At 39.4% G+C, this 57,671-nt stretch carries 44 protein-coding genes and 1 pseudogene (1 of these 45 running past the window's edge); 8 read left to right on the top strand and 37 right to left on the bottom strand.

Annotated features, from left to right (window positions below):
• Window positions 1-575 carry the 5' portion of a pentapeptide repeat-containing protein gene (locus CFPU101_RS04015; protein WP_206814037.1) on the bottom strand. The gene continues 718 nt to the left of window position 1, outside the view, so 575 of the gene's 1,293 nt are visible here — the first part of the coding sequence; its start codon is at window positions 573-575; its stop codon lies beyond the left edge, outside the window.
• A 623-nt stretch (window positions 576-1,198) separates the two neighbouring features.
• On the opposite strand from CFPU101_RS04015, the pseudogene CFPU101_RS04020 reads away from it, so the two are divergent.
• Window positions 1,199-1,336, top strand: a pseudogene (locus tag CFPU101_RS04020) (IS1 family transposase); the annotation flags it as partial.
• A 343-nt stretch (window positions 1,337-1,679) separates the two neighbouring features.
• Window positions 1,680-5,939: a DUF4347 domain-containing protein gene (locus CFPU101_RS04025; RefSeq protein WP_206814038.1), complete on the top strand. Its 4,260-nt coding sequence runs from the start codon at window positions 1,680-1,682 to the stop codon at window positions 5,937-5,939.
• 53 nt (window positions 5,940-5,992) lie between these two features.
• On the opposite strand, the gene CFPU101_RS04030 is transcribed toward CFPU101_RS04025, so the two are convergent.
• The 33 genes from CFPU101_RS04030 to CFPU101_RS04205 form a co-directional block, all read right to left on the bottom strand.
• Window positions 5,993-6,319, bottom strand: coding sequence for a glycosyltransferase (locus tag CFPU101_RS04030; RefSeq protein ID WP_242577752.1), 327 nt, complete (start codon window positions 6,317-6,319; stop codon window positions 5,993-5,995).
• Window positions 6,320-6,372: 53 nt separating this feature from the next.
• Entirely contained in the window at window positions 6,373-7,134 is a 762-nt protein-coding gene (locus tag CFPU101_RS04035) for a glycosyltransferase (protein WP_206814039.1), read from the bottom strand.
• A 310-nt stretch (window positions 7,135-7,444) separates the two neighbouring features.
• Window positions 7,445-8,518 carry a radical SAM protein gene (locus tag CFPU101_RS04040; RefSeq protein WP_206814040.1) on the bottom strand — a complete coding sequence of 358 codons (1,074 nt, stop codon included), beginning with the start codon at window positions 8,516-8,518 and terminating at the stop codon, window positions 7,445-7,447.
• A 277-nt stretch (window positions 8,519-8,795) separates the two neighbouring features.
• Window positions 8,796-9,950 (bottom strand): glycosyltransferase family 4 protein, encoded by a 1,155-nt coding sequence (locus tag CFPU101_RS04045; protein ID WP_206814041.1) that lies wholly within the window; start codon window positions 9,948-9,950, stop codon window positions 8,796-8,798.
• Window positions 9,951-9,963: 13 nt separating this feature from the next.
• The gene (locus CFPU101_RS04050) at window positions 9,964-11,052 is read right to left on the bottom strand and encodes a glycosyltransferase (RefSeq protein WP_206814042.1); all 1,089 of its coding nucleotides are present in this window, start codon (window positions 11,050-11,052) and stop codon (window positions 9,964-9,966) included.
• Between the two features lie 40 nt (window positions 11,053-11,092).
• Window positions 11,093-11,539 (bottom strand): serine O-acetyltransferase, encoded by a 447-nt coding sequence (locus CFPU101_RS04055; protein ID WP_206814043.1) that lies wholly within the window; start codon window positions 11,537-11,539, stop codon window positions 11,093-11,095.
• Window positions 11,540-11,729: 190 nt separating this feature from the next.
• The gene (locus CFPU101_RS04060; RefSeq protein ID WP_206814044.1) at window positions 11,730-12,806 is read right to left on the bottom strand and encodes a hypothetical protein; all 1,077 of its coding nucleotides are present in this window, start codon (window positions 12,804-12,806) and stop codon (window positions 11,730-11,732) included.
• A gap of 30 nt (window positions 12,807-12,836) precedes the next feature.
• Window positions 12,837-13,958 (bottom strand): glycosyltransferase, encoded by a 1,122-nt coding sequence (locus tag CFPU101_RS04065; RefSeq protein ID WP_206814045.1) that lies wholly within the window; start codon window positions 13,956-13,958, stop codon window positions 12,837-12,839.
• Between the two features lie 145 nt (window positions 13,959-14,103).
• Window positions 14,104-14,943, bottom strand: coding sequence for a class I SAM-dependent methyltransferase (locus tag CFPU101_RS04070; RefSeq protein WP_206814046.1), 840 nt, complete (start codon window positions 14,941-14,943; stop codon window positions 14,104-14,106).
• 43 nt (window positions 14,944-14,986) lie between these two features.
• On the bottom strand, window positions 14,987-16,399 hold the full coding sequence (locus CFPU101_RS04075; protein ID WP_206814047.1) for an O-antigen ligase family protein: 1,413 nt from the start codon (window positions 16,397-16,399) through the stop codon (window positions 14,987-14,989).
• 29 nt (window positions 16,400-16,428) lie between these two features.
• Window positions 16,429-17,154, bottom strand: coding sequence for a bifunctional 2-polyprenyl-6-hydroxyphenol methylase/3-demethylubiquinol 3-O-methyltransferase UbiG (locus tag CFPU101_RS04080; protein WP_206814048.1), 726 nt, complete (start codon window positions 17,152-17,154; stop codon window positions 16,429-16,431).
• Between the two features lie 27 nt (window positions 17,155-17,181).
• Entirely contained in the window at window positions 17,182-18,129 is a 948-nt protein-coding gene (locus tag CFPU101_RS04085) for a glycosyltransferase family 2 protein (RefSeq protein ID WP_206814049.1), read from the bottom strand.
• Window positions 18,126-19,250 carry a glycosyltransferase family 4 protein gene (locus CFPU101_RS04090; RefSeq protein ID WP_206814050.1) on the bottom strand — a complete coding sequence of 375 codons (1,125 nt, stop codon included), beginning with the start codon at window positions 19,248-19,250 and terminating at the stop codon, window positions 18,126-18,128. The genes CFPU101_RS04085 and CFPU101_RS04090 overlap by 4 nt, the downstream gene beginning before the upstream one ends.
• A gap of 2 nt (window positions 19,251-19,252) precedes the next feature.
• Window positions 19,253-20,341, bottom strand: a complete 1,089-nt coding sequence (galE, locus tag CFPU101_RS04095) for a UDP-glucose 4-epimerase GalE (RefSeq protein ID WP_206814051.1) — start codon at window positions 20,339-20,341, stop codon at window positions 19,253-19,255.
• A 35-nt stretch (window positions 20,342-20,376) separates the two neighbouring features.
• Complete coding sequence (locus CFPU101_RS04100; RefSeq protein ID WP_206814052.1) at window positions 20,377-21,459, bottom strand: glycosyltransferase family 4 protein; 1,083 nt, start codon at window positions 21,457-21,459, stop codon at window positions 20,377-20,379.
• A 4-nt stretch (window positions 21,460-21,463) separates the two neighbouring features.
• Window positions 21,464-22,303, bottom strand: a complete 840-nt coding sequence (locus tag CFPU101_RS04105; protein ID WP_206814053.1) for a hypothetical protein — start codon at window positions 22,301-22,303, stop codon at window positions 21,464-21,466.
• Complete coding sequence (locus tag CFPU101_RS04110; RefSeq protein ID WP_206814054.1) at window positions 22,297-24,435, bottom strand: hypothetical protein; 2,139 nt, start codon at window positions 24,433-24,435, stop codon at window positions 22,297-22,299. The genes CFPU101_RS04105 and CFPU101_RS04110 overlap by 7 nt, the downstream gene beginning before the upstream one ends.
• A gap of 28 nt (window positions 24,436-24,463) precedes the next feature.
• Entirely contained in the window at window positions 24,464-25,732 is a 1,269-nt protein-coding gene (locus CFPU101_RS04115; protein ID WP_206814055.1) for a glycosyltransferase, read from the bottom strand.
• Between the two features lie 150 nt (window positions 25,733-25,882).
• Window positions 25,883-26,995 carry a glycosyltransferase family 4 protein gene (locus CFPU101_RS04120; RefSeq protein ID WP_206814056.1) on the bottom strand — a complete coding sequence of 371 codons (1,113 nt, stop codon included), beginning with the start codon at window positions 26,993-26,995 and terminating at the stop codon, window positions 25,883-25,885.
• Between the two features lie 99 nt (window positions 26,996-27,094).
• Window positions 27,095-28,918, bottom strand: a complete 1,824-nt coding sequence (locus CFPU101_RS04125; protein WP_206814057.1) for a glycosyltransferase — start codon at window positions 28,916-28,918, stop codon at window positions 27,095-27,097.
• Between the two features lie 87 nt (window positions 28,919-29,005).
• On the bottom strand, window positions 29,006-29,740 hold the full coding sequence (locus CFPU101_RS04130; protein WP_206814058.1) for a hypothetical protein: 735 nt from the start codon (window positions 29,738-29,740) through the stop codon (window positions 29,006-29,008).
• 112 nt (window positions 29,741-29,852) lie between these two features.
• Window positions 29,853-36,026: a DUF4082 domain-containing protein gene (locus tag CFPU101_RS25415; RefSeq protein WP_242577753.1), complete on the bottom strand. Its 6,174-nt coding sequence runs from the start codon at window positions 36,024-36,026 to the stop codon at window positions 29,853-29,855.
• Between the two features lie 198 nt (window positions 36,027-36,224).
• Entirely contained in the window at window positions 36,225-37,382 is a 1,158-nt protein-coding gene (locus CFPU101_RS04155) for a DegT/DnrJ/EryC1/StrS aminotransferase family protein (protein ID WP_206814059.1), read from the bottom strand.
• Complete coding sequence (locus CFPU101_RS04160; protein ID WP_206814060.1) at window positions 37,375-38,349, bottom strand: NAD-dependent epimerase/dehydratase family protein; 975 nt, start codon at window positions 38,347-38,349, stop codon at window positions 37,375-37,377. The genes CFPU101_RS04155 and CFPU101_RS04160 overlap by 8 nt, the downstream gene beginning before the upstream one ends.
• The gene (locus CFPU101_RS04165; RefSeq protein WP_242577754.1) at window positions 38,339-39,061 is read right to left on the bottom strand and encodes a DapH/DapD/GlmU-related protein; all 723 of its coding nucleotides are present in this window, start codon (window positions 39,059-39,061) and stop codon (window positions 38,339-38,341) included. Before CFPU101_RS04165 ends, CFPU101_RS04160 begins: the two co-directional genes overlap by 11 nt.
• Complete coding sequence (locus tag CFPU101_RS04170) at window positions 39,058-40,179, bottom strand: DegT/DnrJ/EryC1/StrS aminotransferase family protein (RefSeq protein WP_206814061.1); 1,122 nt, start codon at window positions 40,177-40,179, stop codon at window positions 39,058-39,060. Before CFPU101_RS04170 ends, CFPU101_RS04165 begins: the two co-directional genes overlap by 4 nt.
• Window positions 40,176-41,204: a Gfo/Idh/MocA family protein gene (locus CFPU101_RS04175; RefSeq protein ID WP_206814062.1), complete on the bottom strand. Its 1,029-nt coding sequence runs from the start codon at window positions 41,202-41,204 to the stop codon at window positions 40,176-40,178. The genes CFPU101_RS04170 and CFPU101_RS04175 overlap by 4 nt, the downstream gene beginning before the upstream one ends.
• 17 nt (window positions 41,205-41,221) lie before the next feature.
• Window positions 41,222-41,737: an acyltransferase gene (locus CFPU101_RS04180; RefSeq protein WP_206814063.1), complete on the bottom strand. Its 516-nt coding sequence runs from the start codon at window positions 41,735-41,737 to the stop codon at window positions 41,222-41,224.
• A gap of 18 nt (window positions 41,738-41,755) precedes the next feature.
• Window positions 41,756-43,039 (bottom strand): ABC transporter ATP-binding protein, encoded by a 1,284-nt coding sequence (locus tag CFPU101_RS04185; RefSeq protein ID WP_242577755.1) that lies wholly within the window; start codon window positions 43,037-43,039, stop codon window positions 41,756-41,758.
• A gap of 12 nt (window positions 43,040-43,051) precedes the next feature.
• Window positions 43,052-43,882 carry an ABC transporter permease gene (locus tag CFPU101_RS04190; protein ID WP_206814064.1) on the bottom strand — a complete coding sequence of 277 codons (831 nt, stop codon included), beginning with the start codon at window positions 43,880-43,882 and terminating at the stop codon, window positions 43,052-43,054.
• Window positions 43,883-43,914: 32 nt separating this feature from the next.
• Window positions 43,915-44,856 carry a heterocyst development glycosyltransferase HepC gene (gene hepC, locus CFPU101_RS04195; protein ID WP_206814065.1) on the bottom strand — a complete coding sequence of 314 codons (942 nt, stop codon included), beginning with the start codon at window positions 44,854-44,856 and terminating at the stop codon, window positions 43,915-43,917.
• Between the two features lie 70 nt (window positions 44,857-44,926).
• Window positions 44,927-47,128 (bottom strand): tyrosine-protein kinase domain-containing protein, encoded by a 2,202-nt coding sequence (locus CFPU101_RS04200; protein WP_206814066.1) that lies wholly within the window; start codon window positions 47,126-47,128, stop codon window positions 44,927-44,929.
• A 116-nt stretch (window positions 47,129-47,244) separates the two neighbouring features.
• Window positions 47,245-48,342, bottom strand: coding sequence for a glycosyltransferase (locus CFPU101_RS04205; RefSeq protein WP_206814067.1), 1,098 nt, complete (start codon window positions 48,340-48,342; stop codon window positions 47,245-47,247).
• A gap of 1,175 nt (window positions 48,343-49,517) precedes the next feature.
• On the opposite strand from CFPU101_RS04205, the gene CFPU101_RS04210 reads away from it, so the two are divergent.
• From CFPU101_RS04210 to CFPU101_RS04225, 4 genes are all read left to right on the top strand, one after another.
• Window positions 49,518-49,934, top strand: coding sequence for a hypothetical protein (locus CFPU101_RS04210; protein WP_206814068.1), 417 nt, complete (start codon window positions 49,518-49,520; stop codon window positions 49,932-49,934).
• A 128-nt stretch (window positions 49,935-50,062) separates the two neighbouring features.
• Window positions 50,063-50,263, top strand: a complete 201-nt coding sequence (locus CFPU101_RS04215) for a copper chaperone (RefSeq protein ID WP_206814069.1) — start codon at window positions 50,063-50,065, stop codon at window positions 50,261-50,263.
• Between the two features lie 23 nt (window positions 50,264-50,286).
• Window positions 50,287-51,477, top strand: coding sequence for an L-dopachrome tautomerase-related protein (locus tag CFPU101_RS04220; protein WP_206814070.1), 1,191 nt, complete (start codon window positions 50,287-50,289; stop codon window positions 51,475-51,477).
• A 13-nt stretch (window positions 51,478-51,490) separates the two neighbouring features.
• The gene (locus CFPU101_RS04225) at window positions 51,491-52,369 is read left to right on the top strand and encodes an aldo/keto reductase (protein WP_206814071.1); all 879 of its coding nucleotides are present in this window, start codon (window positions 51,491-51,493) and stop codon (window positions 52,367-52,369) included.
• Between the two features lie 86 nt (window positions 52,370-52,455).
• On the opposite strand, the gene CFPU101_RS04230 is transcribed toward CFPU101_RS04225, so the two are convergent.
• Together CFPU101_RS04230 and CFPU101_RS04235 are read right to left on the bottom strand one after the other, a co-directional pair.
• Complete coding sequence (locus CFPU101_RS04230; protein ID WP_206814072.1) at window positions 52,456-53,214, bottom strand: DUF3153 domain-containing protein; 759 nt, start codon at window positions 53,212-53,214, stop codon at window positions 52,456-52,458.
• Between the two features lie 3 nt (window positions 53,215-53,217).
• The gene (locus CFPU101_RS04235; RefSeq protein ID WP_206814073.1) at window positions 53,218-55,467 is read right to left on the bottom strand and encodes a ribonuclease R family protein; all 2,250 of its coding nucleotides are present in this window, start codon (window positions 55,465-55,467) and stop codon (window positions 53,218-53,220) included.
• Window positions 55,468-56,060: 593 nt separating this feature from the next.
• Here CFPU101_RS04235 and CFPU101_RS04240 point away from each other — a divergent pair.
• Both CFPU101_RS04240 and CFPU101_RS04245 read left to right on the top strand, forming a co-directional pair.
• Complete coding sequence (locus CFPU101_RS04240) at window positions 56,061-56,750, top strand: hypothetical protein (RefSeq protein WP_206814074.1); 690 nt, start codon at window positions 56,061-56,063, stop codon at window positions 56,748-56,750.
• Window positions 56,751-56,889: 139 nt separating this feature from the next.
• The gene (locus CFPU101_RS04245; RefSeq protein WP_206814075.1) at window positions 56,890-57,057 is read left to right on the top strand and encodes an AI-2E family transporter; all 168 of its coding nucleotides are present in this window, start codon (window positions 56,890-56,892) and stop codon (window positions 57,055-57,057) included.
• On the opposite strand, the gene CFPU101_RS04250 is transcribed toward CFPU101_RS04245, so the two are convergent.
• Window positions 57,054-57,545: a hypothetical protein gene (locus CFPU101_RS04250; protein WP_206814076.1), complete on the bottom strand. Its 492-nt coding sequence runs from the start codon at window positions 57,543-57,545 to the stop codon at window positions 57,054-57,056. The genes CFPU101_RS04245 and CFPU101_RS04250 overlap by 4 nt on opposite strands.
• Between the last annotated feature and the right edge of the window lie 126 nt (window positions 57,546-57,671).

Raw genomic sequence — 57,671 nt, forward strand, 5'->3', positions numbered from 1 at the left:
GATATGACATATTGCGCCCAAGCCACATAGACCGCTAAGATTGCGATCATAATCTGTCCGAGTGCGCCTACCCATTCCGCCCAAGAACCAAACTCATCATACTTAAAAGTATTGAGCCAAAGCGAAATCCGATTATAAACACCAAAATAATTGGCTAACACTGCTACAGAGGCGATGAAAACCACCGTAGCTAAAACACTACTTCGTTCTTTGGGCGAAAGATAGCGAATCAGCCAATCTTTAAAGGCAGGTAAAATCACTTGTAAAGCGAGTAAAATAGCCACTACCGCCCCAGAAAATCCAACCCAAGCCCACTTAAAAATTAAACCCACAATCATGATAGCGACTGCGGTTAATAAAATCTTAGGGCTAGTCGGTTTAATCTCTTTTAAAAAAGGACTACGCCGCGCCGTACTTTGAAAGGATAAAGGGGATAAATAATCAGCCCGCAACGGTTCAGAGGGATGAGTATTAAGTTCTTCATCTGAAGTAATTTTAAGATCTCTCCCGTTTAATTCTGGCGCGTTTTTTGGAGGACGTTTAGAAGTAGAGTCTGGATCGCTTTGAATAGTCATTGGATAGCTAATATTTCATTTAATTAAATGGTAATATCATTTTTCAAAAGCCACAATCAATTTGAAGGCTAGGGTTTCCTCTTTACAATTCTTGTAACTGAAGATTGATCAGATATTACGCAGTTAGCACAAAAAACAGATGGCCTCGCCGACTCTAGCTTTAATCCTCCTGAGTTAGTTGATCGCTAGGTACTTGAAGGTGCTACACATTGATTAGTTCATTTAGGTTTCAATTAAATCTATTTTTAATGAAAGACTGAACTGCTCAAAGAAAGTAGACATTTTAACGCTAAACTTATTAAAATAAGCTTAATTAAGATTTAAAAATGTTTTTCTTAAAAAAATTTGGCAATAAATATACTTAACTATGGTCTTAACAAACAAAATAAAAATTTTAAAAAAAAAGAAATTATAGTTTACTTATATAAAAAATATAATATAAAATAATTTTTAAAACAACATAATTTTTGATAACTAATTTCTTTATTTTACTTCTTACACATAAATTCTTACGAAGGAATCAAATAAAGAGGTAGTCCTGCATAGTAATAGTAAACTGGTGAGCTAGAAACTTCAATTATCGCAGCCCTCTCAATGAACTGTCCCAAATGCCAACCATTATTGAACGATTCAACAACACTCTACGACAACAAGTAGGGCATTTAGTGCGTCAAACCTTGTCATTCTCTAAGAAATTGAGCAATCACATCGGTGCAATTTGGAACTTTGTACATCATTACAATGCCTCTTTCCGTGCTTAACCATTACTATTCATCACTACCTATAAAGAATGATCGTGTTTTTACTGAGATTAATAGAAAGATTATAATCATCTAATTTGTAATATTTAATAATTGCTGTTTTGTATAATAATATGAAGTTTAAGTTAATTTTTATTTAAAAAGCATCAATTTATTGATTTAATAATAAACTAAATTTATTCAATAAGTAACCTCTTTTTTTACTTTTTAAGTATAAGTTCATAGACAGGAAAAAAAACACAAGAAAAAACCGTATTTTTACGGTGGCAGCCTAATAATAATGAGTGTTTTGGTTTAAGTAATCACAAAGCATTCGTGGAATCACAAGTAGTTTATTTTTAAAATGATTGAATCTAACCCTAATCAGACGCTAAATCCTGCGTCATCTACATCTAGTAACGAACTTATTTTTGTAGACTCTGCTCTCAGTAATTACAACAGCTTAGTTTCTACGATGAGTCCTCAAGCAAATTTAATTGTTCTTGATTCGCAAATTGCTCAAATAGAGCAAATTACTGAGGTCTTGAGCCAATATAAAAATGTTTCTAGCTTTCATATTTTTTCTCACGGAGAAGCAGGGCAATTAAAACTGGGTGATACCTTATTAAATGACTCTACCCTCGCTCAATATGAGACGGAAATAACAGGTTGGTCAAACTCTTTAAGTGATCATGCTGATATTTTATTGTATGGCTGTAACATTGCTAAAGACCTAAAAGGACAATCATTTGTACAGCAGTTGGCTCAGTTAACAGGTGCAGATTTAGCCGCATCAAGCAACCTGACAGGAAATCAATCTCTAGGCGGGGACTGGAGCCTAGAATACCATACAGGCTCAATCGAAACAACAACCCTTCAAGCAGAAACTTATGGTGCTGTTCTGCATAGTAATTTTGTAGAATTCCTCGATACTTTTGCGAAAACTCATACAGCCGTCAAAGATGGTTCTTGGTTCGATCCAAGTACCTGGGGGGCATCAGTTCCAGGAAACGAGGCAGGTGTGTTTATTCCTGCAGGTCGCAAAGTGATTTACGATGGGGAAAGCAGCACTCGTCTAAAAACAGTTAGAGTCGATGGCGCGTTAGAATTTGCGACAACTAAAAATAGTAGTATGGTGGTAGATACCTTTGGGGTAGCTCCAACGGGCCAACTCACGATCGGTACAGCAACTAATCCAATTCAGTCCGATAAAAAAGTTACGATTACCTTTAGAAGCGATACAGCCATTAATACGGCGATTGATCCCCAACAGCTTGGTAAAGGTTTAGTTAGTCATGGACAAGCCAGAATCTATGGTGCTAATAAGTTAGACTATGTTTCTCTCCAAGGAGATGCTTTGGCTGGATCTTCTGAACTGATCTTAAGTGCAACACCAACTGGATGGCAAGTCGGTGACAAAATCGTTTTGGGTGGTACTGACTATAATGGCAGTGGCTCAGATGCTAATAACACCCGTTTTGAAGATGAAGTGTTGACGATTACCTCAATTAGCGGAAATCGAATCCGATTCACGAATGATAACATCACATCAGGAAATAATACAATTCTAAGATTTGATCACCAGCGACCTACCTTGTCTATCAACGGCAATGGAGGAACAAAGCTTTACGTTGCAAATACTACCCGCAATGTGATCTTTCAAAGCGAGCAAGGAGCGTCTACCCCTCTTTTGAGACGGGGACACACCATGTTCATGCACAACACTGATGTAATTATTAAAAATGCTGGTTTTTACAATTTAGGGAGAACTGATAAGACCAAAATTATCAATGATGTAGGAACTAACAAGGATGGTACTTCTGGAAACGGGACAAATGTAAGAGGTCGCTATCCTCTACACTTTCACGAAAATGGAGTTGATGACATTAAAGGTCTAGCTGCGATCAGTGAAGGCAATGCCGTTGTCGGCAGTCCTGGTTGGGGTATTACCCATCATGATAGCCACGTCAACATTGAGAGTAATGTAGTGTTTGATGTGGCAGGGGCGGGAATTGCCGCAGAACACGAAAATGAGATCGGGGTCTGGAAAAACAACATTGTCATTAAAATGAGAGGGGATGGTAATAGTACTTTTGAACCAAATGATCGAGCCAGAAGCGATCGCTTTGATTTTGGACACGAAGGTGAGGCTTACTGGGTTCAAGGTTCTGGTGCTGGTTTAGAGATGGTGAATAACATTGCGATCAGTACTGCAGGCTCAGGCATTGATTTTATGAATTCGCGTGGATACATTGAAGAATATACTATTCCAGTCAAAAACCTGGCCCCAGAACTCCAAAGCTTGTTTACTGGACTTGGATATACTGAAGTCGATCCTCGAGTCCTCCCCTTACGAAAACTTTCGGGATTTGAAGCATATAACGTCGGATTTGGGATTAATTTCTATCAGCATTTAAAGAATGGAGATGGGCAGGGAGTATTTGATGATGGGCATCCCAGACCAGCACATAATGTACATTCAGTCGTTGACAATTTCAAAGTTTGGAATGTCAGGACAACAGGGGTTGGAGTTGTTTATACCACTAATTTAGATTTAGTGAATGGTTTAATTCATGGTTCAAATGATCCCTATGGAAGCACAGGCATCGGAGGAAATGGTGCTTCTCCACATCACCTATATAAGAATTTACAAATAGAAGGTTTCAAAACAGGGATTGTACCGCCAATTGAATCCGTCTCTACAACTCCCGATCTAACCGTCCCTCTAACAGCAAGTCGAATTGAAAATAGCTACTTAGCTAATAACCTAAATAACTTTAGCAGTTTTTTGAGTCGGATTATCAAGAATAGAGACGGCTTTTGGTATACCGACTATCTTGAGATTGTGAACACGACACTACTTGGAAATTCCAATAATGTTGCTCCCGTCGCAAACTTCAATTCTCAAGCATCTGGCGGTCTTGGGGTTAATTTTGACGCTACTTCCTCTTACGATCCAGATGAAAGCTCTGCTTCAATGCCATCCTACGACTCAATTGTCGGCTATGGTTGGGATTTTAATGGAGATGGAACAATTGACCAGTTTGGTCGCAAAGTCGCTCATGCCTTCTCAAGTGCTGGTTCATATCCAGTAAAGTTAACAGTATGGGACGATCAAGGAAAGACAACAATCATTCAGAAAACAGTCAATGTACAGCCGACAGCCTATTCAAATTTAATCCTTGATGGAGATTTTAGCTCTACCCAAGATTTTGTTCGTAGCGTCTATACCTATGCGGGAAGCTCTGGTGAGTTTTACAGTAATGCTTCAGCTAATTATGGCTGGGTTGCCTCTTCATCACAAGCTTGGAAACGCATTGGTGGAGCAGCCGTTTTTGTTAAAAACGTTATTCCTTCTAGTGACAATGACAATCAGTTTGGACAGGTGATTCGTGATGATTATATGCGTCGGGGTCAGCAACAGTTAAGTGTCAGCGTCAAGAATACTCAGGTCAATGGCAACCCAAATCAAGTTACTTTTAAAGTGTGGGGAATCAACGGGCAATTTGGCTGGACAGATGCGGGGCCTAGCAAGTTTGATGCAATTCCTATGAACAGCACCAAACTTTTAGAACAGACAGTAGGTGGTTCAACTTTCGATTGGAAAAACTTTACCTGGGATGTGAACTTTGGCAATGGATATCAGTTTATCTTAATTCAGGCTACTCCCAATAATGTTAATCAGAACGGGGGCGACTATCTAGCTTTAGATAACTTTAAGATTATTTCTGGTACAGTAACGCCACCATCGCAAAACATTAATTATGCTGTTGTGACCAGCAATGCTGCTATCACTGAAGGCAATAGTGGTTCTCAAACCTTGACCTTCACTGTTACCCGTACAGGAGCCACCCAAAATGCCAGCAGCGTTAATTACGCCCTCGCTGGAACGGCGACTAATGGCAGTGATTACAACAGTATCGGTGGAACGAGTGGAGCAACTGGACTGACGGGAACGATTAGCTTTGCAGCAAACCAGACGAGTAAAACCATTACCCTTAATGTCCTGGGTGATACGATTGTCGAACCCAACGAAACAATTCAGGTATCCCTCAATAACGGAACGGCACCTGGTGGCACAGCTACCATCACAACAGCTAGTGCGACCACGACCATTAGTAATGATGACTCTAATGGAACCTCAACCAGTCTTTTTGCTCCAACGACAACACCCGTCGAACCCAATGCAACCGATGGAACGGGAAGCGCGGGAGATTATGAATTAGGAATGGAGTTTCGTACGGCTCGTGCTGGAAAAATTACGGCGATTCGCTATTACAAAGCACCAAGTGAGACAGGTACTCACATTGGCCGCATTTGGTCGAGTACGGGACAACTACTTGCCAGTGTTACTTTTACCAATGAAACGACTTCGGGTTGGCAAGAACAAGCTCTGCCTACAGCTTTAACCATTCAACCTAACACGACTTATATCGTCTCGGTCAATTGCAATAGCCATTATGCTAATGCGGAGAATGGATTAGCTACAACGATTACTAATGGCGATTTAAGTGCGATCGCAGACGGCAGTAATGGAGTCTTTAACACTTCTCCAGGTTTGTTCCCAACTCAATCATGGAATAACAGCAACTACTACCGCGATCTCGTTTTTGTTCCTACCTAGTATTAAATAAAGAGAGATTAAAGAGTACCACCATAACTCAATAATCTCTCTATTTAATTACTAAGCAATTGAAATAGTTCTTGCTCTATTTGTTGATTAATTACTTTTAAATCAAAACGTTGGCTTGCTTGAAATTGAGCTTGTTTAGCTATTCTTTGCACTGGTTCTGATTGATCTTTTATCGCAATAATTTTTTCGGCTAATTGTTGTGCATTACCCGACGCGAATAACCATCCTGTTTTTTCGTTTTCAATTAATTCTCTCACACCTCCTTCCCCCGCAGCAATTACAGGTCGCCCGCATAGCATTGCTTCAACAATGACTCGACCAAAAGGCTCAGGCAAGATTGATGTATGAGCAATTAAATCACAAACCTGCATCAATGGTATTACATTGGTTTGAAAGCCTAAAAACTTTACTCGCTTTTTTAAGCCTATACTTCCGTTCGCTCTAATAAATCTTGAGCATAAGCTTCTTCACCAAAGAGAGCATCACCAATAAAAATTGCTGTAGTGTCATCAGGGCATAAAGTCAGAGCTTCTAATAAAATATGTTGCCCTTTCCAAGGAGAAAGACGGCTGAAATGCCCTACGACAAATCGGCTTTCTAAGTCAAGCTTTTGTCGAAGATCTTTAAGATCAATATCAATTTGATATTTCTTGGGTTCAAAACCGTTATAGACCACTTTAGTCTTATCTTGTTGTCCTCCAGCTTCAATGAAAGCGGCTTGAGTCGCTTGAGAATTGGTGATGATAAGAGAGGCAAAACGATTCGCTAATATTACGGCAAGGCGGCGATTAATAGGGCTGAAATGCTCATCTGAGAGAATATCGTGTAGATGATAAACTAAAGGGCGGCGACTCAAAATACTAGCTAAAGCGCCGACTACTAAAGCTTTTTGCGTATTGGCATAGATAATATTATAGTTGTTTGCTATCTGGGCGACTTTGCTCACCAAGGGAATTACAGTATTTAGACTCCCTAAACTTTGGAAAAAATGGCTGTCTTTTCTGACTTTAAAAGGAACTGCTGTTAACACTTGTACTGGAATTTGCTTTTGTTCTAAACTTTGTCTAAATAAACCATCTTCAAACAAGACCACTAAACAATTATCTTGATAAAATTTGGCAAGATCTAACAAAAATAACTCCGCGCCCCCTAGTTTTCCACTCTGATCCAAAAATAGTATTTTCATACCCAGGTCTTGTAAAGTTTTGTGAATACTATACACAAATGACTGCAAAGGTAGGTAGCAAAGATGTTGAATGATACTAAATATCTCTGTCTCGATTTTTAGTATCTTGTATTTACTGATTTGCCTTTTTTCTTTAGTTAAAGAATGCTCGTAAGTTTTTAATTTATCAGTATAAAACTTAGTGATTCCGAATAGCTTGAGCAATCTTTTTAACACTATTAAAGAAAATACTGGCTAGATTGAATCATAAAATTAATACTTCTACTCGCTCAACATCTTTGTGACACTACCAGGATTTTAACCCATATCTTTATAAGGCAAGACTTTCAAGTTTAGCCTGATTCTCACCTCCGTGTTCACGTTTGTAAAAAGAACAGTTCCGACAAGGGCTAGGGAAGTCACCTTCAGGAATCGCCCCTTTCTGGAAAAGTTCTCTCGCTCGTTGCATAGTGGGACTATTGTAAAGCTGTTGTACTGTATGAGTCTTAGCATCACCATACTCGGCTACGTTTTGATAGATCAAACAACGTGCCATGCGACCATTGGAATTTAGCACAAGCCCTCGCCATAAGAAGTAACAGGGAAACTTATGGCGGGTCTCTCCAAGAGCAAGTCGTCCTGCATCCCATGTTGAGTTTTCGGGTAACCATTCATCTTGAAGTTTGGGATCGAACTCCATCCCGTGCAAATTGGAGAAGCGTAAGTAGACTCCCAGTTCTTTTGCTATCTCACGAGCTTGCTCCATCTCATGAATATTATGTCGATGTACTAGATACTGCCACTCGATCTGCATCGGGCTTTTTTGAAGATTGCGTTCTTGAACAAAAAGCCGCATTCCTGCAAAAGCCTGATCCACATTGCCCCCAACTCGATAATAACGATAACTTTCCTGACTGACTCCATCAATGGCACATACCAGATGATCTAAACCTGTTGAAGGCATCTCGGCCGCAATCTTAGGCGTAACCAGTGTGCAGTTCGTCGAAAGAAGGGTAAAAATTCGTTTTTGGTGTGCTTTTGTGATAATTTCTTTTGTTCTGCTCCAATCAAGTAGTGGTTCACCTTGACCGAAAATATGGCATTGGAATAGATAATCACCTACTTCATCTAAGATGCGATCCCATAGCTCTAACGATAACTTTCCTGCCTCGTTTCCCTTTCGAGCGAAAGGAAAGATCTGGCGATCACACAGAGGACACTCAAGATTGCAGTAATAGAGTGGCTCAACATTAATTAGATAGGGCATTGACTGCACATTAGTAATACCCCGCCGATAGGCAATTTCTGTGCGTAGTGCATTAACTATCTTTTTAGGAGTTGAATAACTTAATACAGAACGACCATAAACTCGTAGTAATCGACCTGGATTTTTGTAATTTAACATATAGTAATAAATGAAAATTTAATTAATTCTAATTTAATACAGCAGTATTAAATAAGCAATATAATTTTACATTTAAACATATAATACTTTTATAAGAGAAAAATAAAAATAGATTGCTCTAAGTCTTATAAATAAACAAGTTCATGAATTTCATAAAAGTCATTAATTATTGATCCAGTTAGAATTTTTATATTTAAATGATTCAAACAAATTAGCTAACAAAACCATCTTAATAAAACTAAAAAATAAAGGGGAGACTTCGTTACACTACCCAGAATTAGTAACTATTGCCTAATAAGGCTTTTTGATACACAGATTTAATTTGTTGCGCGATCGCAGGCCAAGCATAATTTTCTTTAACATACGTTTGACAGGCTAGATGACTTGGAAGTTGACGTTGGCCTGATAGAACCTCGATGATTCCCTGTGCTAAATGTTGTGTTGAGCAGCTTTCAAACAATAAATTCTCAGAAAAAGGTTGTAAAATTTCGGGAATACCACCAACAGGTGTTCCTAATACGGGTGTTCCTGTTGCTAGAGACTCAATAACTATCAAACCAAAACCTTCTAATGCCACTGTAGGAACAACCGAAAAATTAGCAGCACGATAAGCAAGAGCAAGATTTTGTTCAGGAAGATAACCCAGCAAGCGAACATGATTCGTTAGTTCTAAATCAACAATTTGCTGTTTTAAAACAGGTTCTAATGTCCCTTTACCTGCAATGAGTAATAAAACATCGGGTTCTTTTTGACGGACTTGAGCAAGTGCTGCAATTAAATTTTCTAACCCCATCCGTTTTTCTAAGCGTCGTATTGCTAAAATAATCGAGCGTTCTTGTGACCAGCCGAGCTTTGTTCGAGCCTCATTGGGAGATAGAGCAATATTAAACTGTTCTACTTCTACTCCTCCTGAAACGATCTGAATTTGCTCGAATGGAACCCGATATTCTTGGTGTAAAATTTCACGGAAAGCCTGTGATAGAACAACAAATTTTGTAGCTTGCTGGTAAGTGATCTGTTCTAAGTTTTTTCTAAGCCAAACTGAAATGATGTTGCTCCCTGCTACACGGCTTTCTGATGCCCAGGGCCCGTGAAAGTGAATAACTAAAGGACGATCGCCCAACTGATCCAACACAGGAAATGTATAGAGCGCAAAGTGAGAAACAATGAGGTCATAGTCATTTTCTTGTAAAAGTTGAAAGAAATTCTCTCGTAATGACTGCCAACGATGCCAAAGTGAAGCAGATGGAGATGCAAACGAGCGTACTATACCATTAGAGTTTTGCAGCACCGATGTTGAGCCAGCAACTAAACCGTTGAGAGTTACACCAACTTGAGGTAAATACTTGATGCAATCATAATAAACACGATTAAGTCCTCCCGCATTTTCAGGTTGCCAATGTAAACCTAATTGTAATGTTCGTAAGTTCATCTAAATCAATATTTTAAGAGTTTAATTTCACTAAATCACAGCAGATACGTTCAACTTTACTGGCAAGTAAATCATAATCAAAATGCGATCGAGCAACTTGTTTAGCTGGTTCAGTAATCTCTAAAAGTTTCGGTTGAGCTAAGAGTTTTTTTAACTGTTGGGCAAGGCGAAACGGATGATGATTATCTCTGACACCATCGTAAGGAAGAAGACAGCCCACCGCTGGAAGAACCTTTTTGGCTTCACCCACATCTGTCGCAATAACGTACTTTCCATATGCCAAATAAAGCGGCAATTTCCCCGTGGTTCGTACCATCCCCACTAAATCGTTCGATTGAGTGGAAACACAGATATCCATGGCACAAAGATAGCGAGAGAGTTCATCGTAAGGAATTTGTCCCGTAAAGATTACACGGTCAGCAACACCCAGTTCCTCGGCACGAGATTGTAAGATAGAACGCCCATTACCATCGCCAACGATGAGAGCTTTGATCGGTAAATCTTTCAAGAAGCTTAAGGCCTCAATAATGTCCCATCCATAACACATTTGATGTTTGTCAGACCAAGTTAGTGTTCCTACTACACCAACAACCAAATGATGAATTAAACCTAATTCTGTTTTTAAGGAGGTTACATCGACCGACTTTATAGAACTTAGTTTAACCCCATCAGGAACAAAAAAAACATTTTGTATCCCTTGTTTTTCTAACCAGTTTTGATGATAACTACCCCGTACAATTAAACAATCTGAGTAAGCGATCGCAAGTTGTTCAACCCAGTGAATTAAGGCTAATTGTTGTTGGGAATAATTGCCTGTAGATTTAGCTAACTCATATGCAACATCCCCTGTATCCGTGATTAACTTGCATCCTAAGAGCTTTTTCGCCATGTATCCCGCTAACACACCTGTATAAGCAGTATCCATCACATAAATAATATGAGGGCGAAAGTGCAGAGCCGATCGCACAAAAGTCACTATACCTTTCCATTTAGGAACAGGCCGATAGTTAAAGCAAATCTCCCATCTTGATGATAATCTCTCGGCAAACAATTTAGCACGAATCCCAGCCGCCTCAGATTCGGCACTGTTTACAAAAAACATTAACTTTAATAACATCTTTTAAAACTACTTATGAAAAGAATTAAGCTATTTTCTTCATTAAAGGTCGTGCAGGAATACCAACGACCGTTTGATTAGGTAATACATCTCTGGTGACTACAGCATTAGCACCAATAATCGCGCTATTTCCAATAGTTAAGCTTTGATCCCCACGACCGATGATCACTACACCTGCCCCTATTATCACATCATTACCAATCAATATATGATGTTCTGAACCGATCCAAGTTTCAGATGCAAGGGTAACATGTTGATAAATTTTGACGCGTTCACCAATTTTGACATTAGGATGAACAACAACACCTAAACCATAATGCTCCAAGATAATATCTTTTTTTATATCAGCCTGATAGGGTAAAATTGCATGAAAAACCATATAGTTAATTGTTTTTAACAAACGAGCTAACCAATAATATTTTTTTTGGTAAGCTTGACAACTTAACCACCAAAGGTATGAAGGATTGATCATGTTTTTTTACGTCTTACAAGTTTGATTGTTGATAGCTCTCTTAATCAATTTTGTATTTCTAATATTAATTAAAATTAAAAATATCTAATTTATATTTAATTAGATAAAACAACTTTTATAGAGATATAAAAAGATTGAAAAATATATTACTACTCATTAGAAAATAAAAAATTTTTTCTTAGCTCAAAGCTCAATCTTGTATCATTGTTTGTTTCTTGTTTATTAGAGTTAACTTGACATTTAGCCATTTTTTGAGTGGATCAACAACTGTTGCGATCGCTGTAAGAGGTAAGCCACGTAAAGCATGATGCCCCAAACCGATGACGCGAAAGAATAAACCGACACAGGAATGTCTATGTAACCAAGAGCCATTCCCTAACCATGCAGGTAAGGTGTGAAATTCTACTTCTGATTCGTAAGAACGACATAAAGCCATGTAAGGAGACGTTTCTACCAATAAACGGCGTAGTCCAGGATACCAACAAAATCGAGGTGTATGGTTTTCATGAAACATAATCCAAGGCTTACAGCCAATGCCGTGAATAAAAGTCGGTATTGATTTAAACAAACCAATAAAACGCTCACGAAGCGAGTAGCCTAATGCACCTCCACAATGAATAACATTTATCCCACTACGTAGATAATAGACAGGAAAATCAGCGAACTCAGTCGCACCAACGAGCGCGCCTAAAACGTCTTGATCACCCAAAAGATGAATAGGTCTTTGAGCAATGGGTAGACTAGCAGAGGTGATGTATTCAGGATGGTTTAACAGTTCTATCCACTTTTTGAGTAAAGGAATGTGATAAGATGTCACTCTAACCACACAACTATTCAGTGTCCAGGGCAAAGAACGTCCTACTGGAAGATTCCAGCCATTAGTTCTAATCTCAGTCCCTTGATAGGGTTGGCTTAAAGGTTCTTGTGCTGCAACAAGTGTTTCTAGACTCAAATCAGTAAAAAGGGGGCTAGGGTCACGAGTTAGCATGATATCAGAATCAAGCCAGATTACTTCTTCTTCCCCTCTCTCTAGCAACGAGAGTAAAGCATAAGGCTTACAATTCCATCCTGCATTTTTAGGAACGTCTGGGAAATCAGAGATATGTTCAGCTTGAGGGATTTTGGTCAACCAATTTTTAAAAGTATCACAAGGCTCTGGATAAAATACAGCTATCCGACCTTCTGGGCAGAAACGTCGAAACGTAATAAGTAGATAACGCAGACCAATTTCGCAATCTTGGCGATTTTCAGCAACACAATAAAGCATTTTTCTTGATTTCTATTTTATTTTAGGTGTTTATGGTGTAGTCGTTATAAGATGATTGATGGCTTTCTTGAAGTTACGCACATAATTTTGGCTTGAAAAATCATTGACTCTTTTTTTAGCGGCGATACCAAGCTGACAAGCGAATTCTGGATGATTTAAATAACAAAGAATTGCTTGAGCCAGTGCAGATGAATTACCATAAGGTGTTAAGAGTCCATCAATTCCGTCAGTCACAATTTCAGTAGGCCCACCTGTATTCGTCGCAATAATCGGTTTTCCCAATGCCATTGCTTCAAGAATTACCATGCCAAAAGGTTCATGATCCGATGCGTGAACAATAATATCCATCGCTTGCATCCATTCGGGGATATTCTGTTGTAGTCCAACAAGTTTGACGCGTTCTTCAACTCCAAATTTTTTAATTTGCTCTTTTAGATAGTCTTGATAATTAGGTTCTAAATCATGTTTGCCCCCGATGACTACACAATAAGCATCAGGATAGAATTGCAAAACAGAAGACATCGCCTCGACTAAGATATGTATCCCTTTCCATCGCTGAAGACGAGCAATTATTCCGATCAGTTGGCTTTGCGTTGGTAATTCTAATTTCTGACGGATTTCTTGTGGAGTAAGTAGCCGTTCTGGGTTAAATCGATCAAGATCGACACAGGGATAAACAACATTAATGGGAACGATCGGTCTAAGCTTTTTTTGAGCTTCAGCAGATGTTTTTGAACAAGTCAAAACCCCCTTTGAGGGTAGCATTGTGGCAATTTTGTCCATCCAGTTTTCCGAAGATGGGACACCATGCTGATACCAAAGAGCAGGAATTCCTGTTAGTTTAGCGGCTAAACTACTATAAAGATGAGCTTTAGTCATCCAACTAAAAATTAGGTTAACACCACTGCTTTTGACGATCGCTGCGATTTCAATAACTGTTTTAATAAAACGATAAGGTTCTCGCAAACGACCCGCTAAAATAACCGATGTTTCTATTCCTAATGCTTGAATCTGCTGAACCATAGAACCATCTTCGAGAAAAATGATAAGCAAGTCTGCATAATTATCCTGCCAATGGGACATTAGTTGCTCAAAGAGCAACTCTGCACCTCCTTTTTGTTCAGCAAGTGGAATGATGATTGCAATTTTCATGAAGGTACAACTTCGTTAAGGAATTTTTTTAAAATTTAATTGACTACTTAGTTAGAATGGCAAACAGACCATCACTCCAGAGCTTGTTACTTGCTTAAGGCTAGGTAGAATTCAACTTATTATGTCTAAAAGTTAATGCTAAAAATTATTTTTTAGCAATAGCCCAAAGATGAGGACTCATGATTGACCATAAACCTAATAAAGTTATCAGTTTTTTCAAAAGACCATTTGGATTAACTGGAGCATAAAAAACTTGAATGTCATTAGATAAAAATGATTGATGAAGATATAACTTTAGAGAGGATTTTGATTGAATATTGATATGACCAAATACAATTTCTTCTTTAGTAGTAGGAGTAGGCCAATCGATACTCTTCAAACGAAAATAGTATTTAGTAATGTACTGGCCATAAAGCTTAAAGTTAATAGTTGGTAGAGTATGAATGATTAAAGTCCCTCCTGGCTTCAGAACTCGATAGGCTTCAGAAATAGCTTGTCTGAGGTTGGCATCTGAGAGATGCTCAACAAGATCAGTCATAAAAGCAATATCAAAGGTGTTGTTGTCAAATTCTAATTGCGTAGCACTCATATTTTTGACCGTTACCTGCCCCTGAGCTATTTGTTGCTGACAGGTTTGCAATGAGAGATTAACTGATTCTTGAGATAAGTCGATGCCAACTACATGGTGTAATTCATGATTAGCTAAAGCAAAAAGTAGTTCTCCTCTGCCACAGCCAATATCTATAGCAGTATCACCTGGTTTTAAAGAGCATAATTTCAAAACATACGACCTAACGTCATCTAACTCACTACCCTGAGAAAGTTTAAAAATTTCAGAGCCACCACATTCTTTCGTGTAGTATTCTTCATTATAAATATCAATTGATGGTTCTTGATAAATACGTCTTTTATTGTCTTGATAATTTTTGATAAATTCAATCATTGGAAAATAACCCATTAAGCTTTCAAATTTTAAAATTAACATAACAGCAAAATCAAGAAGATAAATTAATTTAGGTATAAACTAATTAATCTTTGTTGAGCAAGCCCTGCTGATAGTATTTATGTCCTGCAATTACAAAGCCAGCAAAACCCCAAAAAATAACGCCAGGTAATGCAGTGACGACAACACCATTTGGCATCATGGCAAAGATACTACAAGCAGTAGCTCGTGAGGCAATCAAGGAAGAATCGAATCTGCCTGGTGTTTTTTGGAACATCTGTAAAAATAACAATACTAATCCACCACCATAGGGAAGTACGCCCAACCATCCCATCTCATGAAACATTACAATCACGCCACTATCGGCTAAATCGATGCTGGCTATTCCATGACCAAACGGATTAAGCAATGCTCGTTCAAAATAGGCTTGATAGATAAGCTGTCTCGAATTGAGGCTGACATCATCTTCAAGATTAGAAAAACTTTGAAAACGAGCATCAAGCATACTAGAAAAAGGCTCTACTGTCGCTAGTGGAAATACGGCTAAAAGTAGCACGAGTAGCGCGAGAATGATACGGATTTGAAGACGTGGATGAAGATTACTAATGAGCAATACAATTCCAATTATACAAGCTGCCCAAGCCGTCCGAACTTGAGCTAATAAAAAAGCTAAAATACTGACGATTGCAACTGGAATTCGCCAAGTATTTTGATGATTAAATAATAAAATTAAACAAGGAATCATTAAAGCGGCGAAATGTCCATTTGAGTTTGATGTACTCCAGATAGTATGTTCTACATTAGCAAAACCTCTAAGTTCAACAACTTTTTCTCTCCAGTACAAATCCCAGGGCGGCATGAAAAAAAACTGAATTAATCCATAACCTCCCATAACGATCGCACCCCAAAAAAAAGTACGCTGTAAATTTTGTTTTAAGTTGGGATAATTTCTCCAGTTAGCCAATATGTAAAAACCGAAAGTAATGGGAGAAATCCACTCGATTAATCGACGCATCATCAAAGTTAAACTTGACTGATGATCTAAAATATTAGTTAACCCAATACTAAAACTATATAAGATACCGATCAATGCCAAAATAAAAGGTAAACCCCCTTGACGATAAGGATACTTTTTTAGAATATACTGCAAAAAGTTAAGTGCGGGAATTAACGAGATGAGAAAAGGTGTTATTAGAATGATACTTTGATCTTGATAACCACTTCTAAAATCAATTAAGCGACGGATTAATGGTGCAAGAAACCAAATCCACCAACAAAAGCTTATATAAAAAGTAGAGTATCTTTGATAGAGAAATACTCCGACTCCAAAGGATGCCACTGGAAAAGCTAAACGGACAATTTTTCCAGCCCCTAAAACTCCCAGCAATGTAAAAACAACTAATCCTAAGATAGCCATCCATGCTGAAGCTGGTTGTAAGTTAAAGAAAGAATTCCCTTTTGTAAAAGATTGCTGACGAGGATTATATAAAGATGACACTACTTTTTTGGATACTATTAATAATTAAACTAATTTACTTCTAGAAGCACATATTGTAAGTAAGAATATTTTTTAAAACGTGGAAACTGTTCTAAAAAAGAATCTAATTTTTGTAATGAAGAATGCCAATTTCCTTTTAATAAATAAATTGAAGCCAGTCCAAAAAAGACTAATTGGGGGTGAATAATATTAACAGTAAATTTTTGTTTAAGTATGGCAATTTCGGCAGGTGTTAAAGGAAATTCATCATGATCACCATACTTAGGAATTCCATATTTACCGACGAGATGAGTCCGAAACCAAATTAATAAATTACTTAAAGCATTATTTTCATAGAAAAAAGCTTTACCTTTCGGTGAAAGACTTTGCTTTAGAGATTCAACAAAAACGGCAAAGGGTTCGAGATGATGAAGAATCATACTTCCAAAGACAAAATCAAAGGTTCCTAGTTCCGCAATTTCAAAAGCCGAACATTTCATCGGAGTGATATTTGTAATATTATTCTCGACACAAAGTTGAGTAAGACTTTGAATGGCGACATCACTGATATCAATAGAAACAACATTAGCTCCCTGCTTAGCAAAAAATAAAGAACTACTTCCATTGCCACAACCTAGATCTAATAATCTTGCACCTTTAATATTGCCAAAATGTTTTAAAGCAGCTAGTAACACTGGATCTTGCTCATTGGGTGCTTGAGTTGGATTAGCCTCATAAATTTTATTCCAAAAAGTTTCAATACTGATTTGACTCATTGAATGTAACTCCTTAAAAATGGGTGCTTAAATTTTAGGTAAACAAGATTGCTGCCAAGTTTTCCAGCCGAGCCAGCGACCTTGTAAAGAAGCGAACATCTTCTGTCGAGCTAGTTTTCCTTCACTGGGCAATAACCGAAGCCATTGTAGAAAACCTGGGGTGGCTCGGTTACCGACTAAGATAGCCCACATTAGAAAGAAAAAACGACGTGTCAAGCCTAAATACTCCAGTAAAGCTAATGTTTCATTGTGGGCAAGATTGATTAAAGCCGTTTCATTAAATTGTCCGCGCCGATCTTCATCAAAACGAGGACTTCCATAATGATTGACTGCGATCGTTGGATCATAAATCAGCTTCCAACCTTCGTCTTTTAAGGCAAAACAAAAAGCCATTTCATAATGTACCTGTGCCCCACTTCCTCTCATGCGGCAATCAAATCGTTGATTATGAATTGCTGTTTTGCGAAAACTCATATTGACACCTTTAAGTACATCTACCTCACGAGCCGTTCCGATTCCCAAATGATGATTGCCAATCATTTTCCCATACCATAAAAGCTGGCCAACAATTTGACGCTCACCTTCAATGAGCCAAGATTCTTGAGTCCCGTAATAGACAAAGTCACGCCCTCCAACTCCACCAATGCGCTCATCTAAGACAAAATGACATTCCATCCTCTCTAACCATGAAGGATGTGGTGCTGCATCATCATCCGTAAAAGCGATCAGATCTCCCGTCGCTGCATCTAAACCCAAATTCATCGCCGCTACGACCCCTGGTACTTCCACCATGAGCGTTTTCAAAGGTAGTAACTCAAAATTAAACGTCTTAAAATAGTCCCAAGTTTGAAGATCACTCTGACGAATGATGACTAAAATTTCATCCGCCAAACGAGTTTGTTCTTGTAGTGCGCTCAAGCATCGCGCTAAATCTTGTGGACGGCGGTAAGTGGGAATAATAACGGTTATCTTCATGGCTCGACTAATGCTTCAAATAGATCAAAATAACTCTGAGCCATCTTGCGCCAGCTATGATGTTGGGCGATTGTCATGGCTGAATGACCCATTTGTAATCTAAGAATGCGATCATGAGTTAGTTTAGTCAGAGCTTGTGTCAACGCGGCTGTATCTTCTGAATCTGGTAAAACGATGCCGCAATCTGGTGTAATCATCTCAGATCCCCCTGCTGTAATTGCTGTGATAATTGGTAAACCCGTCGCCATCGCTTCTAATAGAACCAGTGTACAAGCCTCATAGCGCGATGGAAAAACAAAGAAATCCACCGCTTTCATTACATTTGAAACATCAGAGCGATACCCTAAAAAATGGACACGCTCACTGAGAGCTAATTCTTTAGCGAGTTGAGGATAAGGACTTTTTTCTAGAGAGCCTACTACAGCCAAATGTAACTCAGGGACATCAATTAAAGCATTTAATACAGTATCTAAGTTTTTGCGAGGAGTCCGAAGATCGCCGACAAAAAGAGCTAAGGGGACTTCTTCTGGTAAACCTAGAGAGCTTCGTTCAACAAAACCTGGGGAAAATTCATCAAGATCAACACCATTGAAAATGACTCGAATTTGCTCTTTTGGAATGCCGAGATCCATTAATTCTTGCTTAACTTTCTCGGATACGGCCACAACAATTTTCGCTTGACAAAAGGCTTTTTTTTCTTGTTGAGCATTCAAAATAGTATAAAGCCACTGATAAGCACCCGAAAAATTGCGCCGCAATCGCCAAGGATGAACAGGTGAGCGTAACCAAGAGCTATGGATAAAATGGGCTGCATTAATATCACTTGGTACTTCTGTATTAGTTCCATTCACTTGAACTACATCAAGCTCATGACGGTGTTGCCGTAGCCATTTAGCACTTCGCCAAGAAAAAATTTTACTGCTCAGAAGTTGAGAGGGCCATCGTTTTACTGAAATATTAATCCAGTTAATTTGATGGCTACGCTGGAGTTCAGGCGCAATGCAACTTGCCAGTAAAGTCACCTGATAACCGCGTCGAATCGCTTCCTGGGCAATTTCATAATTTACACGGCTTTGACCATCCCCTTTGATGATGTTGCGTGTCACAATAGCTAATTTCATACCTAACGATTGGTCAGATGAGTTAAAACTTTTTGAATAGGTAAAGCATCTGCTAAACTATCCGTCAATTGAGGCTCCAAACTGATTTTTTCTGGATTATGCCGTTTTTGATGCCATTGCCAAGCATGACTAATAATCTGAGTTAAATCGGAATACTGGGGATGCCAATCTAAAATTTTTCTGGCTTTCTCACTACTGCCAACTAACATAGGGGGATCACCCAGGCGGCGCGGATGTTCAACTGCAAGAATGTCTTTTTGGGTCACTTGTCGAGCCGTATCAATGACCTGTTTGACTGAAAATCCATTCCCATTACCCAGATTAAAAACTTCTGTGTGTCCACCTTGCAACAAATACTTCAGCCCTAAAACATGCGCTTGAGCGATATCAGCAACATGAATATAATCTCGAATACAAGTTCCATCAGGTGTCGCATAATCTGTTCCAAAAACGCTGACTGAGTCTTGTTGTCCTAAAGCAGTGAGCAAGACAAGTGGCAACAGATGAGTTTCAGGAGAATGATCCTCACCGAGCATCCCTGATGGATCGGCTCCTGATGCGTTGAAATAACGAAATGTGACCGATTTTAGACCAAAAGCTGCGTTAAAATCTTGCAAGATTTGTTCAACCATCAACTTACTAGCTCCATAAGGATTAATCGGAGCTTGGGGATGATTTTCATAAATTGGTGTAGTTTGCGCTTTACCATAAGTTGCACAAGTTGACGAGAAGACAAATTTATCAATGGATGCTGATAACATGGCTTCTAAAAGAGTTAGAGTGCCGACGACATTATTACGGTAGTATTTATCAGGACTAACCGTAGACTCGCCGACATAAGCATAAGCCGCAAAGTGCATTACAGCAGCAATATCATAGGTTGCGAATACATGATCGAGTAATAGGCGATCGCCTGTATCTCCAACAATTAAAGGGACTTGAAGAACGTTTTCGATTAGATCTCGATGTCCATAAACTAGATTATCGAGAACTAACACTTCAAAACCTGAACGCTGCAAAGCTAAAACGGCATGGGAGCCAATATAACCCGCACCGCCCGTAACTAAAATTTTGGGTTGAGTTGATGACATTTTTTTGACTGTTGCTCCACAATAAATTTTTAGAATTAGGCAAGATACTGCTCATAAATTTTTTGTAGTTTTTGAACATGAATATCCATCGTGAATTTCTCCTTAAACAAAGTATGGCCTTGTTGTCCCATCTTCTGAGTTTTAAAATAGTCTTGACTGAGTTCATTAATTGCTGCTGCAAGTTGTGTCCTATGATTTGCTTTGATGAGCAAGCCTGTTTCACCAGAGTGTAAATATTCAGGAATACCGCCAACTGCACTAGCAATAACAGGACGATAACGCGCATAAGCTTCGAGGGTGACTAACCCTGCTGGTTCAGGCCAAACACTCGGAAAAATAACGCAAAAACACTGTTGATAGAGTTCATCTAACTTTTGCTGATGACACCAACCCTGCCAAGTTACTCTTTTTGTTAAACCTAATTTCTTTACTAAGTTTTCCATCTGAGGTCGTTCCCATCCGTCACCTGCAATATCAAGATGAATTTTTGGCTCAGTTAAAGTTAAAGCTTCGAGAAGCCAGCTAAGTCCTTTATCAGGAACAATGCGCCCCACAAATAAAATCCTCTGATTTTGGTGAATATTTTGTGTTAAAGGTTGAATCGCTGAGGGCTTAGAAACACCACAGTGTAGAGTGATAACTTGATGGGGAGGTAAACCATTTTTAATGAGCCATCCTCGAACATAATTACTATTAGCAATAATCAGAATTTTTAACCTTTTTAGAGTTTCTAATTCCCATTGCGATCGTTGTAAATTTTTAATCATATTTTGTGGGCGGCGGCTGCCACAACCTTCCACTAAATGACCCCAAGTACAGCCTAATTTTGACATTGTACGCTCACAACTTAATTGATTAGCTGTTAGATATTTAGTCCCACTCGGACAGTATGAATTATGATTGTGTAGAGTGTAAATAACAGGACATTTATGCCAAATCTCACCTAAGAGTTCGGCTCCATGAATGTGAAGCAAGTCGAACTGTTCGAGGCGAATATTCTGAAGTGTTGTAAGAATATTATCGCTTGTATTTGGTATTCGCCAATCTAGTAAAGATTTTACATAATTTTTGACTCCCCCATCTACATTTAAAGAAGAAGGAATACATTGATAAATCATAATTTCAAATACTTAAATGAAACCAGAATTTGTGTCTAATATCACTTACATAATGTCTTAAAACAAGATTAGATTCAGCAAATTGATCAGGATAAATAAATTGGTCATCAACACTTAAAACATAGCGTTTAGTACAAAGAGGTTGAGAATGATTGTGGTGCATAGTGAGATGAACCAGAGTTTGTTCTGTAAAATAATGAGTGAGTTCTTTAAGTTTTAAAAAACGTTTCATGGCAAATTGCCAGTCAGGTTTTTCTTTGAAAATAATGAATCCTCCATTGACAGGATTTAACTTTTCTGAATCGTTATAAATAACTCGCTCATCCATTTTTGTCGCACAATCGGGTAAGTAGCGAGAAAACGTCTCCTCAGAATTGATAATCCTCACTAAATCAACTGCACCTGGAAAAAAAAGAATATCTGAATCAGTGTAAATCGTCGTTTTTTGAATGGGAATCGATAAAAGAACGGCTAACTTTTTTCCCATCGGATTATTAGCAGCATATTCATACACCGCTTGAGGAAGATCAGGTTTAACTAACTGATGAATCGGGACAACTTTAACACAAGGATGAATTTGACTGAGTAAATGACAGCTTTGCTCAGTGTAACTACCATCAGAAATCACCGTAAACTGATCAGGAACCCCAACATAACGAATAAATGAGCGAATACTAGCAACTTGTTCAGGCAAATCCCGTTCACAGGAAAGCGCAAAAACATTGACGGAAATCTCTTGACTTGGTGGGAGAGGCACCCTGACAATTTGTGCTAGTCCAGCTTGATAGAGAGTGCGACTCACTCGTCCTCGAAGTCTAGCCATGTGATAAGGAATATTTACCATAAAGTCTTCCTGATTAAAATTTGATAGTCATTTTTAAGACGTAAGATAGCTTTTGCGGTTAAAAATAAACCCATACGGCTAAAACGTTTGGATAACAAGATGATTGGATTGGCTTGTAAAGCTTTAAACCCCAAATTTCTAGCTTGTTGTTCGTTTTCCTTCTCAAATTCCTGCCAGGCAAAATAAGCATAGGTTAAGCTGGATCGTAGTCTTTTGATAAAGCGCAGGGGCAGGCGTGTCAGTGGATGACTTCTGTGGATTGATGCAGGAAGCCAGGCAAAGCTATGTACATATTGCCAGTCAAAGAGCATTTTTATGCCATCGATCCAGTTATAGGCAGGAGCAAGATCATAAAATCGGCTTTCTGACTGGTGCTGTGAGAAGGACTGTGTACCAAATGCCTCCGATTCTGCTCGGTTTGGACTATTAATAAAGATGTGAAGTAATTCTTCAGTCACTTGTTGGAAATACTCAACTTTACATTCATCGGGTTGTAAGTTTTCAGTTAAATATTTTGTAAATTCAACAATTGCTTCTTGCTGGACTAAAACACCCCAGGCAATACCACTTTCATTTTTTTGTGAACGTAGGATCGGATGATAGCGATCGTCTTGTTGTTCATATCTTACGGTACTACCATGATCGGCTGCTAGAAACAGTTCCAGAATTTGAGAATCACACAAGAAGCGTCGTTCACTAACTTGATCACTTTCTAGAAAATAAGACATTAAACAATCGGTGGAAAAAGCTTGTGTCTTGCTGAGTAATCCAAAAAAGAATCCCTGTAAACCCGTTGCTGGATAGATCTGAGCCGCCGCCAGAATTTGACTAAGCGATCGCTGAGATTTACCAGACCAACCAATATCGACGGTTGCAAAAGGAATTCCATCTGCCATCCCCTCTTGTTTAAAGTATCCTACCGCTTTTTCTCGATAGGTCTTGGCTAAAGTTAAGATCATTTTACTGACCGATGGTTCTTGAAGTACTGCTTTTAAAGCCAGTACTTCGTGATGAGCCAAATTTCTGTCCCAACTTTCTCGCAAGAAACCATGATGTATCAGTGTATCAGCAATCTTTTCGGGTTCAAGATTGACGCGCTGACAAACAATACGAACCGATAGAAACGCAGGATTATCTAAAATCCAGTTAAATTCATGTTCACCTAGCGTTTGTAGCGCAGGAAAATGAAAAGCTTGTCTAGAACCATAAAGATATCGGCAATCAAGATCATATCCCCATTGATGACAAATGATTTGAGCCACTTTTAGGAGAATTTGGCCATCTCTAGCCATAAAATACAGTCTTTGTATCCCTTGTTGCTTGGCTTGTTGTAATACCCAGTGAACAAAACCAAAAACAAGAGGAGCAATTACATTCGCCGCCGTATCCCAAATCGTCTGACGGCGGAAATCGGTTTCTGGGCAGTGTAGACGACATAAACGGCTAGATCCTGCCACAAATGAGCGAAATCTTACTGAAAGTTTAGGATCATCAGCAATCAAACGCTCATAACGATTAAGATGCGATCGTCTAAAAGGAGTGACTTTAATGCCTAACTTCTGAGGAACTTTAAAATCTGAATGTAAATTATCTCCAGTATGATGAAGCTCAGAAACTTTTAAATTATTTTGTAACATAAAATACTGAAAAAGTTCGCCACTTCCTTTTCCAACTCCCGCTTCAGCAGACACATAAAGCTGATCGCCATTAGCCCAAATTTGATACTCTTTCAGGAAATCTTTAATTGTTTCCGTTGGTAGATACATATCTGAAAGATAAGCGATGGGTTGTTGAAGTTGATGAAGGTCTTGAATTTTACGCTGAATTTCTGGAATTGGACGAAGGCTTAATTTTTCTAGTTTAAGTTCTAATTTGAGCGCTTCTTCAACCTCTTGGATAGACCAATTTAAAATAGTCTTCAATTCTTCGTAAATCTGATTTAAAGTGACTTCCCCCGTTAAAATTTTTTGTCGGGCAACACTTTCAGCCTCGACTCGTATTTTCTGCCAGGTTGCTGGTGAAACCGTAATCAACTGTGTTTGTTGAAGTTGAACGCCAAGTTCCCAAAAAAGGTCAGTGGGTTTAGCCCAGGTGCGGACTAGAATCGTATCAAAAATATCAAAAGATTGCATGAAATTTTACATTCTGGTATCAGGACAATTAAACAGAGAGAATTTGCTCAGGTGTAGTAGATTTAGATAATGAAAATTCTTCTAACTCTTGATAGAGTTCAATATGTTTTTGGAGAAATAGACTTTGACTAAAGTTGTTTTCAACGTCTTGGCGGGCTTGCTGTCCCATTGTCGTAATGTCATTAGACGAAAGAGCCTGACGCAAAGCTTGATTAAGTGCCTCCTGATTTGTAGGTTCTACTAAAATGCCGTTGCGTCCGTTTTGAATCATTTCTGGTACGCCACCTGTAGCAAACCCAACAATAACCGTTGATGCAGCCATCGCCTCTAAAATAGTAAGTGGTAGGTTATCGGCCAAAGAACAAAAAAGCATGAGATCCGATGCCAAATAAGCTTGTGCCAGCCGTTTTGGATTAGACAGAAAACCCATTTCTCGAAGGTCTAGCCCTTGACAAACTTCTCTCAACTCATCATTACAATGCCCCACAGCTAAAACAAGAGGCGACAAATCACGGCAACTCTGTAAAGCCGCGATCGCGTATCTAACTCCTTTATGTGAAGCGGCTAAATAATTTGCTGATATTGCCACAATCTTACGACCTTGAGGCAGATTGAGAGCAGCTTTTGCCTTTTCTTTAGTTTGCTCATTAAAAAACTTCAAATCAATTCCATATGGAATGATCACAGGAGGAATTTTAAAGGATAAAGCTAGATTTCCATTTTGGGAGATCCATTGACTCGGAAAGATATAACGAATCTGAGAATGTTTGGCAAGCCATCGTTGTATACTCTGAATTTCTCTAGTGTGATCGCGCAACCGAGCGAACCAAGTGTCTTGGGGTAACTGAGGGCATTGATGGCAGTAACTCTTAAATTTATGACATTCGATTGGATAAAGACAGCCACCTGTAAAAGCCGAGCAATCATGTACAGTAAAAAAAGTCGGCTTGCGTCGAGACACGAGTGCTAAAGTGAATGGCGAAATTGCTGAGTAAAGATCGTGGAAATGGAGCAGATCATAAGTTTGAATTATTTGGCTCAGATTTAACCAGTATTCAACAGGCAATAGTTCTCGAAAGCCATAACGATTAGTAATTGAATGAATTTTTCGACAAAGCTTAAACTTTAATCCAGTACCATATAAACTTTGTTGGAATGAAAGAGGTTCTTGATTAGAGAAAGCTATCAAGTGATCGGCTTGATGTCCGGCTTCATTAAGCCAAAGCGCGAGATCTTCAGCAACTCGACTGGCTCCACCACTAAATCGATCTGATTTACTAATAATTGCAATTTTCATCTTAATTCATTTGGATTATAAGATTTGTGAGCTAAATTCATTAAAATTTTATTTTTAGATATCAGAAAAAATTTGTCTTTGTTTAGGTATTAACAGGGTCATTCTAAAGATGAATCAAGCTCTCAATTTTAGATTCTTAGACAAGTGACTTTATTCAATTAAACTTTTCAATTCATTAGTAAAAACTTCTATTGGATCTCTTGGGATTAATTTTCTGACTCTAATTGCCGCATTCTGTCCAATTTCATCCCAAGAATGACGTTGTTGCCAAGCTCGTTCAAGAGTGTCATCAAGACATTCGACTTTAGGAGCTATTGCAATAAAACCGCTAACTCCATCTTCGATCAGTTCGCTATTCCCTCCTACATCTGTCACAATGCAAGGCCTAGCACATAACATAGCTTCAACTAATGCAATCGGTAAACCTTCAAATCGAGAAGGCAAAATGAGTGCCTGATGAGTTTCCCAAATGGCTTCAACATTATTTGTAAATCCTGAAAAAACAACATTTTTGAGATTCCAAAGCTCTTTTAATTTAGACAAAGATTTTTGATTTGTGCCATTTCCAAAAAGCGATACTTGAATAGGCCTGTTTTTCCATTTATCAGTATTCAAAAGTTTAAATAAAATGTCGTGTCCTTTAGCAAAAGGCTCAAGACGTGCCACACAAGCTAACTTGAAAATTTGATTTTCATCAGGCCACTTAACTTTTACATCATAGGAGACATTAAAAGGATTGGCAATAATCTTTGAATTTTTAAGCGTTGTTGCTATCTGCATTTGAGTGAGTTGTAAATTAGCACGGGATACAAAATAACTGTATTTAGCTTTTGCATAAGCTTGTGCCAAATTTTGGGCTAACTCATCATTGGGCCAAAAGCTTTCTGCCACTGCCTGGCTAATAACAACAAATGGTATATTTTTGGCTATGCAAGCTTCCATCCAAGAAAGACCATCAGAATTACCTCCTTGAGAAATAACAACAAGTTCAGGTTTAAATCGGTCTAGAAAAGCAAAATCTCTTTGAGTATTTTGTAATTTTGTGATTAGTCTTTGTAGAGGGCTAGAGAAGTTTTCCCGACGCACAATCAAACAACCCGCTTGCTCAAGTTTTAATATTGCAAGTGCTTCAGGATTCCAAGCTTTAATGTTTATCCCTACCCTATATCCCTCAGATACCATTCGCATAGCTGTTTGAGACCAAAGCTCTTCACTACCTCCCCAGGGAGCAAAATCATTAGTAGATACAAAAGCAATTTTCATCTAATTACCATTATGATTAAAATTTTAAAGAGAGAGCAGTAGCAAGCTAAATTGAAGGTATTAGGGCTGATTTGTGAACTAATTCTAACTGCTTCATTTTTAAGAAATTGATATTGAGACTTTAAAAACTTTAGACAAAATGTAATTAATGATTTTTTTGCTTACTTTTTTTACTTTTATTTTAAGCCGTTTATCTAAACTAATATGTTGAATTTCTAGTTCTAGCGCCGAAATCAATGATAAAACTTCAACAGGCTTAGAATAAGTTGCTTGTTTTAAATTATGGGTTGAATCATGCCTCCATTTTTGATAATTTAGTATGGCTTTTTGTTTCAACTCTTTTTCTTCGGACAAGGTTAATTTGATCGCTTTTACAAAATGCAACTGTTTACAAGCTTTAAGCATGATACAAAGGTGATCAATCCACTCATCGAAGCTTTGAGAGGGAAGTTGATGAACGCTATAACGACGTTTTACTAAATCAATATTGGGTCTTGTATTTTTGCTTCCTCCATTTTTCAGAAAATCCACAACCCAACGAGTCCAATCTAACTCAGGATGACGAAGTGATAAAAATTGGTCAGCGCATCTGATTGCTTCATCTAATTTACCTTTACAAAGGAGCGCAATGATAAAATAAGCCCACTCCACGGGATCAGGATCTAAAGCTTTATAGAGATTAAGCGTGTATTTAATGGGGGTTAGAACCCAAAGTAGTCCCCCATCAGCATGACCTTGATAGAGCTTGCAAAGTGCCAATCGTAACTGCGGTTCAGGCATCCAGCAGATATGCTCATGAACCTGAAAATATAAAGCTTCTGCTTCTTGATATTGACCAGCTAAAAGTTTTTCATCTCCTTGACGGAGAAGCTCAACTATTAATCCGTTGCAGGTAAAGTGTGCAATTTTAGCGTTAGATGATTCTCCTACAATAGAAAGGGATTCAAAAGGATTGGCTTGAACGATCTTCTGATGGGCTTGAAGCTGATTGTGAAGATTATACCATTGTAAAATTTGATCTCGATGTTTCAAAGTATGTCGAGAGTGGACTAGCTGATATCCAGCATCAATAATTTTCTCTAGTTCATCTAAGTTTTGAAATAGATAATCTAGTTTTTCTAATACATCTGTATTATTAGCAAAAACACAATTTTGTAGATCAACAAAACCTGCGGCTTCAAGAAACGGAGTTTTTTCGGTGAGTAGACAAGCTTTAGACGCTGGAATCTCAAAATGTTTGCGAACAACTTCTTTCGCTATAGTGCCGCAAGTTGGTACGAACCAAGAAGCATTAATTGTTTTAGCATACTTTTCACCGTAGAGCATTCGCAATTCTGCATTTTTTCCGTATCCTAAATGAGGACAAATCAGTGATGGATAATTTTGTGAAATAACCTCATTGATTTGTTGCCGCCAAGGATAAAGTGAATAGGTAGATCCCGTCAAAAGGACAGGTATAACCTTAGATTGACCATAATCTCGATATAAAGCAGGATCAATAAAATTGGGCCAAACAAATACGTTTTCCGAAATGTCTGGTGTGTATTCAGCAGTCGTAGTACAAATAGAAAAAAAAGTATCTATCCCCCAATGTTCCATATCTGAAATAAAACCAGCACGTGCTTCACACCAAGAGTCACCGTTATGCAAACCTAGTTTAGGAATCTCTGATTGAGTGTTAGTATTGCTAATTGTTAGTCGATAACAATGGCGATAGTTAACCCCACTTTCAAAAAGTGTTAGATCGGGTTGGTATCGCTCACAAATCTGGGAATAGTCACAATCTTCGTTAATGACGGTTATCTCAAAAAATTCTGATAGACATTTGATATGTTGTTGTCTGTGTAAAAAAACAAATTGAGAGAGATTTTGATCATTTTTGAACTGAAAAAATACCAGTTTTGGTTTGACTAAAGTCTCCATATTATTTTTTGGCTAAGTTAGCGTTGATGCTAAAAAAATAAAGTAGAAAGGTCAGGTAGTAAGTTAGTAAATTACGAATGACACTTCCTAAACCGTAGTTAAAGAAACGGTAGAAATTGATTTTGATGTAATTCCAACTAAAAATTGCTGGTCAAGCAAGTTATGATATAGCCTCAAATCAGCAGGACAGTCTGCGAGTATCTGCTTGAAACTGTGTAGCCGTTCCTCCTCTGAATCACTATGACATGGTGCATAGTGGAAATTGCCGCCAAACATGACGGCTGGAACTTCTCGGCCTGGCAGTTGCAGTTGTACCTCCTTAATAATCAATTGCAATTGACTTCTTTCTAGGGTGTAAGATACGTTGAGTGCGATTTGTGTGGGAGTGATGCCATTTTTCTGCCAAACCGCTTGATTCAGAAGCTTTTCTGTCATGTATTGGTGGGCAGTTAGGGATCGGTTTTCAAAAGTGATAAATCGGATCGGATTGATCCCGATCGCATGATAATCAAGATGGGGTAGTGTTGTCAGATATTGGCTAACGATTTGAGGGGTCTTTAACGCTTCTAGAGGTTGATCTTGGGCGAGGCGTTCCCCAAAAATAACGGTCTGATAGTTAGCACTAACTGTTATTCCGTTATCAAATCCAACCTGAGTAAACGCAGGCGAGAAGGTAGGGGGGCCTACCAGTTTCCAATCTGTTGGCACGATCCCGCTACCTTGTAGGAAATTGGGCGTTAAAATTGCAGGATTATTGTTACTGATGGCTAAGACAATTGAAATGTCTTGCAAATCTAGTTCTTCAAACGTGTATTCTTCCATGAGCTTTACCTATCAAAATTTGGGAGTGGGATAGTAGTAAATGTGTAGGGATTTTAGCGATTGAAAGTATTGCTACACTGTTTCTAAATCCCTACATTTTGCGTACTAACCATTAGGGGATAATGATCCCAGCACTGGGAGTCATTGGTATAGCACCCATATCGGCGAAAATATTAACAGCAAATTGTTGAGCGCGAGGATCGGTTCGTGGATCGTTGAGACGATCGCTATCTAACCCCCATACCCAATGATTAGAGCCAATCGAAAAAACTCTAGCACCACTAGCAGTTGTAAAACGGACAGCATTCGCAACAGTCACATTTGTTCCAGAAGGAAGATCGGGAAGATCATCGGTTGGAATAACATTTGATTGTCCTAGAACAACCAAACCAGGTGGAGTAAAGCCATTATTAACCACTGAATCCCACTCATATCCGACTAATCCTCTGAGAGGCCCGCATTCAGGACAACAGCCATTGTAGTAAGGATCTGAAGGATTGATCGGGATAAAGTCAAATCCCTGAGTACCCCCAAATGTATTCCCTGTGTACATAATTCCCATCAGAGCATTTTCTGGACGATTGACCTCAGAGCTACGGAATGTAGTTGTGGCTTGAGAAACATCATTTTGGGCAACTGGGTCAAGCCCCCAACTCTGTTTGTAACAAACCATGACGCGGTTAGCCTCTCCAGAACTTGAGGGTTCAAAGCGAACACGCCAGTAAGCAGTATTAGAAGAAAAGAAAGCTAAATTAGTTCCTCTATCACGGGCTTGCTCGACATGATCTCGCATTTCCATCGACCAATATTCATCGTGGCCCGCTGACAAAAATGTTCTTTGGGAGTACAGCTGCAAAGGATTGACCGCTACATCTAGATTTGTGTAGTATGAGATATCGTAGCCTTGCGACTCAAGCCAGCGTACTTTATGGTATTCCCAAGCCAACATATTATTGACGTTGTAGCCATCATTATTGACTGTACCTAAGTGAGTGGGTGCCATAGGTCGGTCAAAAGAAACAGCAAAAGCTCGTTGCTCACCACTACTATTCGCATTATATAAGCTATAACCTCCATAATTGTTATAAGCTTGATAGGTGGTAAAACTTGCCTGGAATCCAATGTCAGCAGGACGCTCATCATCACGAACCGCAAACCAGATTTGAGATTGTTTATTTGATGAGATTTCCGTTAACTTCGCAATATATAAACCACTCGTCCAATCGTTACCCACCAGCACATTGTAAGAAGTATTCCACTTATACTCAACTAATTTGGTCGTCGGATCAGTAGTTGGCCCTGATTGAGTTACTCCATCGAGTTCACCACTACTAACAATAAAGCGACCGCCATCACCGCCGTAATAGCCTAAGCGATAGATATCAATCCTATATTTACCAAGTTGTTTTAAGGAAACTTTAAGCGGTAAATATCCTCCTTTATTAACGCTTGTTGCTGAAGCATAACCAGCAATTTCATTATTGTCAGCAAGATCAGTAATCTCCCAATTTCTCGTCCCAGGCTGTTGGTTTTCAAGAACAATCTGATTTTGGGCTGCAATAGTTACTTCTTTAGTAAGAGCGTTTTCACTGGTACCGTGAGCATCAGTATAGGTCGTAATTGCTCGAACTTGCTTATCTAAAAGCGAGGAGTTAATCGTTAACATCTGTGCCGACGCTCCACTAAGATTACTCCAAGTATTGTTATTAAACACTTGCCACTGATAGGTAATGGTTACATTTGTTATTCCATCATCATCAATCACATTTGCTTTTAACGTCTGACCACTAACTGCACTGCCACTGAGCAGCGTTGCTCCAGGATCATTGATATTAGTAACAGCGATCGTATCTGCACTAAATACATCTTCACTACTGCCAAGAACATCAATATAAGATACTCGTACACGCACTGACTTATTAACCTGTTCATCGCCTAAAACCAGCGTTTTTCGATTTTCTTCGTCAATATCGCTCCAAGTTCCATTGTCTAACTGCTGCCACTGATAATTAATCGTTACATTACTTAATCCATCAGTATCGGTGACCGTTGCCGTCAGGGTTCGATTTTCCTCGACGATGCCACTAACAGTTGCTGTGCCTGGATTATTATTGACAGGTGGTGGATTAACGACAAAAATGATATCACGGAAGTAGTTTGAGTTCTTAAATGATTGAGTTGGTAAGGTATTCGGCTGTCCATAAACCCCATTAGAGTTATCAGCAATGGTTCTAAAATCGCCACTGATAATGGAATTCCCTAAACCATTAGAGATTGCCACATAAGAGCGGTTGCTATTAACTGAAACAATATATGTTGTATTAGCTTGAATATTTAAGGGTGTCTCTAGGATTTGTTCTTGCCAACCTGAGGGGGTTTCGTTAATAAACGTTACACTCGCTAATAACGTGCCTGACGTTGACCAGATTTTACCGATATGGGTTCCTATCTCATTAGCTGCTTTCCAAAAACGAATTCCATGAATCTGTCCTGATCTTAAGCTGGTAAACTCCATCCCAAGTTCGTAGGCATTGCCATCATTTAAATTAGTTTGGGTTGGGGTTAAAGCTGGTGTGAAAAAGGTATCTAAATGAGCGACGATCGGAATAGTTGGATTACTAAAGAGTGTTTCGTTGGTACCCAGAGTATCGGTGTAGTCTGCTCGCAGACGAATTTGTTGACCGACAAAGCTGCTGTTTAGCTCGATGCTGGCTGTAGTTGCTCCAATGATATTCGTCCAAGTGCCATTGATCAATTGTTGCCACTGATAGTCAATAGTGACGATCGTTTCTATTCCAGAGAGTCCATCATTATCTTCTACTAAACCGATTAAGATATTGCCTTGTTCACGTCTACCATTAATGCTAATGGAGCCAGGATCATTAACATTAATCACCAATGGAGTAGCCACACTAATTAGCTCTTCACTATTGCCTTGTTCATCAACATAATTGACCATTACCCGTAATAATTTATTGACCTGAGCATCGCCCAAGGTCAGAGTTTCTCCCGTGGCTCGCTCAATATCTGTCCAATTTCCATTATCGAACTGCTGCCACTGATAATTAATCGTTACATCGCTTAACCCATCAGCATCACCGACGATCGCGCTCAGGGTTTGATCTTCTCTAACGGTGCCAGTAATCGTCACTGTACCAAGATTATTGTTAGCAGGTGGAGGAACAACGGCAAAAACGACATCACGGAAGTAGTTTGTATTTTCAAAAGATTGAGTGGGTCGCTTGTTGATCTGACCAAAGACTCCATTTGAGCCGTCTGCTACTGTTCTAAGGTCACCACGACTGATTACACTGGCTAGCCCTCTAGACGTTGCGACATAGTAACCGTTACTATTGACCGAAACGATATAAGTAGTATTGGCTTTAATATTTAAAGGAACCTCTAGATCCTGCTCCTGCCAACCCGAAGCGGATTCATTCTCAAAAGTTACACTAGCCAGTAAAACGCCTGAAGTTGACCAGATTTTCCCTGTATGGCTTCCGATTTCACTGGGTGACTTCCAGAAACGAATCGCTTGAATCTGCCCTGCCCTGACACTTCTAAATTCCATGCCAAGTTCATACACACTTCCATCGCTCAAATCGATTGAGTTTGGAGTTTGGGCTGCAAATACGTTTTGTAAGCTGATGGCAATTGGGTTAGTCGGCTCACTGAAAATGGTTTCATTCCCGCCCTGAGCATCTGTATAGTTGGCACTGACCCGAACGAACTGACCGACGACAGTACTATCTAGGGTGAGAGTTCGGTTCGTTGCGCCAGTTAAATCAATCCAGGTACCATCTTGCAATTTTTGCCATTGATAGTTAATCGTTACTCCTGCCAGACCATCAATATCACTAACCGTAGCCATCAGGGTATTATTTTGAGCGGTTTTTCCACTAACGGTGATCACACCGAGATCATTAACATTACTAACAAGCGATGTTGGATCACTGATCGCCGTTTCGTCGTTGTTTAGATCATCAGTATAACTCACCTGGACTCGGACTGCTTTGTTAACTTGTGCAGCACTCAGGGTCAGGGTTTGGCTGGTTGCTCCGTCAATATTACTCCAAATGCCATTGTCTAATTGTTGCCACTGATAGTTGATAATCGTTCCGCCTGCACCCTCAAGATCAACAACTGTTGCCGTCAGAGTTTCACGTTCTTGGGCTGCCCCACTGATCGTCACCGTACCAGGATTATTATTACCTGGAGCCTCATTGACCGCAAAAACGACATCGCGGAAGTAGTTTGTATTTCTAAATGATTGAGTCGGCAGTGTATTGGAGTCACCAAACACCCCGTTTGAACCATCAGCGATCGTTCTAAGATCACCACGACTAATCACATTCGCTAAACCGTTTTGCGTTGCTGCATAACGATTATTGCTATTGACTGAGACAATATAGGTTGTATTCGCTTGAATCGTTAAAGGATTCGTCAACAGTTGTTCTTGCCAACCAGAGGCAGTTTCATTCTCGAAAGCCACACTCGCTAATAACGTGCCTGATGTTGACCAGATTTTACCGATATGGGTTCCTGTTTCATTGGGTGATTTCCAGAAGCGAATTGCTTGAATCTGTCCTACCTTAACACTCTTAAATTCCATGCCAAGTTCGTAGGAAGATCCATCGCTTAAAGTGGTTTGGCTAGGGGTTTGATTGGCGGCGAACAGAGTTTGTAAACTGATGGCAATTGGGTTAGTTGCTTCACTAAAGATGTTTTCGCTACTGCCAAGAGCATCAGTGTAGTCGGCCCTGACGCGAATAATTTCACCGACCAAAGAACTGGTTAACGTCAGAGTTCGGCTGGTCACTCCAGCCAGATCAACCCAATCTCCATTATTCAACTTTTGCCACTGATAGTTGATCGTTACACCTGATAATCCATCATTATCGCTGACTGTAGCCGTTAGGGTGTTGCCCTGTGATGTTCTACCAGTAATTCCAACGATACCTAGATCATTAGTATTACTAACTACAGTTGTCGGATCGCTAGTGATATTTTCGCTACTTCCTAAAAGATCAATATAAGTCGCTTTTACCCTAACTGATTTATTGACTTGAGCATCATCTAAAGTATAGGTTTGCTGAGTTGCTCCAGTAATATTACTCCAAGTACTGTTATTTAACTGCTGCCACTGATAGTTGATGGTTACTCCTGATAATCCATCTACATCATCTACAGTAGCCGTTAGAGTTTGGTCTTCTTGAACTGTACCAGCAATGGTCACTGTACCTAGGTTGTTTTCGGTTGGTGGTGGCTCAGGAATAAAGACAATATCCCGAAAGTAATTTGTGTTATTAAAAGATTGAATCGGTAGTGTATTGGGATCACCAAATACCCCATTGGAACCATCGGCAATTGTTCTAAGCTCACCACTACTAATTACATTAGTCAAGCCACTCGGTGTTGCAGCATAGTAAGTGTTAATATTAACTGAAACAATATAGGTCGTATTGGCATTAATATTGAGTAATGTGCTTAAATCTTGCTCTTGCCAACCTGAAGCGGTTTCATTCGTAAAAGTCGTACTTGCCAGCAGTTCTCCCGAAGTTGACCAGATTTTCCCTGCATGAGTTCCTGTTTCACTGGGTGCTTTCCAAAAACGAATGGCTTCAATTTGTCCGCCTCTAACACTACTAAACTCCATACCCAATTCATAGCCAACGCCATCGGTCAAATTGGTTAAGCTAGGAGTGGCCGTCGGCGCAAATAAGGTTGTATTTAATAAACCCTGATAGTTGTCGATCAAAGAGGATATAAAAGGTTGAATCGTTTCGATACTGCCAATGCTATATTCTAGTGTCCAGTCACCTCCTTGGTGAGTTTCGCCTGTTAAATTAGTGGAAGCAGCAACATCTGTACCCGTAAGAGTGCTGATCTGTTGGATAAAGTTCTGCCCTGCTTCTTGATCTGCTACATTACAGCCAAAGAATAAAAGATCTGCATCAGAAGTCAGAGCCGTAGACCATTGCTGTAAGTCTGAATGGTACTGTTGAAGAGAATCGGAAGTCAGATGACTACTACCTAACTGTAGCTCGGCGGTATTGCCATGTGAAATAATGACAACACTGGTTAGATTCTGATAATAATGCAACGTTTCTGTAATTTGAGTAATTCCATCTCGACTCGCATCTAATAAGACTTTGACATCAGTATTTAGACTCGCCAAAATAGTATTGATATCAGAAACATTTGTGTCAACAAAAGCTAAGGTTCTTGGAGGAGCAAAATAAGAATCTGTTTGCTCTCTAGTAGAGGAGTTAAGTGAGTTAAACATAGAAGTTTCGCTTAATTTAAATTTAATTTATGATAGTTTTTAATAGCATGAGATATAAATATAAAGAGTTTGATATCGAAACCCCTACGATGTATATAATTAAAAAACTGTTGTAATAAATGATTTAAAAATAAAATAATCAAAAAATCGCCTTAAGAAAAAGCTCAAGGCGACGACATTGGTTTTAATTGAAACTTTTTAGACTTGACAGGCAGTTTTTAAGATATTAACAATATAGTCTTGCTCCGCTTCTGTCATTTGATAATAAAGTGGTATTAAAATAGCGGAATCTTGAGCCTGTTCGCTTTCAATTAATGATTGTTCTGCTTTAAAGTGTTTTAGATAGGCGGGTTCTCGGTGAGCGCACATAATCCCCCGTCGCGTCGCCACTCCCATATCGAGCATTGCTTGCATTAACTGTCGTTGGTCTAATTGATTTGGTAGACGAACACAATAGCTCTGCCAATTACTTTTTGCCCATCTGGGTTCTGTGGGTAATTTTAATTCTAAATCGCTTAACTTTTTAGAATACTGTTGGGCGAGGAAACGGCGACGGCTGACAATCTCTGGTAGGCGTTTGAGTTGTTCGCGTCCGACAGCAGCTTGAAGATCCGTCATGCGATAGTTATACCCCAACATGGGATAGGATTCAAAAATTACCTGTTTGGCTCCATGACGTACAGTATCGGAAACATCCATGCTGTGTTGTCGCCAGAGGTGAAAGAGTCGATTCCATTCAGGATTAGCTGTGGTAATCATTCCCCCATCACCTGTCGTAATCACTTTGCGCGGGTGAAAGGAAAAGCAGGCAATATCTCCATGAGGTTTACCGATTTTTTCCCACTGCTCGTCCCAGAGAATTTCACTACCAATGGCACACGCGGCATCTTCAATTACAGGTAAATGATAGTGATTAGCGATCGCCAAAATCGCTTTGAGATCACAAGGCATTCCCATTTGATGAACCACCAAAATAGCACGAGTGCGATCGCTGATAGCATTTTCAATTAACATCGGGTTGATATTATAGGTTTGGGGTTCAATATCGACAAATACAGGAATTGCCCCACAGTAGCGAATACTATTTGCTGTGGCTATATAGGAGTGGCTGACGGTAATTACTTCATCATTGGGTTGTACCCCAACGGCTAAGAGGGCTAAGTGTAGAGCCGTTGTACAATTAGAAACTGCACAGGCATATTTAGCCCCGACGGTTGCCGCAAACTCTTGTTCAAAAGCCGCAACTTCTGGCCCCTGTGTGACCCAACCTGAGCGAATTGCACGAGTGACCGCCTCGGCTTCTGCGTCTCCTAGCCAGGGTTTAGCGATGGCAATGCTTTGTTTTACTTCAAACATGATTGATTTCCTTGACCTGCTTTTGTTGGTACCACCAATTGACTAACCGTCGTAATCCTTCTTCTAGAGAGACTTGTGCTTTAAAACCCAGAAGTTTTTCTGTTTTACTAAGATCAGCTAACCGCCGTTGCACAGGATTCACTTTACGTTCTGGCCGATATTCTGGTGCCAAATCTGAACCCATTACTTTAGCTAAATCATAAGCAAGTTCATTAAGACTCGTTTCAATGCCACTGGCAATATTAAAAGCTTGATCCGTGACATTGGCTTGAGCAGCAAGGATATTCGCTCTGGCAATATCTTCAATATAAATAAAATCCATCGTCTGCTGACCATCACCGAAAATCAGAGGTGGTTGTCCTGCGGCGATACGTTCCATCCAGCGAATCAGAACTTCTGTGTAAACACCATAAATATCCATGCGCGGCCCATAGATATTAAAGTAGCGAAGTACAACATAGTCTAAGCCATACATTTGATAGAAGCTGCGTAACAACCCTTCATTAAACGTTTTGGTTGCCCCATAAATCGTTAAGTTGTTGTAGGGATGATGAGCCTCGGTGGTGGGAAATTCTTCTGCCATTCCGTATACTGAAGCGGATGACGCAGCAACGACTTTTTTCACACCCGCTTTGACGGCTGCTTCTAAAACGTTGAAAGTACCGTCTGCCATAACTTCCAAGGCAAGACGAGGATCTTCGGCGCATTGGGTGATCCGAATTGCGGCTTGGTGAAAGACCAGATCAACATCCTGCATCAAATCCGCTAAAAGGGTACGATCTCGAATATCACCTTCGACCACTTTTACAGATCCTTGCTCCAGTGACCAGGATAGATTTTGTAGGCATCCACGGCTAAAGTTATCGAGGATGATAATTTCGGCAGCTTGTTCTTGAACTAATAAGTCAGCGATGTGAGAACCAACTAAACCCGCGCCACCAGTAATTAAAATTCTGCTATTGTGCATCTTGTGTCCTACTTTCTAAAGTTTCAGATCCTTCTCGCCATCGGAGAAAACGGGCAGGAACCCCAACGACGATCGCATAGGGGGGTACATCCTGAGTAACAACGGCTCCAGCACCGACGATACTGTGTTTACCAATGGTCACACCAGGGAGAATTGTGGCATTCATACCAATATCGGCTCCTGTTTCAACTTTGACGGATTTGATTTCCAGAGTTGTTTGAATAATGGGAGCATCTAGGGGAATACCCGTATGAGTTGAACCCAGTACTTTTGCACCTGGGCCCCAACCCACATAATCTTCGATGATTAAATCACGAGCATCAAAATAACTTTGTGGGCCGATCCAAACGTGATTACCAATCCTACAAGTCCCATCAAATCTACCTTGGATGTAGCTTTGTGAACCGATAAAGACATGATCACCAATTTCAAAGGTTTCTAAATGCTTAAAGCCGACCTGACTATTAATCTGAACCTGATGACCGAATTGACGGGCTACAGCACGCCAAATTGCCCGCCGCATTAATCGCTCAAAATCACCATCACTGGCAACAAAGCGGGCGTATAGATCAATTAATGATTCAGGAGTATACTGATGCTTTAAATATTCTGCGAGTTCAATTTCAAAGTTAGGATCGAGTTTGGTGTCTTGTAAGCCATGCACAGGCTTGACCAGTCTTGATTTTAAACTCATTTTAGCGATTTCATTCACGTCAGTTTTTTTCTCCTTTTAATAGCACTCTGCTGTAACGATAACCATTGCAATCTGCATTTGTAACTTTGAGTGAGTTCAGCAAACATCGGTAGGGAGAGGACTTCTTGGGCGGCGGCTTCTGCTTGGGGAAAATCCCCTCTCTGATAACCGAGATCGGCATAAGCGGGTTGGAGATGGACGGGAACAGGATAATGTATTCCTGTTTGAATTCTCTGTTGACTGAGGATTTGTTGAAGTCGCTCCCGTTTAGAGGTGCGGATTGCATAAATATGATAGACATGATGGCTATAAGGCATGACAGTCGGTGTAAGGACTTTGGAGTCTGCCAGTAATTGGTCATACCGTGCAGCATGGCTACGCCGTGCTTCTGTCCAAGCATCTAAATAACGTAACTTAACGCGCAAAATAGCCCCCTGTATACTATCCATCCGATAGTTGTAGCCTCTGAGAATATGGTGATAGCGGCTGGCTTGTCCCCAATCACGTAACATCTGAATGGTACTTGCATACTCAGGATTATTCGTGACGACGATTCCACCCTCTCCATAAGCTCCTAAGTTTTTGCCAGGATAAAAACTAAAACAACCTAAGTCGCCGATACTTCCGACACGTTGCCCTTGATACTCGGCGCGATGAGCTTGGGCAGCATCTTCGATCACGACTAAACCATACCGCCGCGCGATTTCTAAAATCGGCTCCATATCGGCGGGCTGACCATACAAATGTACGGGGATAATAGCTTTGGTTCGCTCTGTGATAGCTTTTTCAATTTGTGTGACATCAATAGTGTAGGAAACGGGATCAATATCCACAAAGACAGGACTAGCACCCGTATAGCTAATGGCCGCTACGGTCGCAATAAATGTGAATGGCACTGTAATCACCTCATCCCCTACACCAATGCCAGCCGCGAGTAGGGCTAGGTGTAAAGCACTGGTTCCCGTATTAACTGCAATCCCATATTCGGCATCGCAATATTCGGCAAATTCTACCTCTAAATTGGTTACATCTTCGCCGAGAACATATTGTGTACTTTCTAAAACTTTTAAGACGGCGGTATCGATTTCATCTTTAATACTTATGTACTGTTCTTTTAGATCGACAAAGGGAATCATGCAGCCACCTCAGCTAAATCTAATTCAATCAAGCGACCTTGTTTCTTTAAAGACTCTGTCGCAGCTTCAAGAATTCTGACGACTCGCAGTCCTGCTTCCCCATCGGTAATCGGCTGTTTTCCGTGTTCAATACAACTGATAAAATGTTGAGCCTCTACCCGTAGTGCTTCGGTCATTTCTAACTTGGGGGCCCACATATCCCCAGTGCGATAACCAATCAACATTTTATAAAGATTTTCTGAACTGCCATTGAGGGTAATGCCTTTATCATAAACTTTGAGTTTTTCACTTGGTTCTAAGTCGTCAAAAACAATCATCTTTTGGTTGCCACCAATCAAGGTACGACGCACTTTAACGGGGGCTAACCAGTTGACATGAATGTGCGCCATTAAGTTACCTGCAAAGAATAACGTTAGATAAGCAATATTTTCGGGTTCTCCTGCAATATGACTCATTCCTGTTGCTGAAACTGCATAGGGATGGGCTTGTAAGACATAATCCATCATCGAGAGATCGTGAACCGCGAGATCCCAAATGACATTAACATCATGCTGAAATAGCCCCAGATTGACTCGTACCGAATCATAGTAATAAATATCCCCTAATCCCTGATTTGCGACTAACTCTCGCATTTTTTGAACGGCCCCTGTATAAACAAAAGTATGATCCACCATCAGTACTAGATTGCGCCGTTTCGCTTCGTCAATCAACCGCATTGCTTGTTCCGATGAGGGAGTCATCGGTTTTTCGACCAAAACGTGTTTACCCGCTTTTAAAGCCGCTAAAGCAAGATCAAAGTGCGATGAAACAGGAGTAGCGATCGCAATTGCATCGATTTGGGGATCAGCAAAGAGATCGTGACTATTCGTCGTAACTCTTATTTTGGGATATCGTTCTTGAACCTTGTTCAGTCGTTCTAAGCTAAAATCACTGACCATACTGACTTGAACGCCTGGAACTTCAATAAAATTGCGAACGAGATTCGGCCCCCAATAGCCATAACCAATAACACCGATATTAATCATTTTTTTCCTGATTTTTATTAAAATTGATGACCGTTTAGAACCATTTCGAGTTGATCGCGTTTTTCTCGAACATCGCCAACAATGCGGCTCGGAACACCAACGACGATCGCATAGTCTGGAACATCACGGGTCACGACTGAACCCGCCCCGATGATCGCTTTTTGACCAATGGTCACACCTGGTAAAATCGTGGCATTACTCCCAATAGCCGCTCCGAATTTGACAAGTGTTTCCACCGTATCCCAGTCTGAATCAGTTTTTAAAGTTCCATCTTCATTCGTGGCGCGGGGATACACATCATTGGTAAACATCACGCCGTGACCGATAAACACCTCATCTTCTAGAATCACTCCTTCACAGAGAAAACTGTGGGATGAAATCTTACATCGACTGCCAACCAATACGGTTTTTTGGATCTCGACAAAGGTACCAATCTTGGTATCATCGCCAATTTCACAACCGTAGAGATTGACCAAATCGGGTTGAAAAATTTTTACGTTTTTGCCTAACTTTACGTCTTTACTGACTGCCATGTTTCCTCATTTTCTAAATCAAGATTTTTTGCTTGTTTCCCAAACCGCTTCTTCTAAATAAGTACACTCATCAGCTTGCCATTCATAATTAGGACGTTCTGTACCGTGCATAATGACTTCAAATCGACAAATATTGGTTAAAGATTCCAACAGAATATTTGGAGAGCGACGCTCAGAAAACCAGGTTCTTAAGGAATAGGAACCCATATACAGCCGAAATTTAGGAACTTGACAGCGCACGATAAACAATCCTGATTCACTGTGATAGGGGAGTTGAGAATCAAATAACCAAAAAATACAAATTGGATATTCTAATTCATTGAGAATTTGAAATGAGAAGCTTAAACAGTCTTGGGGGTCACTCACCTGTAAAGCAAATTCAAAGGTAATCGGTTGTCCCCAACAATGAGTTCCCTGGGGATCAGAAGTTAGGACTTTGGCCCAGGCGATGTAATTCCCTGTTTTGTCCAACGGTGCTTGATAATAAGCAGGCTGTTCACCCTCAACGGCTTGTCCTGCAATATATAGATGAATGGCTTTATTTGTCTGGCCATCAAACTGGATATTGCCCCGAGAAAGCAGTAAGCAACGTTGGGTCAGTTGAGCAATTGCTTGCATACTATGACTGACAAACAACACGGTTCGTCCTTCTTTATTGGCAACATCCCCCATCTTGCCTAAGCATTTCTTTTGAAAAGATGAGTCCCCCACCGCTAGTACTTCATCAACAATTAAAATTTCGGGTTCTAAATGGGCGGCTACCGCAAAGGCTAGGCGAACATACATTCCAGAAGAGTAACGTTTAACAGGAGTATCCAGAAATTTCTCGATCTCAGCAAAAGCGACGATTTCATCAAATTTCTTTTTAATTTCCTGTTTGGTCATGCCCAAAATGGCACCATTGAGATAAATGTTTTCTCGACCCGATAATTCAGGATGAAACCCCGTTCCAACTTCTAATAAACTGGCAACTCGACCTTTGATGGCAATTTGTCCTTTAGTGGGTTCTGTAATTCGGCTGAGAAGTTTAAGCAGAGTCGATTTACCCGCGCCGTTGCGTCCAATGACCCCGATACATTCACCTTGATTAATCTCAAATGAAACATTGTTAATCGCCCAAAACTCTTCGTGAGTTCGTGAAACTAGATTTTTCTGATTCGGTTGGAAAAGTCTTGTGGTTAATGATTTGGCTTGAGAGGCGATCGTTTCTCGCAGCGATTGATAATTATAAACTCCTCCTGAGAGATGATCAATTACATATTTTTTCCCTAAATTTTTGACCTGAATCACCGTTTTAGACACGTTTTTACTCCTCTAGATCACATCCGCAAAGGTACGTTCTGTTTTGCGAAAGTACCAGATACCGCTAGATAGCAATAAAAAGACTAAAGCAAGAGACAACACAAACCCTGTGCCATCAATGCTGTACTTCTCGCCTAAAATCGCCCAACGAAAGCCATCAATCACCCCCACCATTGGATTTAGAGAATAAAGTAACCGCCAATTTTGCGGAATAATCTGACTACTAAAGCCGACTGGAGAAATATACAAGCCGAATTGAACTAGAAATGGCACAATATAGCGAAAATCACGATATTTAACACTTAATGAGGCTAACCATAAACCAGCCGCCATTGCCGCCGCAAATGCAATTAAAATAAACAACGGCAAGGTGAGGATTCGCCAGCTTGGGACAAAATTATACCAAGCCATTAGTCCGAGCAGAATTATGCCCGAAACCAAAAAATCGACAAAGCTGACAACGACTGCGCTCGTGGGAACAATCAGCCGAGGAAAGTAAACTTTAGAGATCAAATTAGCATTGTTCAATAAGCTAGTACTCCCTTCTGCTAAAGAATTCGCAAAAAACTGCCAGGGCAACAATCCCGCAAAGACTAAAATGGGATAGGGAACGCCCTGTGAGGGTAAATTGGCTATTTTGCCGAAAACAATGGTAAAGACGACCATCGTTAAAAAGGGTCGCAGCAAAGCCCAAGCCATCCCAATCACAGTTTGTTTATAGCGAACGAGGATGTCCCGCCAAGCAAGGAAGTAAAACAGTTCTCGATAATTCCATAAGTCTCGCCAGTATTGCTGTTCAGTTTGACCTGCTTTAATGATGAGTTCAGTTTGATGGGTTGACATAAGCTCTCAATGGGTTCAATTAAAATAATTTTTTAGTAGGCATCCGAACCCATAACCACGCGAGGAATGGTCATGATCAGCAGTTTAGCGTCTTTCCACAAAGACCAGTTTCTCAGATATTCCAGTTCACATTGACTCACGGCATCTAAGTCACGGAGGCTAGATCTCGTGGCGACCTGCCAAGGGCCAGTAATTCCTGGTAATGCTTTGAGTCGTTTTTTTCCTGGTGATTTGAAGCGTAGTGCATCATATAAAGCCCAGGGACGCGGGCCGACTAAGCTCATCTCACCGCGTAGCACGTTGAGTAGTTGGGGCAGTTCATCGAAACTAAATTTACGCATCCAAGCACCTAGAGGTGTAACACGGGGATCGTTTTCGCATTTATGAAGTCCTTGTTGATCTTTCATCACTTCATGGTGTAGATTTTCGGCTCCTGCAATCATGGTACGAAACTTAATGATTTCAAAGAGTTGACCACCTTTACCAACTCGCCATTGCCGAAAGAAAATCGAACCTGGGGAGGTGATTTTGAGGAGTCCTGCCAGAATGATGAGTAGAGGACTTAGGAGGAGCAACAGGACAAAAGCAGCTATCCAGTCAAGTGTGCGCTTGAGCCACCAACTGGGAGAACACTGTTTTTGAAAAAATTTGTCTCGATTGGGAACTTTTAGAATGACTCTTTTGTTTGCTTTTTTACAAGCATCAGCCCAAAACTGAATCCTAGCTTCTCCTAACTGAGGATCTAGACAAACTAATTTGGCTGAAGAGTGCTGTAAACAGCTAATCAACCACTCTCGATTACTCAGTGAAGGCATGGTCAAAGTTAAGTTCTGAGCTTGTTTGATCCACAAAATATGATGTCGCCATTTGAGGGTGCAGGAAGTTAAGTTCGGATTTAAGCGTTCTGCTCGTTTTCCTAAGATGTGAGGAAGCGTAATCAGTTGAGGGTTTTTTAGTAAGATACTGGTGTTCATCAAAATATTGTGGCTTCATACTTTGCTCTACAGCAAGGGCAAGCAAGCCACACCTCCATTTAAAAAAGTTTTAATTATTGTTGTTAAAAGCTCGCAAAAGAGAAAGCGATTCTCTTTCTGAGGCAGGGAGATTGTTGTTAATTAGAGATCTCGCTCCGTTGGCAACAATTCCAACAGGGGTCAGCTTACTCAGCAAGGTAATCGACTCAGCTAATTCAGCTTGCGTCACCTGATCGAGCCGTCCTACCATGATCACCCCTTTGGCACAAGAGGCGATTTGAATCGCATCTACCCCCCCTAAAATAGCAGGTGTGTCCAGTAGAATCAGGTCATAGTTCTGCTCGAAAGATTGCACTAATTCTTTTAGTGAACGCGAAGCTAGTAATCTGACAGGATCTTGGGGGCTGGGGCCTGCGGTTAACAAGTCGATTTCGATATCGACTAAGTGAACGGTATGGGGAACGACTGGCTCAATTCGACTCACTAAAAGGGTCGAAAGACCTTTGTCATTCGGTAGTTCAAAGTATTGATGCAAAGTCGGCGATCGTAAGTTGGCATCAATGACCAAAACTCGTTGATGTAAACGCGACGCACTAAACGCTAATCCCAAAGTTAAAGTCGATTTTCCTTCACCTGCGACGGATGAGGTAATAACTAAAGAGGTTTGAGACGCACCCGCGTTCAATAGTTGGATATTTTGATAAATATAGTCAAGAGACTCTCGAAACGGTTGCCATAAGAAAATGTCAAGAGTTGGTAAGGGACTCTCTGAAGGCACTCCCCTCGGTAAACTAACGTTAAATCGACTTGTTAAAGTCTGCCATTTTGGGGTCACTCCAAGTAAGGGTAAAACTTCTTGTTGCTTCAACTGATCAGCAGAATGGACGGCATCATCCATACTCTCGCGTAAAAAAGCCGCCATTCCTCCAAGAAATAAGGCAACAATTCCGTTAAATAACAATTTTTTCTTAATATTGGGGCCGAGTTTGTATCCCAGTTGGGGAGACTCGACAACCTGCCAGTTAAATCCACCTCGATTGAGTTCTACTCCTAACTGTTGTTGCACTTGAAGCAGTTGCTGAACAACCGATCTCCGAAATTCGGCTTGCTGAACAATACTTTTATACTCAGTAATTAAGCCTGGAAAATCGTTGATTTCGGCTTTCAATTCCTGTTTTCTCTTTTCTAGATTTTGACTTCGTACTGCCAAAACGGATAACTGAGTTTGCAGTGCCATGAGTTGATTTACTAATGCTAAATCCTGTGGACTCAATTGTTGAACTTGAGCATTTTTGGTTGATTGATTTAAAGTGGTACCGATTAAATTGTTTTTTTCTTGAACCAGTAATTGGTCTAATTTTTGTCGTTTTTCTAATAATTCCTCCATAATTGGGTTTGCATTAGTCAGCTTGGCACTTTGTTCGGCAATGCTAACTTCAATTTGAAACATTTGATTTAAGAGATTTTGGTACTTAGAAGATTGACTCAAGCGAGCAAAGTTCAGTAAATTTGTCATTGATGAGCTTTTAAAGTTTGACTTTAATTGGTTGTAGGCTACTTCTGCTTCTCGCTTTTCAGAGTTGGTAGCTCTTAATGACTGCTCGATCGCCACCAGATTTTGTGTGACTAAATTCGCTTCAGTTTCTGGCTCAATCAAATTATTCTGACTGCGAAATTTTTTGAGTCTTGTTTCTGATTCAGACAAATCTTTTCGAGCAGTTTGTAATTGTTCTTCAACAAAACTTAATCCATTAACCAAACGTTGCTTTTGCTGATTTAAGTTATAGTCTCGATACACTTTTTGAATGGTGCTTAAGATTTTTTGCGCTTTTTGGGGATCGTCACTAATATAATCGGCTCTGAAAATTTTGGTAGGTTTTTCGTTTTCGATTACTTGAGTTAAGACTAAAGAGTTTTTGATTTCATCAATATTAATCGTTGGATATTCAGGCTTTAGAATTTCTACCGCTTTTTGGATCAGTTCAGAACTTCGCATTAAACTAAGCTGTGTTGCATAGTCTACTTGAATCGTTGTATCTGTAAAGTTTTTGATGGAATTCTGCGAGCTATTATCTTGATAATTCGGTTCTACTAATAACTGCATTGAGCTTTGATAAGTCGGTTTTTCTCTAAAAGCAAATGGAATTAAGGCAATAAAAGTACTAATAAATGTTAAGAGAAACCAAAAACGCCGATACCATAAAATCCCTAATAACTGACCGTATCCCCCGCTCGTTTCAGGAGAGACATCATAATTATTTTGTGTTGCCATCGGTTTATATCACTATTCATTAAAAATAAACTCAAGTGAGGCTTAATAACTAGCTTTCTCAGTTGCTTTATCAGAAAAAAAGCCCAAAACGTCTTAACATAGCATTCCTTTCTTAGCTACAAAATGACTTGTTCTTCTAAAACAATCTGCATTACTGCTTTAATTTTTTTGAAAAAAGCTTCTTGAGAGAAATTGCTCATCGCATGATCCCTAATCTTGGCGTAATTCCACTGTTTTTCTTTTACTTCAACAAGAGCAGATTGGAGTGATTCAGGTGTCTGTCGTTGAAATAAAATGCCTGTTTTTCCTGATATCTGTGTATCTAAAACTCCTCCTGCTCCATAGGCTACGACTGGCGTACCACTAATATTTGCTTCAATTGGAACTAGACCATAATCTTCAAAAGCTGCAACAATCACCGATAACGCTTGTGACATTAAATAGGCTCGCATTTCATCACTGACATAGCCTAAAAATTTGATATTATCTAAGGCTTTTGATTCTAAATATTGCCGTTCAGGCCCATCACCAATCACTAATAAAGGCCAACCTAGCCAATTAAAAGCTTCGACAATTAAGTCAATTCTTTTATAACTCAACATTCGGGATGAAACTAAGAAAAAATCATTTTTACGTTCTGAAAATTGAAATTTACTACTGTCAATTGGATAATTAATTACAATTGAGTCTTGTCCATATATGTTTTGAATCCGTTGAGCAACGACACTAGAATTGGCAATATAAATATCAGGCTCTTTGGCATATCTCAAATCATCTTTTCTCATGACTTCAAAGATTTTGCGAATCACAGGTGTCCAAGTCTGATAATCTTTATATTCGTTCAAATAAGTAGAAGTATCCCAAAGAAATCGCGTTACATTATGACAAAAACAAATGTGTTTAGCATTCGGATTCTTTTTAACGGCTTTGGCAAAACTAGAAGTACTGCTGATAATTAAATCATAACTCTGTAAGTTAAGACTTCTAAAAGCGGGAAAGTACAAAGGAGCTAATAAACGAAAATAATGACTTGCCTTGGGCAATTTTTGCAGAAATGTTGTATGAACTGAACGTTCATCTAGTACAATTGTTTTTGTTGGCTCATACAAAGCAGTAAATATATCAGCAGTGGGAAAGTATTGGCAGAGTAGTTCAAATACTCGCTCTGCACCACCTTGCTGAGTTAGATAATCATGAACTAAAGCAATTTTCATGTTTTTTGCCAAAAATGAATGTAAAAGCGTATCTAGTCTGAAAGCTCTCTACCTAAAATGATTCAGACTTTATCTGGGTGCTATTTCAGCAATTTTGGTTGATTTAGGATTGTCAGTTTTACTCTATGGACAAATTCGATGCAAGCAAGTTCTAAAGATTTTTAGTCGTTTAGAGTCCAAATTTTTTCTATCTATTCATCCCTAAGCTAGATCTCTTTGATCTAAAAACGAAATAAAATTTATGAAGTTTATGAAAATTGTCACACTTATCCTGTTTTACAAAACTTTGTAGAATGCACTCATTGGTGTCTTTTCTAAAAGTTACAACAGCAATACGCTGTCGCCATGAAACTATGACCAGTAGCCAGAAGACCACTGTATTTTGGATTCAGTTTTTTAGGAATATCCCCTTTACAAATCATCCCTAAAAACCGAAGTAAATTCAGGACTGTTTATTTTTAAATACGAGTCACACACAAAAATAATATTAATACATATTGTATATAAATAGTCAATTAGTACACATTATGTTTTGTAATTATTTTTAATGGTGTTATTTAACTCACTTAGTTCTGTATCAAGCGTTTTATCGTAAAAACCAGTTCTTTTTTGTTACATATGATACAAAATCAAGACAAGATTTGTAATCATTCTTAATGAATTAAGATAATTTTGTTAGTGAGCGGCTCGACTCTAATCGTTTATTTAACAATTTGTACTTTTCAAGATCCTAGCAATTTTGCTAAGAAATAGCATCTTAGCAAAAATTCATATTTTTGGGACTTAAGTATTTTCATAATCAAAATAAAAACAATTAAGTGACCTTTTAACGACTTTTGCTCTAAAAGACGAATTAAGCTGTGACCTTTTAATGACTTTTGCTCTAAAAGACGAATTAAGCTGTGACTTTAATTCTTAAAATTCTAAATTATACTGTGATCTAGAAAGTTATTACGGGTCTACTGACTTGAAGTTGTATCAAGTCTTGGAAAAACCTATGAATTAAATAGTTTCTGTAGTCAAATTTAAAATTGTTAGTTATCAAAGTGTGACTTTTTTAAGTTATACTCTAATTTTTTTGCAATTTTTTGCTGTCCGAAAAATCGTTTAAGTACATTATTTATTGAAACTTATTTTCATTTAATAAATATAAATGAGTGTTGATTGAAGATACAATGCCTAACAAAAGAAGAACTAGACAACAAACTCAACAATTTTTCTGTCCGATTTGTCAACAACGTCTTTGGCGTTCTGGAGGAACAAAGTACCATTTGTACTATCAAGGAAAAGCTGAAATTCAAGAAAAGCTGAATATTACTAGCAAACGAGCGAGTTTTATTGCAACTCACCATCCTGTTTATGTAGATGCCAATGTTTGGCTAGAGGAGTTTTTTTGTAAAGTAGACCTAAAAATGTGGCTACGATTATCTAAAGCTTCAGATGGGCTACTTCATTCTCGTCTAGCAACTCAGGCAGATTGGGAAAGATCTGTTAAGACACCCGATCCAGATTTACCTAATTCAACTGTAAGTGAGTTTACTTATCGGATGAGTCGTCGAACAGGGCAACATTTAGCTAGATACGAGATGTGAATTCCTAAAAAAGTGCCATAATCGCTAGAAATTCAAACTTTAGCTAAGATTAATCTCTACCCAAAGTACAATGAAAGCCTCTATGCTGCATCTCACAATTGAAGGGTATAGCAATTCATGGTAATAATATGGCACTCAAATTAACTGTCCCAACTCTTAATAGTTCTGACGCAGCCGACACCATTAAATCAGTCATTCTCAGTTCCGAACCCGATACTCACATTGATATCAATTTAGAAGCAAAAACAATCACCCTCGATGGGGAAGCCTCTGAAGAAACCTATAAGCAATTAATCGAAGCGGCGGGCTATCAGATTAGTACCAAATAATTGATAAGTGCAAGTGAAAAATTATGAAACGTTTTAGATTGTGGCTTATTGGCTTTCTAGCAATCATTGCTTTTACAACAACGGTATATGCACAATCTAAGCCAAATGTCAATCAAATAACTGAGCAAGCAGCACTCCCTCAAGCAAAAGTGATCGGTCAAATTGAGCCAGTCGTTCAAATGAATGGAGCAATGCCAACGGGTGTTACCGTATCTCAAGAAGGAAGAATCTTTACTAACTTTCCTCGCTGGGGTGATCAAGTTGATTTTACCGTTGCCGAAATTAAAAACGGTCAGCCAGTCGCCTATCCGAATGCTGAGATTAACAAACCTAATTCTAGTGACCCCTCTAAATCCTTCGTTTCAGTTCAAAGTGTCGTCATCGATCCTCAAAATCGGCTCTGGATTTTAGATACTGGTAGTATTAATTTTGGCCCGACAACGTTTGGCGGCCCGAAATTGATTGGAATTGATTTGAGTCAAAATCGCATTTTTAAAACGATTCTTTTTCCGCAAGAAGTTGCTTTACCCACCACTTATCTAAACGATATACGTTTTGATCTGCGTCGAGGACGGAGTGGTATGGCTTATATTACTGATTCTTCAGGAAATGGCCCTAATGGTATTATTGTCGTCGATCTCGATTCAGGGCGTAGTTGGCGGAAACTGAATGACCATCCCTCAACCAAAGCAGTACCAGGATTTTTACCCAGTGTCGAAGGACAAGTATTACTCGAACGGATGCCGAATCAACCGCCTAAACCGATTAAACTAGGTGCAGATGGCATTGCGATTAGTGCGGATGGCAAACAATTATACTACTGTCCTCTAGCCAGCAGAAAGCTTTATAGTGTCAGTGTTGATGCGCTGTCTAATGAGCAGTTGTCAGATGAGCAGGTGGCTAAAACAGTCGTTGATCTTGGTGAAAAAGGTGGCGGTTCGGATGGTTTAGAGTCAGATGCCCAAAATCGAGTCTATTTGACCAATTACGAACAAAATGCTATTCAACGACGTTTAAGCGATGGCCAAATCGAAACCCTTGTCCATGACCCTCGTGTACTATGGCCTGATACGATGTCACTGGCTAATGACGGTTATCTGTACTTCACAGCCAATCAACTCCACCGTCAAGCTAGATATCACAATGGTCAAGATTTACGAATCAAACCCTATAGCGTAATGCGTGTGCGTGTGGATGCCCAACCAATTAAATAGGATTTTAGCAACGATGGAAAGCAAAAAACTAGGCAAAACTGATACAAAAATTAGTGCAATTGGTCTGGGTGGAATGCCTCTATCTTTGAGTGGTCGCCCTGAACAAGAAGAGGCGATCGCTGTTATCCACCATGCCCTCGATTTAGGTGTAACATTAATTGATACGGCGGACTCCTATTGCGTCGATGAGTCGGATAAACACCACAACGAGAAATTAATCGCAACTGCCCTAGACAAATACCAAGGTGATACCAGTCAAGTTGTTATTGCAACCAAAGGCGGTCTAATGCGACCCCAAGGAAGTTGGACACGCGATGGTAGCCCAGAACATTTGCGTCAAACCATTCGCCAAAGTCATAAAGCCCTTGGAGGTGAACGACCAATTGATGTTTGGCAGTATCATTCACCTGACCCCGAATATCTTATCTCAGAATCTTTAACCCCTGTTAAAGAAGCAGTCGAAGAAGGATTAATTCGTTATGTTGGGGTTTCTAATTTCTCAGTTGCACAAATAAAACAAGCACAAGAAATTGTCGAAATTGTCTCCGTCCAAAATCAATACAACCCTTGGCAGCGTCAACCCGAAAATGATGGCGTTTTGGAATATTGTGAACAAGAGGGCTTAACTTTTTTCCCTTGGAGTCCCTTGGGTGGAAGTAGACGGGTCAATTTACTGAAAAATATCCCTGTTATTAATGAAATTGCACAAGAAAAAGGGATTTCAGTTTATCAAGTGGTTTTAGCATGGCTTCGTAGCAAATCACCTTGTATTGTACCGATTCCTGGTGCAAGTAAAATCAGTAGCATTGAAGATTCAGTTGCATCTGTTAATGTCCAATTGTCTCCCGATGAAATCCAGCGTTTTGAACAAGGTGCTGCCCAAGTCGCTTAAGGAATTAGAATGGGGCATCACCCCACTCTAATTCCTTAAACGGTGTTGATTGGTTGATTGATGAAGTCATCGCAGGCACTTTCGTCTCACGGAAGTGTACCAATGACCCCTGGAAAGCGTTTGTATTTGAATAAATAGCCCAGTAGCATCAATACAATAATAATCCCTGTACCAATGCCTAAATAACTCGGAAGCCAGAAAACCGCCTCTAGTGTATTAATTTTGCCTGGTTGCAAATGCCAAATTAATTGATTACCGACTGGCGTAACTTCTGCATTACTGGTAATTAATGGTTTAGCTGCCCAAGGAGTTTTTAACGAGAATTCCAAATCGATTAATGAACCTGGACTAACAATCACATTACCCTGATTGGATAAAACACCCAAAGCACGTAAATCAACATTCAGATTAATATAATTTCGCTCAAAAAATATTAAGTTACTTTGACGTGTGATCATTTTCGATTCAAGTTGCAATAACTCTGAATTTTCGCCTTGAGCAATGCTAGTAGCTGAATTAGAAGTTGGGTTAAAAAATTGATTAAATTTCTTGGTTAAATCCCGACTACTATTAAACGGAATTGTTACGCTGACTTCTTCGGGTGAAAATCGTTTTGCACTCCCCCCTAAAAGTTTAGCTCTTTGTTCAATACTATCTAACCATTGCTCAGACTCTTCTTTATTGAGTGTGGTTAAGCGTTGTCCTAAGATAATCGTTTGAACAATTTCACCATGATGTTGATCTTTAAAATTTACCCGCACATCATACTTAACACACCCACTAAGTAAAGTCAGAAGGACAATCATTAGAGGTAAAAATCGTCTAGCAACAAATTTCAGGGTCATTTTTTAATCCTCTTCTAAATCTTCGTTACGGGCAGTACTACCCCCCCCAACGGTGACTAAATCAATTTGCTGACGATAATAGTCTACATTTTTTACCTCGACTTCGACTTCATCCCCAAGGCGATAGGCAGTGCGATTTTTACGACCAACTAAACAACTATGACGGGCGCGATATTCATACCAATCATCTTTGAGGGAACTGACATGAACTAATCCTTCGACTAATAAATCTTCGATTTCCACGAAAAAGCCATAAGACTGAACCCCAGTAATCAAACCTCGGAAAACATGACCTGTTCTGGCTTTCATTTTCTCGGCTTTTTTGAGTCCTTCTAGGTCTTTTTCGGCATCTTCTGCAATTTTATCTCGTTCGTTGAGATGAGCTACGATCGCATGAAATTCTTCTGTTAAACTTTCTTGAATTGCGGTGGGTAGAATGTTCCAGTTGATTTGACCATGACTGGTACTACTGCCTAAATTAACGGCATTTTTAGCTATTTTATTCCGTCTATCTCGCCCTTCGGCAAACAAGATCTTAATTACTCGCTGTATCCACAAATCTCCGTAGCGTTGTCCTGGGGATACACAGTGAACATACCCTTCTTGATAGGCTAAACCAAAATGAGGAATCGGGTGACTACTGTATTTAACGGGTTTTAGGGTGGTTTGTAGCATGAAATTCAACACTTTTTGGGCATTAGATGTGGCAAATGCTAAGGTAAAGGCTTGATAATCTTGTGATGAAACTTCTTCTTCTGTGGATAAACTGAGATCCAATCCTAAGTTATTAGATAATTTTATTAAATCTTCTAATTCATCCCAGTCGGGTTCGGGTTGTCCACAATAAATCGCTGGAATTTCTAAAGTTGAAAGATGTTTACCGACGACAATTCCTGCTAAAACGGCTAACTCACTCAAAAGAGAACGAACGGGCAAAGTAGAAGAGGCAAAAATCACCCCTTTGCGTCCTTCATCTTTGTAGGCTGTAAATTTCTCAAATTGAATTTCAAAACTACCGCGCTGTAGTCGTTGGGCTTTAATTAAAGGACACAGATTTAATAATAAAGTTTGTAATCGTTCTACTAAAGGTTGCTGACTCGGTTCGACTTCATCTGGATTACTGAGTAAAGTTTGCACTCTTTGATAACTTAACGCATGGTCAACTCTAATGACACTTGGACAAATTTCAAATTCAATAACTTGGCCTTTGTCATCTAAATTCAACAAAATAGATATAGTTAAACGATTTTCGCCACTAATGAGGGAGCATCGCTTTTGTACTCCATCAGGAAATAACGGTAATCGTCTTTCTCCTAAATAGACGCTCGTTCCCCGTTTTTTAGCGGCTCGATCTAAAGATGAGTCGGGTTCAATATAATGAGCAACATCAGTGATATGTAACCCAATTTGCCATTGTTGTTGATCAATCGGTTCAATGGTGAAAGCGTTTTCGATGAGCCATAAACCGTCTGTGGTTTCATTTTCAATGGTGAAAGTAAGCAAATCTGTTAAATCTCGCCGTTGTTCCATGTCGGCAGGGTTAAGCGTTGTAGGTAACGAGTCGGCTGAAGTGAGAACTGCGTCTGTAAAAGCTTGTGGTAAATCGTGTTTACAGCACACAATATCAGTATCGGCTGCTGCTTCAGCATCACTCCCTAAGACTCGTGTTACTTGCCCTAACGGTGGATGTTCCCCAATGGGATAGCGCAATACAGAGACATGAACGAGATGATCGATCGCAGTGGCTAAGTCTTGTCCATTTTGTCGCAATGTTAGTTCAAAAAGAAGACGATCATCAAGAGGAACCGCTAAAAATCCCTCATTGTCTTGTTTAACTTGAGCGAGTAGAGAAGGATTGGCTCGTTCTAAAATCAGTTTAACTTCACCTTCAGGAGAACGTCGGCGAGTTCCTTCTTTGATAATTTTGACTAAAACGCGATCACCATTCCAAGCATTGCTCAGATGACTTTCTCTGACATAGATATCGTCTGCGTCTTCAGAGTCTTGGATCGCAAAACAAAATCCTTTACTAGAGCAGCGTAGCTTTGCTTCTACGACACTTTCTTCTTTGTTTTTGCGATATTTTCCACGTTCTTTGGTGACGAGGCCAATTTTCTCTAGTGCTTCTAGTGCTATTTGGAGTTTTTGGATGTTTTCGTCATCTTCACATCCGAGTTTTTTTTCTAGCATCTTAGCAGCGACTAATTTATCATCACTCAAATGAGCTAGTAATGCAGCGATCGAAAAATCCATTTATGAATGTCCTTTTGAAGATAAGCTTATACAGTAGTGAACTCTGAGCCTTAGATCATCGGAAACACAGAAACGCTAAACATTGCGTCTATCGAAATTTAAAAATGTAGCTCAGATAATTGTTACAATAATTTTTATCTTTTGAAAAAAAAGTTCAAGAATTAGCAGCGAATCGGTTTCATTCTTTTGACTTTTGGTGATTAAACCAAAGCAACTTGAATGATTTGATCTCTTCGTAGTCGTTAACCCTGAACTTGAGCGTCCTCAAAAGAGAGTTTTGAAGTTTTCTTTTTGAGGCTAAAGTTTATTCTAATCACTAGCTGAAGATGAAGCTATAACTAGAAAACAGCTACTTTGGTTGGGTTAAAGTTAGGCCTAGCGATTTAGCGATCGTCAAGATAGACTTTTAAAAGTAAAATTTTAAAAAAGCAATCGTTAGTTAATCGATAGCTCCCTTGAAAAGGCTTAACTTTAGATAACCATTTGACTTAATCTTTAATTGTATCAAAAAACGTGACAATTTATTCAATTAAACGATAGACTATTTTTAGTAGTACAAAAAGACTAAATTCGACGAGTGATTCTAAAAATCTATGTTAAATGAATTTCGGACACGCTACCCTAATGGTGGTCTAATTAGTGAATTATTGCTTCTTGATCACGGCAAATACATTGTTAGGGTGAGCGTACAAATTGAAGGCGTGATCATCGCTACTGGAATAGCGGCGGCTGATACAGTTGAAACAGCCGAAGATCAGGCGAGAATTAGAGCAATTGCCTTACTAAACCTCGACGAAAAACCAACAACAAACCATAAAGAGCAAAATTCTAAAAAATCAGAAACAGTAATTCCACAAAAAGCAACGGTTACTCAAGCTAAAACCGAAAAAAAAGTCAAACCCGCTTTACCCATTACTCCACCGATTGAATTTTCAGAACCGATCTCAGAACCCGAAGAATTAGGATTATATGATGATATTTCAGAAGAACTGTTTGATAAGACTGAGCCAGCCGAAATAGAAGATGAGCCAATTTCTCTGATTAATACAGAAGAACCACCATCTTTGGTACCTGAACCGCCACAAAAAGTAACAACAAGTGAACCTACAGATTATTCTGATGTTATCGCTAAAACCAATCTAGAAATGAAGCGTTTAGGTTGGACTAGCGAACAAGGACGAGATTATCTAATTAGTACCTATGGTAAGCGTTCCCGTCAATTACTAGAAGATGAACAACTCATCGAATTTTTGCAATATCTAGAAAGTTTACCGACTCCTTAAATTTATAAATGGGCTTGGCAATCAAGCCCCTACTCATCAAATTTAAGTTAATTAATCAGTTTAAATTATCCATAATCAAACGAGATCTTTTTTCTACCTCTTCGATATCTTGGTCGTTTTGTAAACTTTGCCTTTTGTCATGCAAAAACAGGTATCTCTTTTACCAGCTGCTACTCTAATTTCTCAATTAATTTTTGCGATATTTCTCGGCTTCTTAGGCTTGTTTATGGCTTTACCTCTCACCATTATTTTACAAGTTTTACTTCAGGAAATTGTAATTAAAGATTGGTTTAAAAGTAATTTTTAAGGGGTTAGAACGTTAACATCGACCAAGGGAGTAAGATTAAAACCTTGTTGCTGTAAAGGAGCGATCAACATTGCAGCGACCAGTAAATAGACCATGTTAGTATACAACCCAATCCAAACCACAATTCCTGCGATCGCCGCATAGCCTAAAAATCCTCGCCATGACCCCACACTTTGTAAACCTGATAAAAAAATCTCAATGGGGCTGCGTTCCTGTATATTTTTAACTTGTTTGGCTGCTTCAGTCTCAGGGGGACGTAGGGCCATAACACCCAAAGGGAGCAAAGTAATGTGAACATTAGGCAGATCTTGAACTTGTCCTAAAAATTCTTCAACTTGTTGATTAGGTAGGTACAGCGTCACCAAATCGATCGCTCCATCACTAGCAATCGCCTCAATCAGAGAAAAGTTTACGCCTTGATGATCTTTGATTAGAGCAAAAACGTTTTGGCCTTTACCGCGTGGGACTTGAATAATCAATTGACGCATTTAATTCTCCTATTGCTCATCATCTCGCCAGACTTAAGCACTTGCTTTTGAGCTTTGCTAACAAACTCAACTTCTTTACCAATGTTAGATTGACTGAAAAATATTTCTATCCTCTTGTAGAAGGAA

The organism is Chroococcus sp. FPU101 (genome assembly GCF_017312365.1).
In the GTDB taxonomy this organism is placed as follows: Bacteria; Cyanobacteriota; Cyanobacteriia; order Cyanobacteriales; family Microcystaceae; genus Chroococcus.

Coding starts and splice junctions, on each gene's coding strand:
- CFPU101_RS04025 (WP_206814038.1), top strand. CDS start 1,680: ATGATTGAATCTAACCCTAATCAGACGCTAAATCCTGCGTCATCTACA.
- CFPU101_RS04030 (WP_242577752.1), bottom strand. CDS start 6,319: ATGCAGGTTTGTGATTTAATTGCTCATACATCAATCTTGCCTGAGCCT.
- CFPU101_RS04035 (WP_206814039.1), bottom strand. CDS start 7,134: ATGAAAATACTATTTTTGGATCAGAGTGGAAAACTAGGGGGCGCGGAG.
- CFPU101_RS04040 (WP_206814040.1), bottom strand. CDS start 8,518: ATGTTAAATTACAAAAATCCAGGTCGATTACTACGAGTTTATGGTCGT.
- CFPU101_RS04045 (WP_206814041.1), bottom strand. CDS start 9,950: ATGAACTTACGAACATTACAATTAGGTTTACATTGGCAACCTGAAAAT.
- CFPU101_RS04050 (WP_206814042.1), bottom strand. CDS start 11,052: ATGTTTTTTGTAAACAGTGCCGAATCTGAGGCGGCTGGGATTCGTGCT.
- CFPU101_RS04055 (WP_206814043.1), bottom strand. CDS start 11,539: ATGATCAATCCTTCATACCTTTGGTGGTTAAGTTGTCAAGCTTACCAA.
- CFPU101_RS04060 (WP_206814044.1), bottom strand. CDS start 12,806: ATGCTTTATTGTGTTGCTGAAAATCGCCAAGATTGCGAAATTGGTCTG.
- CFPU101_RS04065 (WP_206814045.1), bottom strand. CDS start 13,958: ATGAAAATTGCAATCATCATTCCACTTGCTGAACAAAAAGGAGGTGCA.
- CFPU101_RS04070 (WP_206814046.1), bottom strand. CDS start 14,943: ATGTTAATTTTAAAATTTGAAAGCTTAATGGGTTATTTTCCAATGATT.
- CFPU101_RS04080 (WP_206814048.1), bottom strand. CDS start 17,154: ATGAGTCAAATCAGTATTGAAACTTTTTGGAATAAAATTTATGAGGCT.
- CFPU101_RS04085 (WP_206814049.1), bottom strand. CDS start 18,129: ATGAAGATAACCGTTATTATTCCCACTTACCGCCGTCCACAAGATTTA.
- CFPU101_RS04090 (WP_206814050.1), bottom strand. CDS start 19,250: ATGAAATTAGCTATTGTGACACGCAACATCATCAAAGGGGATGGTCAA.
- galE (WP_206814051.1), bottom strand. CDS start 20,341: ATGTCATCAACTCAACCCAAAATTTTAGTTACGGGCGGTGCGGGTTAT.
- CFPU101_RS04100 (WP_206814052.1), bottom strand. CDS start 21,459: ATGATTTATCAATGTATTCCTTCTTCTTTAAATGTAGATGGGGGAGTC.
- CFPU101_RS04105 (WP_206814053.1), bottom strand. CDS start 22,303: ATGGTAAATATTCCTTATCACATGGCTAGACTTCGAGGACGAGTGAGT.
- CFPU101_RS04110 (WP_206814054.1), bottom strand. CDS start 24,435: ATGCAATCTTTTGATATTTTTGATACGATTCTAGTCCGCACCTGGGCT.
- CFPU101_RS04115 (WP_206814055.1), bottom strand. CDS start 25,732: ATGAAAATTGCAATTATTAGTAAATCAGATCGATTTAGTGGTGGAGCC.
- CFPU101_RS04120 (WP_206814056.1), bottom strand. CDS start 26,995: ATGAAAATTGCTTTTGTATCTACTAATGATTTTGCTCCCTGGGGAGGT.
- CFPU101_RS04125 (WP_206814057.1), bottom strand. CDS start 28,918: ATGGAGACTTTAGTCAAACCAAAACTGGTATTTTTTCAGTTCAAAAAT.
- CFPU101_RS04130 (WP_206814058.1), bottom strand. CDS start 29,740: ATGGAAGAATACACGTTTGAAGAACTAGATTTGCAAGACATTTCAATT.
- CFPU101_RS25415 (WP_242577753.1), bottom strand. CDS start 36,026: ATGTTTAACTCACTTAACTCCTCTACTAGAGAGCAAACAGATTCTTAT.
- CFPU101_RS04155 (WP_206814059.1), bottom strand. CDS start 37,382: ATGTTTGAAGTAAAACAAAGCATTGCCATCGCTAAACCCTGGCTAGGA.
- CFPU101_RS04160 (WP_206814060.1), bottom strand. CDS start 38,349: ATGCACAATAGCAGAATTTTAATTACTGGTGGCGCGGGTTTAGTTGGT.
- CFPU101_RS04170 (WP_206814061.1), bottom strand. CDS start 40,179: ATGATTCCCTTTGTCGATCTAAAAGAACAGTACATAAGTATTAAAGAT.
- CFPU101_RS04175 (WP_206814062.1), bottom strand. CDS start 41,204: ATGATTAATATCGGTGTTATTGGTTATGGCTATTGGGGGCCGAATCTC.
- CFPU101_RS04180 (WP_206814063.1), bottom strand. CDS start 41,737: ATGGCAGTCAGTAAAGACGTAAAGTTAGGCAAAAACGTAAAAATTTTT.
- CFPU101_RS04190 (WP_206814064.1), bottom strand. CDS start 43,882: ATGTCAACCCATCAAACTGAACTCATCATTAAAGCAGGTCAAACTGAA.
- hepC (WP_206814065.1), bottom strand. CDS start 44,856: ATGAACACCAGTATCTTACTAAAAAACCCTCAACTGATTACGCTTCCT.
- CFPU101_RS04200 (WP_206814066.1), bottom strand. CDS start 47,128: ATGGCAACACAAAATAATTATGATGTCTCTCCTGAAACGAGCGGGGGA.
- CFPU101_RS04205 (WP_206814067.1), bottom strand. CDS start 48,342: ATGAAAATTGCTTTAGTTCATGATTATCTAACTCAGCAAGGTGGTGCA.
- CFPU101_RS04210 (WP_206814068.1), top strand. CDS start 49,518: ATGCCTAACAAAAGAAGAACTAGACAACAAACTCAACAATTTTTCTGT.
- CFPU101_RS04215 (WP_206814069.1), top strand. CDS start 50,063: ATGGCACTCAAATTAACTGTCCCAACTCTTAATAGTTCTGACGCAGCC.
- CFPU101_RS04220 (WP_206814070.1), top strand. CDS start 50,287: ATGAAACGTTTTAGATTGTGGCTTATTGGCTTTCTAGCAATCATTGCT.
- CFPU101_RS04225 (WP_206814071.1), top strand. CDS start 51,491: ATGGAAAGCAAAAAACTAGGCAAAACTGATACAAAAATTAGTGCAATT.
- CFPU101_RS04230 (WP_206814072.1), bottom strand. CDS start 53,214: ATGACCCTGAAATTTGTTGCTAGACGATTTTTACCTCTAATGATTGTC.
- CFPU101_RS04235 (WP_206814073.1), bottom strand. CDS start 55,467: ATGGATTTTTCGATCGCTGCATTACTAGCTCATTTGAGTGATGATAAA.
- CFPU101_RS04240 (WP_206814074.1), top strand. CDS start 56,061: ATGTTAAATGAATTTCGGACACGCTACCCTAATGGTGGTCTAATTAGT.
- CFPU101_RS04245 (WP_206814075.1), top strand. CDS start 56,890: ATGCAAAAACAGGTATCTCTTTTACCAGCTGCTACTCTAATTTCTCAA.
- CFPU101_RS04250 (WP_206814076.1), bottom strand. CDS start 57,545: ATGCGTCAATTGATTATTCAAGTCCCACGCGGTAAAGGCCAAAACGTT.